This window comes from Flagellimonas crocea (assembly GCF_033441595.1).
Lineage (GTDB): Bacteria > Bacteroidota > Bacteroidia > Flavobacteriales > Flavobacteriaceae > Flagellimonas > Flagellimonas crocea.
On record NZ_JAUZVX010000001.1, the window covers coordinates 288357 to 346027 of the forward strand.

General features: G+C 42.0%; 49 protein-coding genes and 1 tRNA gene (2 of these 50 cut by a window edge). 27 read left to right on the top strand and 23 right to left on the bottom strand.

Features of this window, described 5'->3' with window-relative positions; genetic code table 11:
- Positions 1 to 1740: the 5' portion of a tetratricopeptide repeat-containing sensor histidine kinase gene (locus tag SD449_RS01355; protein ID WP_318308225.1), read on the bottom strand. 282 nt of this gene lie to the left of the window's left edge; 1740 of the gene's 2022 nt are visible here — the first part of the coding sequence; it begins with the start codon at positions 1738 to 1740; its stop codon lies beyond the left edge, outside the window.
- A 304-nt stretch (positions 1741 to 2044) separates the two neighbouring features.
- Here SD449_RS01355 and SD449_RS01360 point away from each other — a divergent pair.
- Positions 2045 to 2120, top strand: a tRNA-His gene (locus SD449_RS01360).
- 102 nt (positions 2121 to 2222) lie between these two features.
- Here SD449_RS01360 and SD449_RS01365 read toward each other — a convergent pair.
- Positions 2223 to 3773, bottom strand: a complete 1551-nt coding sequence (locus SD449_RS01365; protein ID WP_318308226.1) for a M28 family peptidase — start codon at positions 3771 to 3773, stop codon at positions 2223 to 2225.
- A gap of 135 nt (positions 3774 to 3908) precedes the next feature.
- On the opposite strand from SD449_RS01365, the gene SD449_RS01370 reads away from it, so the two are divergent.
- Together SD449_RS01370 and SD449_RS01375 are read left to right on the top strand one after the other, a co-directional pair.
- Positions 3909 to 5165: an NAD(P)/FAD-dependent oxidoreductase gene (locus SD449_RS01370; protein ID WP_318308227.1), complete on the top strand. Its 1257-nt coding sequence runs from the start codon at positions 3909 to 3911 to the stop codon at positions 5163 to 5165.
- A gap of 77 nt (positions 5166 to 5242) precedes the next feature.
- Positions 5243 to 6172: a hypothetical protein gene (locus SD449_RS01375; RefSeq protein ID WP_318308228.1), complete on the top strand. Its 930-nt coding sequence runs from the start codon at positions 5243 to 5245 to the stop codon at positions 6170 to 6172.
- A gap of 4 nt (positions 6173 to 6176) precedes the next feature.
- On the opposite strand, the gene SD449_RS01380 is transcribed toward SD449_RS01375, so the two are convergent.
- A complete protein-coding gene (locus tag SD449_RS01380; RefSeq protein WP_318308229.1) occupies positions 6177 to 6821 on the bottom strand; it encodes an alpha/beta hydrolase in 645 nt (214 codons plus the stop codon).
- Between the two features lie 61 nt (positions 6822 to 6882).
- On the opposite strand from SD449_RS01380, the gene SD449_RS01385 reads away from it, so the two are divergent.
- The 15 genes from SD449_RS01385 (at position 6883) to SD449_RS01455 (ending at position 24882) form a co-directional block, all read left to right on the top strand.
- Positions 6883 to 7305, top strand: coding sequence for a PaaI family thioesterase (locus SD449_RS01385; protein WP_318308230.1), 423 nt, complete (start codon positions 6883 to 6885; stop codon positions 7303 to 7305).
- The gene (locus tag SD449_RS01390) at positions 7286 to 8347 is read left to right on the top strand and encodes a chorismate-binding protein (protein WP_318308231.1); all 1062 of its coding nucleotides are present in this window, start codon (positions 7286 to 7288) and stop codon (positions 8345 to 8347) included. Before SD449_RS01385 ends, SD449_RS01390 begins: the two co-directional genes overlap by 20 nt.
- Positions 8348 to 8401: 54 nt before the next feature.
- Complete coding sequence (gene menD / locus SD449_RS01395; RefSeq protein ID WP_318308232.1) at positions 8402 to 10138, top strand: 2-succinyl-5-enolpyruvyl-6-hydroxy-3-cyclohexene-1-carboxylic-acid synthase; 1737 nt, start codon at positions 8402 to 8404, stop codon at positions 10136 to 10138.
- A 37-nt stretch (positions 10139 to 10175) separates the two neighbouring features.
- Positions 10176 to 10517 carry a DUF2853 family protein gene (locus SD449_RS01400; protein ID WP_318308233.1) on the top strand — a complete coding sequence of 114 codons (342 nt, stop codon included), beginning with the start codon at positions 10176 to 10178 and terminating at the stop codon, positions 10515 to 10517.
- Positions 10518 to 10595: 78 nt separating this feature from the next.
- Positions 10596 to 11426 (top strand): CvfB family protein, encoded by an 831-nt coding sequence (locus SD449_RS01405; protein WP_318308234.1) that lies wholly within the window; start codon positions 10596 to 10598, stop codon positions 11424 to 11426.
- 152 nt (positions 11427 to 11578) lie between these two features.
- Positions 11579 to 12178 (top strand): SPOR domain-containing protein, encoded by a 600-nt coding sequence (locus SD449_RS01410; protein ID WP_318308235.1) that lies wholly within the window; start codon positions 11579 to 11581, stop codon positions 12176 to 12178.
- Positions 12179 to 12180: 2 nt separating this feature from the next.
- The gene (menA, locus tag SD449_RS01415; protein WP_318308236.1) at positions 12181 to 13089 is read left to right on the top strand and encodes a 1,4-dihydroxy-2-naphthoate octaprenyltransferase; all 909 of its coding nucleotides are present in this window, start codon (positions 12181 to 12183) and stop codon (positions 13087 to 13089) included.
- 34 nt (positions 13090 to 13123) lie between these two features.
- Positions 13124 to 13876 (top strand): LytR/AlgR family response regulator transcription factor, encoded by a 753-nt coding sequence (locus SD449_RS01420; RefSeq protein ID WP_318308237.1) that lies wholly within the window; start codon positions 13124 to 13126, stop codon positions 13874 to 13876.
- Positions 13877 to 14423: 547 nt separating this feature from the next.
- Positions 14424 to 16385 carry a sensor histidine kinase gene (locus SD449_RS01425; RefSeq protein ID WP_318308238.1) on the top strand — a complete coding sequence of 654 codons (1962 nt, stop codon included), beginning with the start codon at positions 14424 to 14426 and terminating at the stop codon, positions 16383 to 16385.
- A gap of 57 nt (positions 16386 to 16442) precedes the next feature.
- Complete coding sequence (locus tag SD449_RS01430) at positions 16443 to 17495, top strand: o-succinylbenzoate synthase (protein WP_318308239.1); 1053 nt, start codon at positions 16443 to 16445, stop codon at positions 17493 to 17495.
- Complete coding sequence (locus SD449_RS01435; RefSeq protein ID WP_318308240.1) at positions 17486 to 18448, top strand: CPBP family intramembrane glutamic endopeptidase; 963 nt, start codon at positions 17486 to 17488, stop codon at positions 18446 to 18448. Before SD449_RS01430 ends, SD449_RS01435 begins: the two co-directional genes overlap by 10 nt.
- A 70-nt stretch (positions 18449 to 18518) precedes the next feature.
- Complete coding sequence (locus SD449_RS01440; protein WP_318308241.1) at positions 18519 to 19499, top strand: AMP-binding protein; 981 nt, start codon at positions 18519 to 18521, stop codon at positions 19497 to 19499.
- Positions 19500 to 19610: 111 nt separating this feature from the next.
- Complete coding sequence (locus SD449_RS01445; RefSeq protein ID WP_318308242.1) at positions 19611 to 21689, top strand: vWA domain-containing protein; 2079 nt, start codon at positions 19611 to 19613, stop codon at positions 21687 to 21689.
- A 64-nt stretch (positions 21690 to 21753) separates the two neighbouring features.
- A complete protein-coding gene (locus SD449_RS01450) occupies positions 21754 to 23100 on the top strand; it encodes a M24 family metallopeptidase (RefSeq protein WP_318308243.1) in 1347 nt (448 codons plus the stop codon).
- A gap of 45 nt (positions 23101 to 23145) precedes the next feature.
- Positions 23146 to 24882: a hypothetical protein gene (locus SD449_RS01455; protein ID WP_318308244.1), complete on the top strand. Its 1737-nt coding sequence runs from the start codon at positions 23146 to 23148 to the stop codon at positions 24880 to 24882.
- Positions 24883 to 24885: 3 nt separating this feature from the next.
- Here the strand turns inward: SD449_RS01455 and SD449_RS01460 are convergent, their stop codons facing one another.
- Positions 24886 to 26514: an acyl-CoA carboxylase subunit beta gene (locus SD449_RS01460; RefSeq protein WP_318308245.1), complete on the bottom strand. Its 1629-nt coding sequence runs from the start codon at positions 26512 to 26514 to the stop codon at positions 24886 to 24888.
- A gap of 62 nt (positions 26515 to 26576) precedes the next feature.
- Between SD449_RS01460 and SD449_RS01465 the strand changes: the two genes are divergently transcribed.
- The 3 genes from SD449_RS01465 (at position 26577) to ettA (ending at position 29536) form a co-directional block, all read left to right on the top strand.
- Entirely contained in the window at positions 26577 to 27560 is a 984-nt protein-coding gene (locus tag SD449_RS01465) for a Gfo/Idh/MocA family protein (RefSeq protein WP_318308246.1), read from the top strand.
- 66 nt (positions 27561 to 27626) lie between these two features.
- Positions 27627 to 27809, top strand: a complete 183-nt coding sequence (locus tag SD449_RS01470; RefSeq protein ID WP_090297015.1) for a CAL67264 family membrane protein — start codon at positions 27627 to 27629, stop codon at positions 27807 to 27809.
- A gap of 35 nt (positions 27810 to 27844) precedes the next feature.
- The gene (gene ettA, locus SD449_RS01475) at positions 27845 to 29536 is read left to right on the top strand and encodes an energy-dependent translational throttle protein EttA (RefSeq protein ID WP_318308248.1); all 1692 of its coding nucleotides are present in this window, start codon (positions 27845 to 27847) and stop codon (positions 29534 to 29536) included.
- A gap of 12 nt (positions 29537 to 29548) precedes the next feature.
- Here the strand turns inward: ettA and SD449_RS01480 are convergent, their stop codons facing one another.
- Together SD449_RS01480 and SD449_RS01485 are read right to left on the bottom strand one after the other, a co-directional pair.
- The gene (locus SD449_RS01480) at positions 29549 to 30247 is read right to left on the bottom strand and encodes a hypothetical protein (RefSeq protein ID WP_318308250.1); all 699 of its coding nucleotides are present in this window, start codon (positions 30245 to 30247) and stop codon (positions 29549 to 29551) included.
- A gap of 65 nt (positions 30248 to 30312) precedes the next feature.
- Positions 30313 to 31107, bottom strand: a complete 795-nt coding sequence (locus SD449_RS01485; RefSeq protein ID WP_318308252.1) for an MBL fold metallo-hydrolase — start codon at positions 31105 to 31107, stop codon at positions 30313 to 30315.
- A gap of 167 nt (positions 31108 to 31274) precedes the next feature.
- Here SD449_RS01485 and SD449_RS01490 point away from each other — a divergent pair, with 167 nt between their 5' ends.
- Positions 31275 to 32165 (top strand): hypothetical protein, encoded by an 891-nt coding sequence (locus SD449_RS01490; protein ID WP_318308254.1) that lies wholly within the window; start codon positions 31275 to 31277, stop codon positions 32163 to 32165.
- An 86-nt stretch (positions 32166 to 32251) separates the two neighbouring features.
- Here SD449_RS01490 and fumC read toward each other — a convergent pair whose 3' ends face one another.
- The 8 genes from fumC to SD449_RS01530 all read right to left on the bottom strand — a co-directional run bounded on the left by fumC (position 32252) and on the right by SD449_RS01530 (position 42128).
- Positions 32252 to 33649, bottom strand: coding sequence for a class II fumarate hydratase (gene fumC, locus SD449_RS01495; RefSeq protein WP_318308255.1), 1398 nt, complete (start codon positions 33647 to 33649; stop codon positions 32252 to 32254).
- 493 nt (positions 33650 to 34142) lie between these two features.
- Positions 34143 to 36653: a TonB-dependent receptor domain-containing protein gene (locus SD449_RS01500; protein ID WP_404828010.1), complete on the bottom strand. Its 2511-nt coding sequence runs from the start codon at positions 36651 to 36653 to the stop codon at positions 34143 to 34145.
- A 101-nt stretch (positions 36654 to 36754) separates the two neighbouring features.
- A complete protein-coding gene (locus tag SD449_RS01505) occupies positions 36755 to 37237 on the bottom strand; it encodes a hypothetical protein (RefSeq protein WP_318308256.1) in 483 nt (160 codons plus the stop codon).
- 68 nt (positions 37238 to 37305) lie between these two features.
- Entirely contained in the window at positions 37306 to 37647 is a 342-nt protein-coding gene (gene arsC, locus SD449_RS01510) for an arsenate reductase (glutaredoxin) (protein WP_318308258.1), read from the bottom strand.
- A gap of 9 nt (positions 37648 to 37656) precedes the next feature.
- A protein-coding gene (gene prfB, locus SD449_RS01515) for a peptide chain release factor 2 (RefSeq protein ID WP_318308259.1) occupies positions 37657 to 38758 on the bottom strand; the annotation gives its coding sequence in 2 pieces (ribosomal slippage) (positions 37657 to 38694 and positions 38696 to 38758; 1101 coding nt in all).
- 54 nt (positions 38759 to 38812) lie between these two features.
- Positions 38813 to 39670, bottom strand: coding sequence for a transglutaminase-like domain-containing protein (locus SD449_RS01520; RefSeq protein ID WP_318308260.1), 858 nt, complete (start codon positions 39668 to 39670; stop codon positions 38813 to 38815).
- A gap of 39 nt (positions 39671 to 39709) precedes the next feature.
- Positions 39710 to 40657, bottom strand: a complete 948-nt coding sequence (locus SD449_RS01525) for an alpha-E domain-containing protein (protein WP_318308261.1) — start codon at positions 40655 to 40657, stop codon at positions 39710 to 39712.
- A gap of 4 nt (positions 40658 to 40661) precedes the next feature.
- Complete coding sequence (locus tag SD449_RS01530; protein WP_318308262.1) at positions 40662 to 42128, bottom strand: circularly permuted type 2 ATP-grasp protein; 1467 nt, start codon at positions 42126 to 42128, stop codon at positions 40662 to 40664.
- Between the two features lie 196 nt (positions 42129 to 42324).
- Here SD449_RS01530 and SD449_RS01535 point away from each other — a divergent pair, with 196 nt between their 5' ends.
- Both SD449_RS01535 and SD449_RS01540 read left to right on the top strand, forming a co-directional pair.
- Positions 42325 to 44727 (top strand): zinc-dependent metalloprotease, encoded by a 2403-nt coding sequence (locus tag SD449_RS01535; RefSeq protein WP_318308264.1) that lies wholly within the window; start codon positions 42325 to 42327, stop codon positions 44725 to 44727.
- Between the two features lie 8 nt (positions 44728 to 44735).
- Positions 44736 to 45761 (top strand): threonine aldolase family protein, encoded by a 1026-nt coding sequence (locus SD449_RS01540; protein ID WP_318308265.1) that lies wholly within the window; start codon positions 44736 to 44738, stop codon positions 45759 to 45761.
- Between the two features lie 100 nt (positions 45762 to 45861).
- On the opposite strand, the gene SD449_RS01545 is transcribed toward SD449_RS01540, so the two are convergent.
- The gene (locus SD449_RS01545) at positions 45862 to 46188 is read right to left on the bottom strand and encodes a YbaB/EbfC family nucleoid-associated protein (protein ID WP_318308268.1); all 327 of its coding nucleotides are present in this window, start codon (positions 46186 to 46188) and stop codon (positions 45862 to 45864) included.
- A gap of 103 nt (positions 46189 to 46291) precedes the next feature.
- Between SD449_RS01545 and SD449_RS01550 the strand changes: the two genes are divergently transcribed.
- From SD449_RS01550 to SD449_RS01560, 3 genes are all read left to right on the top strand, one after another.
- Positions 46292 to 48430, top strand: a complete 2139-nt coding sequence (locus SD449_RS01550; protein ID WP_318308269.1) for a S9 family peptidase — start codon at positions 46292 to 46294, stop codon at positions 48428 to 48430.
- A 72-nt stretch (positions 48431 to 48502) separates the two neighbouring features.
- Positions 48503 to 49543, top strand: a complete 1041-nt coding sequence (locus SD449_RS01555; protein ID WP_318308270.1) for a PLP-dependent cysteine synthase family protein — start codon at positions 48503 to 48505, stop codon at positions 49541 to 49543.
- Positions 49544 to 49668: 125 nt separating this feature from the next.
- Positions 49669 to 50928 (top strand): aminotransferase class I/II-fold pyridoxal phosphate-dependent enzyme, encoded by a 1260-nt coding sequence (locus SD449_RS01560; RefSeq protein WP_318308271.1) that lies wholly within the window; start codon positions 49669 to 49671, stop codon positions 50926 to 50928.
- Between the two features lie 110 nt (positions 50929 to 51038).
- Here SD449_RS01560 and SD449_RS01565 read toward each other — a convergent pair whose 3' ends face one another.
- The 8 genes from SD449_RS01565 to SD449_RS01600 form a co-directional block, all read right to left on the bottom strand.
- Positions 51039 to 52331 carry a M20 metallopeptidase family protein gene (locus SD449_RS01565; RefSeq protein ID WP_318308272.1) on the bottom strand — a complete coding sequence of 431 codons (1293 nt, stop codon included), beginning with the start codon at positions 52329 to 52331 and terminating at the stop codon, positions 51039 to 51041.
- A 75-nt stretch (positions 52332 to 52406) separates the two neighbouring features.
- Positions 52407 to 53003 carry a Crp/Fnr family transcriptional regulator gene (locus tag SD449_RS01570; RefSeq protein WP_318308273.1) on the bottom strand — a complete coding sequence of 199 codons (597 nt, stop codon included), beginning with the start codon at positions 53001 to 53003 and terminating at the stop codon, positions 52407 to 52409.
- Positions 53004 to 53077: 74 nt separating this feature from the next.
- Positions 53078 to 53638, bottom strand: a complete 561-nt coding sequence (locus tag SD449_RS01575) for a hypothetical protein (protein WP_318308274.1) — start codon at positions 53636 to 53638, stop codon at positions 53078 to 53080.
- Between the two features lie 163 nt (positions 53639 to 53801).
- On the bottom strand, positions 53802 to 54464 hold the full coding sequence (locus SD449_RS01580) for a VOC family protein (RefSeq protein WP_318308275.1): 663 nt from the start codon (positions 54462 to 54464) through the stop codon (positions 53802 to 53804).
- Between the two features lie 33 nt (positions 54465 to 54497).
- The gene (locus tag SD449_RS01585) at positions 54498 to 55022 is read right to left on the bottom strand and encodes a DUF421 domain-containing protein (RefSeq protein WP_318308276.1); all 525 of its coding nucleotides are present in this window, start codon (positions 55020 to 55022) and stop codon (positions 54498 to 54500) included.
- Positions 55023 to 55158: 136 nt separating this feature from the next.
- Positions 55159 to 56667 (bottom strand): S41 family peptidase, encoded by a 1509-nt coding sequence (locus SD449_RS01590; RefSeq protein WP_318308277.1) that lies wholly within the window; start codon positions 56665 to 56667, stop codon positions 55159 to 55161.
- A 215-nt stretch (positions 56668 to 56882) separates the two neighbouring features.
- A complete protein-coding gene (locus SD449_RS01595; protein WP_318308278.1) occupies positions 56883 to 57332 on the bottom strand; it encodes a hypothetical protein in 450 nt (149 codons plus the stop codon).
- A 121-nt stretch (positions 57333 to 57453) separates the two neighbouring features.
- Positions 57454 to 57671 carry the 3' portion of a bleomycin resistance protein gene (locus SD449_RS01600; RefSeq protein ID WP_318308279.1) on the bottom strand. Its footprint extends 136 nt past the window's final position, so only the last 218 of its 354 coding nucleotides appear in the window; its start codon lies off the right edge, out of view; it ends in the stop codon at positions 57454 to 57456.

The window sequence follows — 57671 nt, forward strand, 5'->3', positions numbered from 1 at the left end:
GATAAGGCCATTTTCCGGGGTAAACTTGATGGCATTGCTCAGCAAGTTTCGGATTACGATATCAATTTGGTTGTTATCGGCCCAAATCCGTGGATTTTCCGGAAGTTGATTGATAATCTTGATGGATTTGCTGCTCGCCAGTTCCGATAATAGCTGAATGTTGTTGACTACCAAATAGGATAGCGATACCCTTTTTGGTTTGGTGACCACCCCGTTCAATTGGTTCATTCCCCAGGACAACAGGTTGTTCAAGGTAAACGCAATATTGTCAACATCTGTTTTTAATTTGGGGATAAAGGAAACCAGTTCCTTGGTGGTAATCTCTCCCTCTGTGAACATTTTAAGAATACCCTGCAAACCTCCGATAGGTCCTCTTAGGTCGTGGCCAATAATAGAAAAAAGCTTGGTGTTGGTCTTGTTTATCTCGTGCAGTTCGGATTCACGCTGTGTAACCGCCTTGGATTTTTCCTTGAGTTCTTTGTTCAGTTTTTTCTGAATCTTTTCACTTCTTCTTACCACAAAAGTTATGATGGTCAAAATAAGGAGGATGATTACCGAAAAATAAATATAGTTTCGTTGTCTGGCCAGTGCTTCTTGGTTGGCCTCTATCAACTCCTGTTTTTCCAGCTCATGATGTAATTTGGTCTCCAAGAGCGACAAACTCTGCTTGTTCTTGTCCTTGAACAAGGAATCCGACAAACTTTTAAAAGTTTCCAAATAAGCCAATGCCTTTTGGTCATCACCACTTTTCTTGTACACCTTGTACAGCGTTTCGGAGCAGTCGATTTCCCCTTGTAGGGATTTTATCTTTTGGGAAAGCGCAAGACCCTTTTGGGCATAGATTAGGGAAAGACTATCTTTTTCCAGACCTAAATAAACCTTGGCCATGCCGTTCATCAATTGAATCTTGATCCTGTCATCCTCAATTTGATGCTTGAAAAGCATGTTGCTTTGATCATACCAGTAGAGTGCCCATTTGTATTTTTCTTGATCCAGATAAATGTCCCCCTTTACCTCGTAGGCATAAGCAAGCCAATCATACACCTTATTTTTCTCAAAAGTACTTATGCTCCTGTTTATGTTGAACATGGCATTTTTAAAATCCTTGGAATCCTTATATAAGGAAGCCATGTTGCTCTGGGTCTCGGCATCGATTACCTCATCTCCAAGTTCCCTATTTATTTTCTGCACGGTATCGTAGAACATCAAGGCGTTCTTAAAATCCTTTTGATCTGCGTAGAGACTGGCTATATTTTCATTTAATATGGAAAGGGTGGCCTTGTCATCCACTTCCTTGGCCAAATCGATTCCTTTTAGGTTAAGGGAAAGCGCCTCGGCGTAATTTCCCTCATAACTATAATTTTGTGCCAGGGTATTTATTATAGATAGTTCCGAGTAAACATCATCAATCTCTACGGCAAGCTCCATTGCTTTCTGAAACATTGGCATTGCTTTTTCCCTTTCACCTTTATTATAGTGATAGTTACCTAGGGCATCCAAGCCATTTATTTCGCCGTAGGCGTAGTTGATGTCCCTACTATATTTTAATGCTCGCGAAGCGATGGAGTACAAACTGTCACTATCCAAATATCTATAGGAAAAAGCTAGATTGATCAAAAGCTTTATATGGGTGGTATCCTTCGGATTAAATTTATTTGTTGATTCCAACCGATGCAGTTTGTTGGCCAGACTATCCCTTTCACTGGAGGATTGTGCCGATACGGATACCATAGCACCCATGAATAAGGCACAGACAACGATACACTTCAGTGGCGTTTTATAAATAGTTATGAGGTTTTTTTCTGACAACAATGGGTTGAAAATATTTGCCGTAAAATTAAATTTAAAACGCCTTTTAGGGAAGTAAATGTTGTGAACCACCCAAAAAAGTGTGTTTGGTCTTAAAAACGTGCATTTAATCGGGAAATTGTATAGCAACTACTATAATGTACGATAGCAGTCTTTTACTATAATAAATTGATGGATTTTAAAAAATATTTTGGTTGAATCATTACAAAAAAGTATTTTTGCAACCGCTTTAAACGGTGGTTGTAGCTCAGTTGGTTAGAGCGCTGGATTGTGGTTCCAGAGGTCGCCGGTTCGAACCCGGTCTTCCACCCTTGAGTTTAGAAGATCCCGAACCTTATGGTTTGGGATTTTTTTTATGTAAGTACAAAAAAAGCCCTCATCAAGAGGGCTTTATTATTTTGTCAATCAAGCTTTTAATCAGCAGCTTTGTCCACCAATAGTCTACTGGGCCTGTTGGCGATTTCCCAAGCGGTATGGAAAATAAGACGGGTACGGTTTTCCAAAAGATCATAATTGATTTTGTCCGGGGTATCGCTAGGTCGGTGATAATCCGCATGCGTACCATTAAAATAGAAAATGATCGGAATATTGTTCTTCGCAAAATTATAATGATCGCTTCGGTAATAAAAACGATTGGGATCGTTCTCATCATTATAGGTGTAATCAAATTCAATATTGCTGTATTTTTTATTGACCTCTTCGGACAGCTTGTGAAGCTCTGTACTTAATTTATCCGACCCGATCAGGTACAAATAGTTTCTAGCACCCTTGTAATTGGGGTCAATGCGCCCTATCATATCAATATTAAGGTCGACCACGGTATTTTCCAAAGGAAAAACGGGATCAACATCGGTGTAGTACCTGGAACCCAGCAGTCCTTTTTCCTCACCGGTCACATGTAGGAAAACCAAAGATCGTTTTGGCCCATTGCCCGCATCCGCTGCTTTTTTGAAAGCTTGTGCAATCTCCAACAATGCTACCGTACCTGAACCGTCATCATCGGCGCCATTGTTGATTTCTCCACCATTGGTAATACCGATATGGTCCAAGTGCGAGGATATGACCACATACTCGTCCGGCTTTTCCGAACCTTTTAAAAAGGCCACCACATTTTCCGAGTCTATTTGATCATTGCCACTGGTAATGTCCATTTTTATATCCGCAGTAATGGGTTTTGGCACATTGTCCTCTTCAATATCACTTTTTAAGGTCTTGGCGGCATCTTCGTTCAAATAGATAAGAACATCATCGCTCTTGTCGGAAGCCAACTGAACCCTACCACTGTTGTTATTTTTCATGAATTGAAAGTAGCCTTGGAATCTCGGAAAAGTCAACATGTCGTAGTACAATACCCCGATAGCTCCCTTTTCCTTGGCAATATCACGCTTTTTGCCAATGGCCTCCGAAGCGTTGCTCCAAACGGATTTCTCCATATTGCCTGTAATTTCATACACGCCATTGTCGCCCACCGGTTCACCCGCTTTTATCAATACAAATTTTCCTGTTACGTCAACCCCGGTATAATCGGAATAATCACCATCTTCAATACCATAGCCAACATAGACAATATTATCGTAGTTGCCTTTGGCTTGAGAGAATGTAAGAACGTCCTCCCCCAATTCAAAAGCTTTATCGTTTATGGTCAAGCTTCCCTCGGGCACCTTTGACATTTCCAAGGGCACTTTTTGAAAATAATCCCCGTTGGATTGGGCAGGTGGAATGCCCATGGACTCGTATTGGGCTTTAAGGTATTCGACCGCCTTTTTTTGCCCTGGGGTACCGGTTTCCCTGCCCTCGAACTCGTCCGAAGCATATGTGAATAAATGTTCTTTTAAGTTATCTTGTGTAATCGTTTCCGCATAGGGAATGGGATCGGCAACGGGTTTTGGCGCCTCTGCAACTGTTTTTTGTGAAGAATTGCAAGCAAAGGCCAAGCCCAGAACCAATAAGGATAGTTTTTTCATTCGTATATAAGTTTTCAGAATCCACCAAAAGTAATCAAAAGTTTGATAAAGAAATCCCAACGGCTACATTAACATTTTCAGGCCCTTTGCTTATCTTGGCCCCTCTTTTAAGGATACCGATATAACTCAACGGATATGGGCAAGAATAAAAACGTGATCGTTGTTGGCGGGGGCATAGTTGGGCTCTCCACCGCATATTTTTTACATAAGGAAGGACACCAGGTAACTGTACTGGACAAATCTGATATTAGTTCAGGGGCCTCTTTTGTAAATGCAGGTTACCTTACCCCGAGCCATATCGTTTCCTTGGCATCTCCGGGAATGATCACCCAAGGGTTGAAATATATGTTCAATTCCTCCAGTCCGTTTTATATGAAGCCCCGACTGGACCCCGATTTTATTCGCTGGGCGTGGTATTTTAAAAAATCCTCTACCAAAGCCAAGGTAGAATGGGCAATGCCCATAATTCGCGACATTAACCTGTTGAGCCGGGAATTGTTCGAAGGCATCAAATCCTCTGGGGATTTGGGCAATTTTGAAATTGGGGACAAAGGGCTGTTGATGGTTTACCAGACCAAAGCAGCATGCGACCACGAAATGGAAGTTGTGGAAAAAGCAGCGGAAATGGGTCTGGTAGGCAAACATCTTTCCAAAGAAGAATTGCAGAAAATGGAACCAGAAGTGGATTTTAATGCAAAGGGCGCCATTCTTTGGGAGTGTGACAGACATACCACCCCACCATTGATCATGAAGAGGATGGTGGAATACTTGGAACGTGCAGGAGTGAATATTCAAAAAAATGAGGCTTTAGAGGATATTTCCATGTCCTCGGGAAAAATTACCGAAATCAAAACAAATAAGACCTCCTACGAACCGGACGAGGTTGTTTTTGCCGCAGGATCTTGGACCGGCGACCTATCAAAAAAATTGAACCTAAAATTACCTTTACAGGCGGGGAAAGGTTATCGGATAAATATGGAGGAACCCACCCATATTACCATGCCGGCCATATTAATGGAGCGAAAAATTGCGGTTACCCCAATGGAAGGCTTTACCCGTTTTGCGGGAACCATGGAGTTTTCGGGAATAAACCATATTATTCGGAAAGAACGGGTGGAGGCCATTGCCCAAGGAGTTGAAACTTATTACAATGGGCTGAAAATCCCTGCAGAGGCCAAAAACAACGCCCAATGTGGATTACGACCAGTATCGCCGGATGGTCTTCCCTATATTGGAAAACCCAAAAACATCCATAATCTTACGATTGCAACAGGGCACGCGATGATGGGTTGGAGTCTGGGGCCGGCAACCGGAAAGTTGGTCACGGAACTGATTTCTGGGACCAAAACATCAATGGATATCCTCCCATTTGATCCTGAACGTAAATTTTAAGTAATTTCTTTCGTTTTGGGGCATGATATGTGCTGTTTAGATTTTTCAGTTGCATTATTAACGATTAATTTTACAGCATGAAAAAGAACTACTCCATTTTACTTTTCTGCACTTTCTTTCAGATAGTTGGCATATGGTCCCAAGAAGTGAAGATTTTCCATTTGGAAGATTTTAACCTAAAGGGAAAGGTCAAATCCTGTTTGGTAACCACGGACTATGGGAAAGAACTGTTTGAGTTCAATGAAAATGGAGTGCTTACCAAAACCGTTACCCAGTACAACGATTCCGATCAGGATATCACATACTACAAATATGATAATGGCGAGTTGGTAGAAAAACGAATGGAAAGCTACAAAAACAATGTTCTCGACGAATCCACCTCCATGGCCAACTTTTACAAAGTGGATTCCGTGCCCCATCGAAAGGTAACCGAAAAAATTGTTTCTTACGACAAGCAATTTTTGGAGCAAGAACAGTATCATTACGATGATGAAGGAAAATTGGTAAAGATCATATCCTCCAACGACGAAGGAGTGGATGAGACTACCTTTGAATATTCGCAGGTAAAGAATGAACGTACCGTAAGCACCTTCACGAATGGAATCCTACAGAAATCGGTGCGAACATCGACAAAAAAAATGCCGAACGGCACCCAAGAGATTATTTTGACCAAGGAGTATATAGATGGGGAACCCAATACGGCGACAGAGGAAATCTTCAATACCAATGGCAAATTGGTCACAAGCGAGGATTTTTTATATGATGTTGCCGAAAAAGAATTCGTTTCACAAAAAAAGCGTTTTTACTACTACACTGGGGGAATTTTGAGCAAGGTGGTCAAGAAGACCATCAATACCGAATCCACGGACAAATACATTTTTCAGTTTGACGATCATAAACCGAGCAATTGGGTGAAGCAGATTGTAACCCCTGACAATTCCTATACTACAAGGACCATAAAATATTATGAAGAAGAGGCGCCCGATGAAGAAACCTCAAACCGATAGACGGCTATAGCAGCCCCTCGATAATTTCAGGTTTAACTTCGTGACCTCCTTTAAAAGTGATGGTCTTTACATTTCCTCGGAACAAGCGATCGATCTTTACTTTTTCGCCTTTTAATCGCTCTGGCGTAAGAAATTCATCCTCGTCACCATAGATAATTTTAATGGAAGTGGCATTATGGTCCAAAAACTCAAAATCATTGGCCTTGAGTTCATTGGGTATTCTCCCGGCATACAGCGCAACCAACTTGCATTTGGCCTTTTTACTGGCCAGCCATCTTGTGGCGACGGAAACACCCTGCGAAAAACCAAACAGCACAAGATTTGCATCTTTCGGAATATTTTCCGCTTCAAGCACCGCATCGATATAATTAAGTACGTTTTTTACCTCGGTGGCAGTGTTTTCTTTGGTCAGCCAACTTGCACCAACATATTTGTACTCGTTTTTCAAATAATATTTGGAAGGGGCCTGCGGAACGATTAGGTAGTTTTCATTTGGATCTAAACCTTTGAAATACTTCACGAAATATCGGCTCAAATACCCGATTCCATGAAAAACAAGCCATACATTTTTTGTTTTGGGGGTTAATTCATTCTGAGTCAGATAGGTATTCTCGGTGGTATAGGTCACAGTCTTTTCTGTATTGGACATAATCGAAACCGCTTATTTAGATATTGCCGAAGCTTTATGTAATTTTACAAAAAATACAAGGATGAACGAGCATAAAGAGAAGATTCTGTCCGTTTGCAACGACATTTGCAAGGGCACATTGATGGAGACATTGGACATTACCTATATTGATGTAGGGGAAAATTTTCTTTTGGCAAAAATGCCCGTAACGCCCAAAGTGCATCAGCCGGACGGGGTGCTCCACGGAGGTGCTTCGGTAGCCTTGGCGGAGAGTGTCGGTAGCGCAGCTTCCTATATTTTCTTGGACGGACAAAAATTTTTCGTTCGCGGGATAGAAATTGCGGCCAATCATGTTCGTTCCATAAAAGAAGGCTTTGTGTATGCCAAGGCATCCATTATCCATAAAGGGCGCACCACCCAGCTTTGGGAGATAAAGATCACTGATGAAGAAGGTCACTTGATTTCCAATTGTAAACTTACCACCATTGCGTTACCCAGAAAGTAAGGAGCTTCAAGAAATTTGGAATAGGGTAGAGACCAGTTTTAAAGATCGTCTGCCCTTTGTAATCTATCGTAAGCCCCAAGAGAATGATATTTTTGGTGTTTTTCAAACCGATGCGGAACACCATCAACCCTTGGATTTTACGGAAAAAGGTTTTGTTTTTGCCCCTTTTAAGGAGGGGGAACAAACAGTTTTGGTGACGCCCGATACATTCTGGAAAAGCAGTTACACGCGTGAAGAAGCGGAAAATACTTCGGATATTTCCCTCGATGATTCGGGAAAGGAAGTTCATATCCAACTGGTAAAAAATGGCATAAGGGAAATTCAAAAGGGGAGACTTCAAAAAGTGGTGCTTTCCAGAAAAATTGAGGTGCCTCTCACCAAATCGCCCATCAACGTATTCAAGACCCTCCTGAACAAATATCCGAATGCCTTTGGATATCTTTTTTACCACCCCAAAGTAGGTACTTGGTGCGGCGCAACACCTGAAACCTTGGTGAAAATAAAGAACCGGGAATTACAGACTATGTCCTTGGCGGCAACACTTCCATATATCAAAAATGAAAAACCGAAGTGGGGCAGTAAAGAAATAGAGGAACAACAGATGGTTTCCGAGTACATTGGCGATAAATTGGCCCATACCGTCCAACAACTGGAAGTTGATGAAGCAGAATCGGTCCGTGCCGGAAACCTTTGGCACCTGAGATCTGAGGTACGCGGCACTTTGCTTCTCAATCTCAAGGTTGGGGAAGTGGTAAAAGCTTTGCACCCAACACCTGCGGTCTGCGGAATCCCCACGGAAGAGGCACAAAAATTTATACTGGTTAACGAAGACTATCGGCGAACTTTTTACACGGGTTTTTTAGGTGAATTGAATTTGAGCGGTGAGAACGAACTATCACTTTTTGTGAACCTCCGTTGCATGCAATTGGAAGACAAAAAGGCTTCGATTTTTGTCGGGGGCGGAATTACCGAAGCTTCTGATCCGGAAAGCGAATGGGTCGAGACCCAGAACAAAAGCCGGACCATGCTGGAAATCATCTAAATTCAAGATTTCAGTTTGAGGACATACCGCACAGATGATGTATTTTTGTAGTCCATGATGTATTCCGATATACCCTCTGCACAAACCTTGGTCCTATATTTTAAATCCAAGGGAATAAAAAACATTGTTATCTCACCCGGATCCAGAAATGCTCCGCTGACCATCAGTTTTACCAAAAACCCATTTTTTTCCTGTTATAGTATTGTAGATGAGCGTTGTGCGGCATTTTTTGCTATGGGAATGGCACAGCATTTACAGGAACCGGTGGCGGTACTTTGCTCATCGGGCAGTGCTATGTTGAACTTTTATCCCGCTGTGGCTGAGGCATTTTATAGCGATATTCCACTTATCGTAATCTCTGCGGATAGGCCCGCTTATCGCATTGATATTGGGGATGGGCAGACCATCCGACAGGAAAATGTACTGGAAAAGCACATCGGCTATTCTGCCAACCTGAAGCAGGACGTTTCCCATGCCACGAACACCATTTCAAAATATGGTAAATCCTTGTTGGAAAGTGACCAGGAAGACATCCAACGGTACAACGAAGGGGAAATTTCCAAGGCATTGGATGTGACCATCCATCAAAAATATCCCGTGCACATCAATATTCCTTTTGAAGAACCATTGTACGGAAGGGTAGAGGAACCCTCGGTTCATATTCGAGATGACGAAGATTCCAAAACAAACCATGCCATTGAGGAGCCTTGGGATGAATTGGCATCGATTTGGAGGGAGAGTCCGCGAAAAATGGTTTTGGTGGGGGTAAACCAGCCCAACGCCATCGAAGATGATGTGTTGCATATGTTGGCCAATGACCGTAATACCGTATTGTTTACAGAGACCACTTCCAACTTGCACCATCCAAATTTCTTTGAGAGTATTGACAGTATTATCGCTCCCATTGAAAAATCCGAGAACAGGGAAAAGCTTTTCCAAAAATTGCAGCCCGAACTCCTTGTTACTTTTGGGGGTTTGATCGTTTCCAAAAAAATAAAGGCCTTCCTACGGCAGTACAAGCCAAAGCAGCATTGGCATATTGACACAAAAAAGGCCAACGACACTTTTTATTGCCTTACAAAACATATTATATGCCATCCCAATGAGTTTTTTAAAAAAATGGGGGACAAAAGATCCGGTGAGAGTGATTTCAAGGCATTTTGGGAGCTCAAAAAAGACAACTATGAGAGAAAGCGAAGTGCATATCTCAAAGAAATTCCTTTTTCCGATTTTATCGCTTTTGACCGTATCCTAAAAAACATACCCAAAGGGTATCAGGTGCATTTGGCCAACAGCAGCACGGTTAGGTATGCCCAGCTCTTTGAACTGGATGAATCGTTGAAAGTCTTCTGCAACCGCGGAACCAGCGGCATAGACGGAAGCACATCCACGGCTGTGGGAAGCTCCATACACAGTAAGGAACCTACCGTTTTGGTTACGGGGGACCTAAGTTTTTTTTACGACAGCAATGCATTGTGGAACAAATATATACGTCCGGATTTTAGGATTGTACTCATCAATAATTCAGGTGGGGGAATTTTCCGGATCTTGCCCGGGATGGAGGATACCGAGGAGTTCGAGACCTTTTTTGAGACGAGCCATGAGCTATCTGCTGAGCATTTGGCAGAAATGTATGGTTTTGAGCACATCATGGCAGAAAATGAAGCTGAATTGGACGCTACATTAAAGGAGTTTTATTCAAAATCTCAGAAGCCAAAAATCTTGGAAGTCACAACACCGCGCGTATTGAACAATAAAATTTTGCTCGGGTATTTCGATTTTATATCTTAGAACCTTAGCTATAAATCATTAAAGAACACTAATCAGTATGAGCAAAAGGGACGAACTTATAGAGAAGTACGCAGAGGATATCAAGAGTAAATTTGGAGAGACACCCGATCAAGACCTATTGACCAAAGTTACGATTGGTCTTGGCCCGGCCATTTACAATTTGGATGCTTCCAAAGTTTCTGGATCTGACGAGAAGGAGCTGGAAACCGTAAAGAACAATTTCTTGGTAAAAAAATTGGGACTCGCGGATACCCCTGCATTGATGGAATCTATCAATAGTGTAATTGACGCTTATGGGAGGTCTGAGAAGAACAAACATAGAGCTGTTATCTATTACATGCTTACCAAGCACTTCGGAAAAGAATCGGTTTATAAGTAAGATTACAAAACCTAAAAAAAAGCTGCCCTCGTTTATGGCGGCTTTTTTTATACCCATTTTTACCGCTACCTTTACCAAATGATAGAGTTGGGAAACTACAATACCCTTAAGGTGCTCAGGAGCACCAGTATAGGGCTTTTTTTGGGCGATGAGGAAGGTACGGAAATCCTGTTACCGAACAAGTATGTGCCCGAGGATTTTGAAATAGATGCGGAGCTCGAGGTTTTTTGCTATTTGGACAATGCCGAACGCCCCATTTCGACCACGTTGAAACCAAAGATTGTCCGTAACGGCTTTGCCCATTTGCAAGTGGTCGAGGTCGGTTCTTATGGTGCATTTATGGACTGGGGACTGGAAAAGCATCTCCTAGTTCCCTTTAGGGAACAGTCCGAAAGAATGGTGGAGGGCCGAAAATATATTGTTCACTGCTATATGGATGAAGAAAGTATGCGGTTGACGGGTTCCAGTAGGGTGGATAAATTTCTTTCCAACGAAAACCTTGAGTATGACCAAAATGACCAGGTTAGTCTTTTGGTGTACCGAAAAACTCCGTTAGGGTGGGAGGTAATCGTTGAGGACAGGCACAAGGGACTTATTTTCGATAGCGATATTTTTAAGCCTATCTCCGTAGGGGACCAATTGACCGGATTCATTAAAAATATAAGGGAGGATAAAAAACTGGATATTTCCCTTCAACCAATAGGGGCCAAAATGTTGGAACCTACTGCCAAAATGATTTTGGACAAACTTGAGGAGAATGGTGGATTTTTGCCCTTGCACGACAAATCGTCCCCAGAGGAAATAAAAAAGACCCTGCACCTGAGTAAAAAAGCATTCAAGAAAGGAGTCGGGATACTGTACCGTCAGCGCAAGATCAATATTTTAGACGACGGCATTCATTTATTATAGATTAAAAAATGCATTGAAACCAGTTTCGGCGATGCTTTGTGGAATTAAAGTTTTTTTCTTTGGACAAAAACTTTATTTTTGTAAGGAATCAGATTAACTTATTGGTTGTTATGCTTTTAGCATAACATATAATTATAACCCCCCTTCACGATATGCCTTTTATTGAAGAAAGTGATTTGTTGGACCTTCATAAGGATATAGATAAGGCCCAAATTATTAACGAAAGACTTCTTGATCAGATAAAATACAAGAACAAAGATCTTCGCAAAATCAAATTGCAGCGAAACATTCTTCTGGGCTTTGTGGGACTCTTTGTAATAGGGACTTTGGCCATCACATCCTTTACTGCCGGACTTTCCAGTAAACAATCTTTTGAAAACCAGAGCAACGTTCTGGTTTCCTTGGACAGTTTGGATGTCATCAGGGCCAGAATCGAAAATCTCAAGTCCCAGAATGAGGAACTTAGTTTGGTGAAGGAATTTTATTTGGCCAAAGAGTTCTTGAACAAGGAAAAAATCTATTCCGTACAAGTAAAATCTTTTGTGGAAAACAATGTTACCTTGGCTTCCGAGGCATTGACCAATACCCTTTTTGTAAAGACCAATCCTTTTTACGCCTATTCCCTCGGTAATTTTGAAACCTTGGAAGAGGCACAAAAATTCAGAAAGCAATTGGTACAGATGGGCTTCCAAGATGCTTTTGTTGCTTCCTACCAGGATGGTCAAAGAATTAAAATAGAAGATCCGTATTAACATTGGGAAATACTAAGGCTTGGATACAAGCTGCTAGACTGCGCACATTGCCCCTTTCCGTTTCAGGAATCATTGTTGGAACAGCGTTGGCAACAATGGTAGGGGAATTTCAACTTTCAATATTCATATTTGCCTTATTGACCACCATTGGTTTCCAGGTGACCTCCAATTTTGCCAATGATTATGGGGATGGGGTCAAAGGAACCGACAATGAGGACAGAATAGGTCCGACCCGGGCCATACAAAGTGGTTCCATTACCCAAAATTCCCTAAAAAAGGGCATCATAATTTCCATCGTAATCAGTATGGTTTTGGCCATGAGCCTTATTTATTTGGCCTTTGGCTTGGAAAACCTGAAATATGTGCTCATTTTCTTTGTACTCGGTCTGTTGAGCGTTTGGGCGGCAATTAAATATACTGTGGGTTCCAATGCCTACGGTTACCATGGTCTTGGAGATATGTTCGTATTCTTGTTCTTTGGTCTGCTGGGCGTGCTCGGCAGTATGTTTCTTTATATACAATCTTTGGATTGGGCATCTCTATTGCCGGCGATTTCCGTTGGCCTGCTGTGCGTTGCCGTATTGAACCTCAACAACCTGCGTGATGTGGTTTCCGATAAAAAGCACGGTAAGATTACCATGGTCGTTAAAATGGGTTTTGACAATGGTAAGCGGTATCATGGCTTTCTCATACTTATGGCACTTTTGTGCTTTTCGGTGTTTGTATGGATCAAGGGTTTTGGTTTGAAAGAATCATTTTTCATGTTGGCCTTTTTTCCATTATTGATTCATTTAAGAAAAGTAATGAAGACAGAAAACCCTGGAAATTTGGATGTAGAACTTAAAAAAGTAGCGCTAAGTACCTTTTTATTAGCAACTTTATTCTACATTTCAGTCAATATTTTTTTGTAAATTTGATTTACAACCAAATAAACTTAGAAGTAACTTGGAACATCCGATAAAAATTTTGATCGTAGAGGATAATGTCATCATTGCCGATGACATGCAATCCATGCTAGAGGAAATCGGTTATGAGATTGTCGACAATGTCATAGTTTACGAGCAAGCCGTTGATGTATTGAAAAACAACCATGTTGATTTGGTGTTGATCGATATTATACTGGCCTCGGATAAAACCGGTATCGATCTTGGCAAGCATATTCGGGAAACCTACAATATACCTTTCATATTCGTAACCTCGAACTCGGACCGGGCCACGGTAGAGAATGCCAAAACGGTGAAGCCCGATGGTTATTTGGTGAAGCCTTTTGAACAGCAAGATCTTTATACCTCCATAGAAATAGCGCTTTCCAATTTCAATTATGCCAAAAAGAGCATAGAAAAAATGGAGGACGAAGCCGCGGATGAAATTACATCCAACTCTGTTCTAAAGGACTCCATATTTGTGAAAAAACAGCACTTGTACTACCGAATCCAGTTCAGTGATATCCAGTTCATCAAGGCGGACAACGTTTATTTGGAGGTCAACACGGTGGATAAAAAATTCTTGGTTCGCTCGCCACTGAAAGATTATTTGGAAAAATTGCCGAAGAACAAATTTTATAGGGCCCATAAGTCCTATATCGTCAACGTGGATCATATAGATGCCATCAATTCCAAGGACATTATGATCAACAATAATTTGATTCCGATCTCGAAGGACTTCAAGGAGTTTATACTTTCCTCCATGAACAGTTAACCCAATTTGATTCTTTCGTAACCATATAGGAGTGCCTTTTCGAGGCACTTTTTTTTTGAAACAACATGCCAAGGGGGGAGTGACCACAAGTTTTAAGGTGTTCACAACAATATTTTCACCCTTAGGCCAAATGATTCTACTTTAGTAGTGTAATAATCAAGAAAGTAATTTTTTCATTTTCATATAGTGTTCTCGTAAAAGGGTCTTGTGGTAAAAAGCAGGGCCTTTTTCAATTTTAGGACGTCCGTATTTATATCGAAAACTCCATAAAAGGCACAAAACATCGATAAAATACCACTTGACATACAAACATTATCTTTTCACAACAGAAAACTGGACTTTCACAACAATAACCCTCACTTCTTTCCTGTAGGATTTAATTTTGTAGGTAAACTAACGTTCTTTATATACCCCATACAGTACGATTCGACATTAATTTTCATTTTGTTGACAGAATTGATTATCGGGGGCAATAAAGGAAAAAAGGGCACGATAATAATATAGGACCTAAGGTGCAAAACCGGCGGTCTCTGTATCAATTAAATTAATGGAACGTTACGTAAGACTTATATTTACCGCTATATATTTTGTTTTTCTTTTTACTTCATCGGCACAGACCATTTCCGATAATGAAGAAAGTACGTTAAAGGAATTTCAAGATACCGATCAACCCTCCCAGCGGTTTGAGGTCTTTTTTAATTCCCTGGACCGATATAATGTAAACTCTGCATACGATTGGTTGGACACCATCAAAATTTATTTGGCAAATGCCGAAAAAACGGAGGATACTACCGCCATGCATCTGTACAGGGTAATGCAGGCACAGGTCTATAACGATTTGGGGGAATACGATAAAAGTACCGCCTTGGCCAAGGAATTGTATGATATCAAAGATTCCCTGGACCCCGATTCCCAAAAAATAGTGTTGGATGTCTTGGATGATAACTATGCCAATCTCCAATTGTTCGACAAACAAATCGAAATCAGAAAGCAAAAACGTGAACTTGGCCTCACCAACAACGTGGCTTTTTACGACATCTATAGCAATCTGGGACTTTACAGAAAAGCGAGGAACCAGTATATTATGGAAGTGAAGCCGACCATTGCGGACAATGATTCCTACGGTTTGGCAAAATACCACAGCAAAGTCGGAAACTATTTGCGTTTGGATGACTCGGCGCCCACGGCATTGAGCGAACTGAAAAAAGCAAAGGCCTATCTGGACGTTTATGTGAACGATATTTCCATTCAAAAAAGTGAGTCCGATATTTTTGAAACCGAACTTTTAAAGGCGGAAATAGAGGGGAATATAGCGAAATGTCATGTAATGCTCGAGGATTATGATGAGGCAATCCCTCTGTTGCAGAGCAGCATCGAAACCTTAAAGAAGTCTTCAAAAAATGAGGACCAGAGCGAAGTAGTGGAAAACACATTGTACTTGGCGGAGGCCAATTTACAGATTGACCGATTTACCGATGCAAAAAAATATCTGGACATCGAGTTCGATAACATTACCGTACTGCAGACCATAAAAAAGAACAGTTTGCTTGCCGCTTTTTATGATAAAGTGGAAAACTATAAAAACGCTTCCATCTATTACAAGCGCAACGAAAGAATAAAGGATTCCTTGGCCAAGAAGCAATCTGCACTCATCAAGCAACAATTGGTGACGATTGTTGCCAACGAGGATCTGGAGAATTCCCAAAGGTTGATCGATGAGCAAAAACGCATCAATGAGCTTGCCCGTAACGAGATGAAGGCCAAAGATGAGCGCATCAATTTGGTGTTTATATCGTTGATATTTACCCTTTTGGGATTCGCCGGTCTGGTTTATGCGTATTTAAAAAGTATCAAAAACCAACGATTGATAGCGGAACAAAAGCATATTATCGAAAATTCGTTGGTTGAAAAAGACTCCCTTTTAAAGGAAATCCATCACAGGGTCAAGAACAACCTACAAATGGTATCCAGCCTCTTGAGCCTTCAGACCAAAAATACCCGAAGCAAGGCTGCCATAGAGGCACTGGAAGAAGGAAAGAGCAGGGTGAAGGCGATGGCGCTGATACATCAAAAATTATATCAGAACGACGACCTTTCGGTAATTGAAATGCAAGGATATATCGAAAGTTTGATTAACAGTGTGCAATCCGTGTACAAAAAAGGAGGGCACAACATCAGCATTACCATAGATGCCGAAGGTACCGAATTGGACATTGACCGCGCCATTCCGTTTGGTTTGATTCTGAATGAATTGGTGTCGAATTCTTTCAAATACGCATTCCCTGAAAACGATGAGAACGGAAAAATCTATATTCATCTCCGTAAAAATGGCGACCAGGGCTATTTTGAATATACCGATAACGGAGTCGGGCTTCCCGAGGACACCGATGAGCGTTCGCACTCGTCCATGGGCATACGACTGATCAATCGCTTGGTGAACCAGTTGCAATCCAAATTGAATGTGGATAGGCAAACCGAAGGTGTCCGATTCTGGTTCAACTTTAGTTGATTAATAGCTTTTCCATCTGTATAGGATTCAAAATATACTTACATTTGAGTCCATTCCATGAAAGCAAGCTACAAAAAGTACATCCTAAATTTTAAAGTTCCCAGCGGTACCTCACGTGGGGTAATGACCCAGAAAGAAACATGGTTCATCATCTTAAAAGATAAAAATGGTCTGGGAATAGGGGAGTGCGGTATTTTACGTGGATTGAGCGTTGATGACCAACCCGATTACGAACACCAGCTTGCTTGGACCTGCAAAAATATTCATTTGGGGAAAGATGAGCTTCTGAATCAACTCAAAGAATTTCCCTCCATTCAATTTGGGGTAGAGCAGGCTTTTTTGTCACTTCAATCCAAAGACCCGTTTGAACTTTTTCCTTCGGACTTCACTCAAAAGGAATCTCCCATAGACATCAATGGTCTTATCTGGATAGGTAACACGGATTACATGCTCAAACAATTGGAGCAAAAATTAAAGGATGGCTTTGGATGTATTAAAATGAAAATCGGAGCCATCGATTTTGACCAAGAAATATCCATTCTCAAATCCATTCGTGATAATTTTTCGCCAGAAGAAATTGAACTTCGGGTAGATGCCAATGGGGCTTTTGCTCCCGATGCAGCCATGAAAAAACTGGAAAGATTATCCACTTTTAAAATCCATTCCATCGAGCAGCCCATAAAAGCGGGCCAATGGGAGGCAATGGCCAAACTTTGCGAAACAACACCTCTTCCCATTGCCCTGGACGAGGAATTAATCGGGATTTTTGATGTAACAGAAAAGGAAAAATTGCTACAAACCATACGACCGCAATACATCATTTTAAAACCAAGTTTGGTGGGAGGTATTGGCGGTTGTGAAGAATGGATAGCTTTAGCAGAAAAGCAAGATATTGGCTGGTGGATCACCAGTGCACTGGAAAGCAATATTGGGTTGAATGCAATTGCACAGTTTACTTATTCCTTGGGTACAAAGATGCCACAAGGCTTGGGTACGGGCAGTTTGTTTACCAACAATATCGATAGCCCATTGGAAGTATCAAACGGAAAATTGTTTTATCGCAATTCAAAAGATTGGAATACAAAATTAATTGAACACATATGTACATAGAGCAGGCTTACAAAGGATTGTCCGACGGTTGGCGATATTTAATCGGTTTTCTTATCATTTTTATTGGATGGCAGTTGCTCGGCGGAATTCCATTGGTATTCGCAGTTATGCTCAAAAGTGGCCCCGAGGCCCTTATGGCATCGGATTATGGTGCAATGGCCGATTCCTTAGGGTTGAATATGTTCTTTTTTTTGATTTTGATCATGTTCGTAGTTGCCATGATCAGTTTATGGGTCGCGGTCAAGTTTATTCATAAATTATCCCTCAAGAATTTTACCACCTCCAGAAAAAAAATTGATTGGAAAAGGATAACTTTTGCTTTTACGCTTTGGGGAATTGTTTCCGTTGCCCTGGTGTTTTTGGATATTTATTTGTCCCCCGAAAACTATGAGTTCCAATTTGAACCCGTTCCTTTTTTAATTTTACTGCTCATATCCATTGTTATGATTCCCATACAGACCAGTTTTGAGGAGTATTTTACACGAGGGTACCTCATGCAGGGCATAGGAATAGCAGCCAAAAACAGGTGGTTACCGTTTATAATCAGTTCTACATTGTTCGGTCTGTTGCATATTGTAAACCCCGAAGTTGAAAAATTGGGTTACGGCATTTTGGTCTATTATGTAGGGACTGGTTTTTTTCTGGGAATTTTGACCTTGATGGACGAAGGACTGGAATTGCCTTTGGGTTTCCACGCTGCCAATAATTTTTTTACGGCCATACTCGTTACCGCCGATTGGACTGCTTTTCGCACCAATTCCCTTTACAAAGATGTTTCCGAACCCGTGTTGGGTTGGGATGTTCTTATTCCCGTTTTTGTGATCTATCCCATTTTGCTGTTTATTTTTTCCAAAAAGTACGGCTGGAAAAACTGGAAGGAACGACTTTTTGGTAAAGTTTTGTCCAAAGAAGAATTTGTAGCACTGACCGATGGCGAATCCGACCTGGCATAATATTCATCCAGACTTTAGGCTTAACGGCAAAGGGTTAACAAAGAACCAGTTAGTCGAAATTGGAGGCCACTTGGCAAAAGAGGATGAATCTTTTGAAAAAATCATTGGTAATTTTTTACTGGATTGGACTTCCGATACATCAACGGTAAAAGTGCAAACATCTGGATCTACAGGAAATCCCAAAACCATTGTTCTCAAAAAAGAGCATATGGTGAATTCCGCATTGGCCACGGGAGCGTATTTTGGGTTGCAGCCCAAACAAAATGCGCTTTTATGTTTGCCCTGCACAGGAATTGCAGGCAAAATGATGTTGGTCCGTGCCATGGTTCTTGGGCTTCATTTGGATTATACGGAACCCTCTTCAAATCCAATGTCCAGTAATAACCAAGTGTATGATTTTGTGGCCATGGTTCCGCTTCAGGTTCAAAATTCGTTGGATGCCTTGAACAGAATTAAACAGCTCATTGTCGGTGGAGCCCCAATAGATGCAAGTTTGCAGAATAAACTCGTCAAGGCACCTGTTGAGGCCTATGAAACCTACGGGATGACGGAGACCATCACCCATATTGCAGTAAAAAAATTGGACAAACAAGGTAGCAACTATTTTGAAACACTGCCCCATGTGAAATTATCTATCGATGAAAGAAACTGTTTGATTATCGATGCTCCAAAAATTGCTACGGATAAAGTAGTGACGAACGATGTGGTGGAACTGGTTGGCGACACACAATTCAAATGGTTGGGAAGATACGATTCCATTATCAATTCTGGTGGCATCAAATTAATGCCCGAAAAAATTGAGGAGAAATTATCCCCGTTGATAAACACCCGTTTTTTTGTGGCAGGACTTCCGGATGAAACCTTGGGCCAAAAGTTGGTGCTCGTAGTAGAAAGCGAGGCTACCAATCTTAAAGAACTGCTTCAGAACATTAAAAAGGTGAGGGGCATTTCAAAATATGAGGTGCCCAAACAAATTTACTTTGTAAAACCCTTTATTGAGACTTCCACAAAAAAGATAGACCGTCAAAAAACGTTGGAACGGATTATTTAGACTAATTTCCAAAGGCCGTTCCCTAAGCAGAAGCGCTACTTGCCTCATTACCGATTTTATCGCGCAGTAATTGATATTAGGTTAGCTATGAATCTAAAAACCATATCAATTATGAAAAATGCAATATTACTTATCGTACTGGCATTTTGTGTACAAATCACCGCACAGGAAAACGTTGTTACTGGTGTGGTGACCGATGCCGATAATTATCCAATCCCAGGAGCCAACGTCTTGGTAAAAGGAACTTCAAAAGGCGCCCAGACCAATTTTGATGGTCAATACAGCATAGCTGCCTATCAGGGCCAGACTTTGGTTTTTTCGTACATCGGGTACAAGACCGAAGAAGTAAAGGTTGGCTTGAGCAAAACAGTCAATGTACAGATGGAGGAAGATGTGCAAATGCTTGAAGAAGTTGTGACCATTGGATATGCTGCTCAGGGATATAGCACTAGAGCACCTTCCGCGGCCCAAATTAAACGTAGAAAACAGAAAGCATATCATACGTCTATTGCACAGACGTTGCAGGGCAGGGCAGCGGGAGTGCAAGTGGTCGGGAATGCTGATAATATCAGAATCAGGGGAGTCAATTCCATTAAATCAGGTGAAGAACCATTGTATATTGTTGATGGCACACCTATTCTGAAACAAAACAATTCGGTGGTAGCTCAGTTAGATCCTTCCCAAATAGATAAGATCAACATTTACAAAGGAGCCAAAGCACGAAGTTTGTTTGGGTCTTCTGCAAAAAATGGCTGTATCGTGATTACCACTAAAAAAGGAAACTATCAAATTCAAAATGATGAAAAGTATGCGGAAATCACCGAAAACCAGTTCGAACATGTGTCTTTGAGCCCACTTTCCACATTTTCCATAGATGTGGACAAAGCATCATATAGCAATATCCGAAGAATGATCAACAATGGTCAACAAATACCCGCGGATGCCGTTAAGGTGGAAGAAATGATCAATTATTTCAATTATAGCTATCCGCAGCCCACCGAACATCCGTTTTCCATCAATACAGAAGTGGTCCAGACCCCTTGGAACAAGGATACCCGTTTGGTGAGAATTGGCTTGCAGGGTAAAACCTATGAACAGAAGGAATTGCCTGCATCAAACCTTACGTTTTTAATAGATGTTTCAGGATCCATGGGAAGTCAAAATAAATTGCCATTGCTCAAATCCGCTTTTAAGTTATTGGTGAACCAGCTACGTGAAAAGGACAAGGTTTCCATTGTAGTGTATGCAGGAGCAGCAGGTGTGGTCTTGGAACCTACACGAGGGGATAAAAAAATGGAAATCATCAAAGCGCTCGATAATTTGAATGCTGGAGGTTCCACGGCGGGAGGTGAAGGTATTGATCTGGCCTACAAATTAGCAAGCAAAAATTTCATCAAAAACGGAAACAACAGGGTTATTTTGGCCACGGATGGTGACTTCAATGTAGGTCCTTCGAGTGACAAGGATATGGTGAACCTTATCGAAGAGAAACGTAAATCTGGGGTGTTTTTATCCGTTCTGGGATTTGGTATGGGGAATTACAAAGACTCAAAAATGGAAAAATTGGCTGATAAAGGCAATGGAAACCATGCTTATATCGACACGATGCAAGAAGCCCAAAAAGTTTTTGGACAGGAATTTGGGGGAACACTGTACACCATCGCAAAAGACGTAAAAATACAGGTTGAATTTAATCCTGCAGTGGTGAGCGCCTACCGTTTGATAGGATACGAGAACAGAATGCTTGCAGACGAGGATTTTATAGATGATACCAAGGATGCAGGAGAATTGGGCAGCGGGCATACCGTTACGGCACTTTATGAGGTGGTTCCCGTGGGAGTGGAGAGTCCCTTTCTTAAACCTGTCCATGACCTTAAATATGCCGACACTAAAAACACTGGGCAAGCCGATGAATTTTTGACGGTCAAATTTAGATACAAAAAACCTGATGGCGATACGAGCACGGAGATAACCAAAATCATGGGGAACTCAATGGATTCAATTTCCCCCGATTTTAATTTTGCAGCTTCGGTCGCGCTTTTTGGTCTTCATTTGAGAAAATCCAAATTCACCAACAATAGTACTCTGGACCAGGTAGTGGCTCTGGCGGAAAAAGGATTGGAAAACGATAGCGAGGGGTATCGGGCAGAGTTTGTGAGGTTGGTTAAGTCATATGCCAACAGTTTGTGAAAAAGTGCCTTCGGGCACTTTTTTTAATTCTGTCAAAAGCTGTAATTTCAGCAAAAAATCAACCATGCGAAAAACCATCAAACTAGTATTGCTTTTATTGCCCTGTATTGCTATCTCACAACAAATACTGCCCGAAGTGGAACGCGCCAAGGTAGTGGACGAGATTCTCGAAGAGCGTTTCAATATCCTCCTCCCAAAATTAATGGATGACACCGACCTGGACATGTGGGTACTGATATCCCGTGAATACAACGAAGATCCAGTGCTCAGAACCATGCTTCCTGCAACATGGCTGAACGCCCGTAGAAGGACTATTCTACTTTTTTATAGGAACAAAGAAAAAAATACCATAGAAAAACTTGCGGTGGCACGCTACAACATCGGTAAAAACATTGTTTCCGCTTGGGACAAAGAGAAGGAGCCTGACCAATGGAAGAGATTGATGCAGTTGATCGCGGAGCGAAATCCAGACAAGATCGGGCTTAATTTTTCAAAAGATCATAATATTGCCGATGGTTTGGACAAGACCGACTTTGATGAGTTCATGGCCAACCTTCCCAAAAAGTACCACTCCAAAGTAGTTTCCGCGGAACAATTGGCGGTGCGGTGGATCGAGACCCGTACGCCAAGGGAGATGACCATATTTAATCAGCTTACCGATATTACCCACGATATTATTGCCGAAGCTTTTTCGGAAAAAGTGATTACCCCAGGAATTACGACCACCACCGAAGTGGAGTGGTGGATGCGTCAAAAAGTGACCGATTTGGGTCTGGAGACTTGGTTTCACCCTACCGTGGACATTCAACGGACCAGTGAAGAGTTAGTAGGCCACCTGTATTCCTTTTCTGGCCGCCCTGACGACGCCGTGATTCAACGAGGAGATTTGTTGCATTGTGATTTTGGAATCACCTATTTACGACTAAATACTGATTGCCAAGAACTGGCCTACGTGCTGAAACCTGAGGAGACCGAAGCGCCATCTTTCTTGGCAAATGCTTTGTATGATGGCAACCGCGTACAGGATTTCTTGACCCAGAATATGGTCGAGGGCAGGGTAGGAAACGAAATTCTAGCCAAGGCTTTACAAGATGCGAAAGCTGCAGGGTTACGACCATCGATTTATACCCATCCCTTGGGTACATATGGCCATTCTGCGGGTACTACTATCGGTATGTGGGATGCACAAGGTGGCGTGATGAAAGATGATGGCGAAAACTATCCATTGAACCCCAATACCGCCTACGCCATTGAATTGAACGCCACAGTAAATATTCCAGAATGGAACAGGGACATTCGTATCATGTTGGAGGAGCCTGGTTTTTTTGGCGAAGATGGCTTCCGATACATCAATGGTAGGCAAACGGAATTGTTGTTGATTCCCAGAGTGAAAGGACATCTAGGAAACTGATTATTTTTTTTGTAAATTTAGTAACCATTTAATGCTCAATTTTTTATGAGGTTACTGTTGTTTGTATTTTTACTTCTTTCATATTCTGATTTTACTTTTGGCCAACAAAACATCAAAGGACGAATCACTGATGGAAAATCTACTTTGTCAAATGTTCAAATTTCAAATTTAACATCAGGCACGGAAGCAAACTCGGATTCCACTGGGCAGTATCAGATTCTTGCAAATCCTCGTGATGAGCTAAGATATACCTATTTTGGTATGGATACTTTGTCCATTATCGTTGAGGACGTAACCCACATCATAAATATTAAAATGGAACCTGATGCCGAAGAATTGGACGGTGTTACAGTGGCCGCGAGAAAAAGAAAATCTTTTCGGGAAAAGATGTTGGATTATCAAGACAACAAAAATCTCATAAAAACATATTTTGGGTTTTTGGATGCGGAAACATCAAATTTTTCACTTAGAATTACCGATGAGGAAGATTTTGAAAATGCACCCAATATCAATTCCATAGTTTGGGGGAAATTCGCGGGTGTTAGGGCCCAATGTGATCCTTCAAGCGATGAGCTGATTGTATCCATGAGGTCCATTCAAAGTATTAACAATGAAGCCAATGCTATATTTGATGTAGATGGACAGATTCTCACGAAAGTATATTGCAGTTGGCTTTGGGGAAACGTAAAAAGAATGGCATTCATTCCTTCAGTATCAGCTCTGTCCAAATATGGCACTATTGGTATCGGGGGCGTCGTTGTCATCAACACCAAAACAGGAACTGTTACGCCCAACAAAAATGATGAACCCTTTGATCAAGCAAAACTTCGCAACAACTATGTAAGGGAAGGCGATGTTAAATCAAATATTCCCGACCAGACCTTGCCCAGTTATTTGTTGAAGCTCCAACAAAGTAGATCGGCTGAAGAGGCAAAGGATATCTATAATGAAACGAGGGCGACCTACGGGAACCATCCTTATTTTCTTTTGGATTCCTACGCATACTTTTATGAGGATAGGAGCGAAGAGGATTTTGCCAATGAAATTATGGAGAGCTTTGTCCGGGCAATGAAAAAGAACCCTGTAATGCTGAAGGCTCTTGCCTACAGGTTGGAAAGTGAGGGCAGGTACGAAACGGCCCATGATATCTATAAAAAAGTGTATAGGTTGCGCCCGGATTATGCACAAAGCTTTATTGATATGGCCAACAGCTACCGTAACCTTGGCCAGCCGAAATCGGCCACGACACTCTACGCGAGGCATGCCTATCTCCAGGACGAAGGAATGCTTCCAGCGGATAGCATGGAACTGGGCATGATAATGAAACGGGAAATCAAGAATTTGTTCACTTTGGAGAACGGTACGCTTAGAATCCAGAATAGAAAAAAATACGATAAAGACGATTTTGCCACTAGGCTGGTCTTTGAATGGAATGATTCCGAAGCAGAGTTCGACCTACAGTTCGTGAACCCCGAAAACCAGTATTATAATTGGAAGCACACTCTAGCGGAGATGCCAGAAAGAATATATTCCGAAAAAAAATTGGGGTATTCCATGGCTGACTTTATGTTGGACGATGAGCTGCCCGGTATCTGGAGCGTCAACGCCACCTATCACGGCAACAAGCAATTGACCCCATCCTATCTCAAAGTGACCATTTACCATAATTATGGCACCAAGTTGCAAAGCAAGGAGATTAAAACATATCGTTTGGGAATCAAAGGTACCAATCAACATTTGTTCGATTTTACTGTACCCTCACGTGTTGTACAAAGTAAATAACGGTTAGACTTGCAACACCCCCATATTAAATTTTTTCTCGATAGGCGCATGGTTGGCAGCTTCGATTCCCATGGAAATCCATTTTCGGGTGTCCAAGGGATTGATTATGCCATCGGTCCAGAGTCTGGCGGCGGCATAATAAGGTGATATTTGGTCATCATATCGCTGTTTGATTTTATCAAATAGCTCCTTTTCCTTTTCGGTATCCACAGGTTCGCCCTTTTTCTCCAAACTGGCTTTTTCAATCTGCAAAAGCACTTTTGCAGCTGAGTTTCCACTCATTACGGCCAACTCTGCACTGGGCCAGGCCACAATCAATCTGGGGTCGTAGGCTTTTCCGCACATGGCATAATTTCCTGCACCGTAGCTGTTTCCTATTACAATGGTAAATTTGGGCACTACCGAATTGCTTACCGCATTTACCATTTTGGCGCCATCTTTAATAATTCCGCCGTGCTCACTTTTGCTCCCGACCATAAACCCTGTAACATCTTGTAAGAACACCAAGGGAATTTTCTTTTGGTTGCAGTTGGCGATAAATCTAGTGGCCTTATCGGCAGAATCGGAATAGATAACACCACCGAATTGCATTTCACCTTTTTTGGTCTTTACCACTTTCCTTTGATTGGCCACAATACCGACCGCCCAACCGTCGATACGAGCGTAACCGGTAAGAATTGTTTTGCCGTATCCTTCTTTGTATTGCTCAAACTCGGAATCGTCCACCAAACGCTTTATGATCTCCAACATATCATATTGGTCGCTTCTTGATGCGGGCAATATCCCGAAAATATCATCGGGGTTTTCCACAGGCTTTTTTGGTTCGACCCGATTGAAACCGGCCTTATCGAAATCACCGATTTTATCTACAATGCTTTTGATTTTATCCAATGCATCCTTATCGTCCTTGGCCTTGTAATCCGTTACGCCACTAATTTCAGAATGTGTTGTGGCCCCTCCAAGCGTTTCGTTGTCTATGCTCTCTCCTATGGCAGCTTTCACCAAATAGCTTCCTGCCAAAAAAATACTTCCTGTTTTGTCCACGATCAAAGCTTCGTCGCTCATAATGGGCAAATACGCCCCGCCGGCAACACAGCTTCCCATGACGGCGGCTATTTGGGTGATTCCCATACTGCTCATCACGGCATTGTTTCTAAAAATTCGGCCGAAATGCTCCTTATCAGGGAAAATCTCATCCTGCATGGGCAAATAAACTCCTGCACTGTCCACCAAGTAAATAATGGGAAGCCTATTTTCAATGGAAATTTCCTGGGCACGTAGATTTTTCTTCCCGGTAATAGGGAACCAGGCACCAGCCTTTACGGTGGCATCGTTCGCGACCACTACACATTGCTTGCCCTTCACATATCCAACTTTGACCACAACACCACCCGAAGGGCATCCGCCGTGCTCTTCGTACATATCTTCTCCGGCAAAAGCTCCTATCTCTATGGAATCGGTATCCTCATCCAATAAATAATCGATTCGTTCCCTGGCCGTCATCTTGCCCTTTGCGTGGTGCTTTTCGATACGGGCCTTTCCACCACCAAGTTTTACCTTGGCTAGCCTGCGCTTTAGGTCGGATAACTTTAATTTATTGTGGTCTTCGTTTTTATTGAAGTTTAAGTCCATCTGTGTAAAAATTCAATTTGGATGTTAAAGATAAGGAGTTATAATCATTACTTTTGACATCTATGGACACCAAAATACGATGGGGCATTGTTGGCCCCGGAAAAATAGCCCGAAAATTTGTATCCGATTTACTTCTGGTAGATGATGCGGAGGTTGCCGCGGTAGCATCAAGATCTTTTGAGAGGGCACAAGAGTTTGCCAAGGAATATAATGTGACCCATGCTTTTGGGAGTTACGATGAACTTTTTCAGTCGGGTACTGTTGACGTGGTCTACGTGGCCACCCCCCACAATTTTCATAAAGAGCTATCCATAAAAGCTTTGGAAAATGGCATCGGAGTGGTTTGTGAGAAGCCTATGGGGGTAAATAGGGAAGAAGTTGTGGAGCAGGTAAATGCTTCAAAAAGAAACGAAGTTTTTTTGATGGAAGCCATGTGGTCGCGTTTCAATCCATCCATCCAAAAGGTAAAAAAACTAGTTGATGATGGTGACATTGGTGACTTGAAATATATCCATGCGGATTTTGCCTTTTATGGCATGGATAACGATGAAGAATCGCGCTTGCTGAATCCTGATTTGGCCTCAGGTAGTTTATTGGATATTGGAATCTATCCGATTTTTTTGTCCTACTTGTTGTTAGGAAAGCCCCGAAAGATTATGGCTACATCAAAATTCCATGAGAATGGTACCGAACTTCAAACCAGTATGATTTTTGACTACGAAAATGCGCAGTCGGTATTGTACAGTGGACTTACCACCAATTCCAGGATGGAGGCTGAAATATCAGGCTCCAAGGGAGAATTGTTCTTGAATCCAAGGTGGCACCATGCGGATGGATATACCTTGGTCAAAGATGGGCAAACCAATAAGGTTGAACTTCCCTTGAAAGGATTCGGGTACTATTATGAAATTTTAGAGGTTCAGCAGTGTTTAAGGGAAAAGAAAATTGAAAGTAACTTATGGTCCCATCAAAACAGTCTGGATTTGGCGGAGTTATTGGACAAGGTCAGGCAAAAATGCGGTATTCACTTTCCATTTGAAACATAATACTTGCTAATCACTTTACATTATCCCTATTTTTACGATATTTGAAACTCTTCAGAAATTTATAAAATGGGAATGAACAAAAACACAGTGCTGGCCTATGCCACATGGATCATGATTTTGGTAGGTTTGGGAATGATAGCACTTGGAGCCTTTAAATATGATGAGGTCGCGGGCTATGGCTTTGCAGCCGTTGGGATTGGCTTTTTTGCCGTAGCGTGGGTGTTCAATGCCTTAAAAGGCCGCGTATAGTCTCTTTTTCAAAAACAATTTAATCAATACAGTACATGTCAGACGATAAGAAAGTCATTTTTTCAATGTCTGGGGTAACAAAGACCTATAAAACGGCCAATACCCCGGTGCTTAAAAATATTTACCTGAGTTTTTTCTACGGGGCCAAAATCGGTATTTTGGGTCTGAATGGGTCAGGTAAGTCTACCCTTTTGAAAATTATAGCAGGAGTGGACAAGAATTACCAAGGGGATGTGGTTTTTTCACCGGGATATTCCGTTGGCTATTTGGAGCAGGAGCCCCAGTTGGATGAAAACAAGACTGTCCTCGAAGTGGTAAAGGAAGGTGTTTCCGAAACGGTTGCCATCTTGGACGAGTACAATAGAATCAACGATATGTTCGGCCTGCCCGAGGTATACGAGAACCCGGACAAGATGCAAAAGTTGATGGACAAGCAGGCAGCGCTCCAAGATCAGATTGATGCCTCCAATGCCTGGGAACTGGATACGAAATTGGAGATTGCAATGGATGCCCTCCGTACTCCCGAATCGGACAAAAAAATAAGTGTGCTTTCCGGTGGTGAGCGCAGAAGGGTGGCACTTTGCCGTTTGTTATTGAAGGAACCTGATGTATTGCTCTTGGATGAGCCCACCAACCACTTGGATGCCGAATCGGTACACTGGTTGGAGCACCATTTGGCACAATACAAAGGAACTGTGATTGCCGTAACGCACGACCGTTATTTTTTGGATAATGTTGCTGGATGGATTTTGGAACTAGACCGTGGCGAGGGGATTCCCTGGAAAGGCAACTACTCCAGTTGGTTAGATCAAAAGGCAAAACGATTGGAGCAGGAGAGCAAACAAGCATCCAAGCGTCAAAAAACATTGGAACGAGAGTTGGATTGGGTTCGTCAAGGTGCAAAAGGAAGACAGGCGAAACAAAAGGCCCGTTTAAAGAACTATGACAAACTCCTTAGCCAAGACCAAAAACAAATGGAGGAGAAGCTGGAGATCTATATTCCCAACGGACCTCGTTTGGGAACCAACGTTATTGAGGCTAAAGGCGTAAGCAAAGCTTTTGGGGATAAATTGCTTTACGAAGACCTAAACTTTAAATTGCCCCAAGCTGGAATCGTGGGTATTATTGGTCCCAACGGTGCGGGTAAAACTACCATCTTTAAGATGATCATGGGTGAAGAAACCCCTGATAAAGGTGAATTTGAGGTTGGGGATACAGCAAAACTGGCCTATGTTGACCAGTCACACTCCAATATTAATCAGGATAAAACCATTTGGGAAAACTTTAGCGATAGCCAAGAATTGATTATGATGGGAGGGAAGCAAGTAAATTCCCGTGCCTATCTCAGTCGATTTAACTTCTCCGGAAGCGAGCAGAACAAAAAAGTGAGCATGCTATCCGGTGGTGAGCGTAACCGTCTTCACTTGGCCATGACACTAAAGGAAGAAGGCAACGTACTGCTTTTGGATGAGCCGACCAACGACTTGGATGTGAACACGCTCCGTGCCCTGGAAGAAGGTTTGGAAAATTTTGCAGGTTGTGCAGTAATTATTTCCCACGACCGGTGGTTCCTTGATAGAATCTGTACCCACATTTTGGCATTTGAGGGCGACTCTCAGGTATATTTCTTTGAAGGTTCTTTCTCTGATTATGAAGAGAACAAAAAGAAACGCTTGGGAACGGATATCATGCCCAAGCGTATTAAGTACAAAAAATTGATTCGTTAAAAAAGGGAGGAATTATTCTTCTCCACCGAGATTTTTGATTCCTTCCTCCAATAATTTTTTGGCTTTTTCCAAATAAGCTTTTTGATGGGCGGCCAAACTGTTCGGGTCTTGGTCATTGCTAACCGGAGCAGCACCAATGGAATTCGACAATTCTATCAACTGTTCGATGGCTTTTTCGGCGGACTGTAATTTGTCGCCGGCATGCTTTTCGAAAACCTTGATCATTTCCAGTTCCATGGATTGTACCGAAGCGGTCTGGTTCGTTGAATTATCGACAGTTTCCCCATCGTAGGTTTCTTCCGAAACTTCTGTTGATTCCACTGTGCTGGACGTTCCAAGTGTGCATTGGTCCAGAATGGTGATCAACTCATTGATTTCGCCCAAGGCTTTCTTTGTAAAAAACCTGCCAGCTTCCCAGTCAATGGGCTCTATGGCTTTGTCCAAGGTTTCCATGGCATCCAAGGTCTTGTTCTTTGCCTTGTCGCAACTGCACTCGGACATGAAGCTCTCTGATTGTTCCAAAGCTGTCAATGCCCTTTCGGCATAATACATTTGATGTTCAAAGTTCGTCGCCTCCATGGCCTTTTTACCATGGCTTAGCGCATAGGTTACTTTGGAATAAAAATTATCACATTGATTTGAAAATGTAGCTTGTACGGCAAAGAATATTGCCATCACTACAAAAACATGGGATTTGGGAGCCATATTCATGTATTAGATTTTGGTTATTAAGTATGTTAAGCTAACGACGAAGTTACGTTATTATTTTATGATGGCTAAAAATCATCATTGGGATACCAATCCCATTGAACCACATTTATATTGGAATCTCCTTCGTTTACCAACGTTTTGAATTTTTCAACATCGCTGACATCCGGTCTTCCTCTATAATGATAAGGGTACACCTGATTAGGCTTAAATTCCAAAACGGCATCGGCGGCACTTTCCACGGTCATGGTGTAGGGTAGGTTCATGCAAACAAAGGCCTTGTCAATATTTTCCAATGCACGCATTTCCGGGATATCCTCCGTATCGCCAGAAAAATAGATACGCTCGTCACCAAAAGTGAATACATATCCGTTGCCCCTTCCCTTAACATGAAAGTCCTTGGCCTCTTCACGTAAATTATACATAGGGAGGGCCTTTACCGAAAATCCGGCCATTTCCTTGGTCTCGCCATTTTTGATAGTAGTTGTTTTGGATGATAGGCCTTCCTCCATTTGAAGTTTCACTGCATCGGGGGCGACAATTTGTACACCTTCCAAATCCAGTTCGTTCAATGTCTCAGGATTAAAGTGATCTCCATGGACGTCGGTAATAAAAATGATATCGGGTGATTGTTGGCCTTCAAAAGCGGCTTTGCCTCCAACTGGATCAATATATATAGTATTGCCGTTCCACTCAATCACCGCCGTGGCATGTTCAATAGGCGTAATTTTTGCGGGCGCTGGGGTCTCGACCTCCATTACTGTTTCTACTTTGGTACTTTCCTCTGATTTCTCCTGCTTCTCTTTACACGATATAAAGAGCAGTAGCAAGGCACCCATAATAAGTGGAGTATTTTTTTTCATGGTCTATTTTTTAATTATCCTTTTAAAAATAAGGGATAATGGTCAGAATAGTAATCTTTTATGAATATTATTTTCATCCAGATAATCCAAACCGGCGTCCAATCCGTATATAAACCAAACACGATTGATTAAAAACCTTAAACGAGAATCAATTAAAACAAAAAGTTATGACTGAAACAAAAAATAACAATAACGGATTGAAGGTAATTGCCGGTCTGTTGGGTGTAGTTCTTTTGGGAACCATTATTTACACTGTTAGTCTTTACCAAGATAAAAAACAGACCACTGAGGCTCTTACTCAGGAGAAAGAATTGGTTGTAGAGGATTTGAACAATTTGAAATCCGAATACGACAAAGCAATTTTGGAAAGCAATGCCACCAATGAAGAATTGGTTGCCGCTAGGGACAACATCGCTAAGTACATCGATTCTGTAAGTAGCATGAAAGCTGATATTGCTACACTTTCACGTTACAGAAGACAAGTAAGCGTTCTTAAAGCTGAAAGAGAAAAATTATTGAAGCAGGTTGATTCCTTGACTCAGTCCAACAGCTTGTTGGCCATGCAGAGGGACAGTACTTTTGCCGAGTTGGAGCAACAAACCGTATTCAACGATTCTTTGATCATCCAGAACACACAATTGGCCGATGCCGTTGAAAAAGGTTCTGCGCTTAACCTTAGTACCATCAGTGTAGATGCTATCAAGGAAAGAAACAGTGGTAAATTGGTTTCCACAAGAAGAGCTAGAGCTACTGATAAATTCAAAGTATGTTTTACAATCGCCGACAACGTAATTGCTGAGGCTGGTGACAGAGAATTCTACATTGAAGTTCTTGGACCACAAGGTAATGTATTGGGCGAAAGTATGACCAAAACTACGGAAGAAGGAAGCTCCCTTACTTACAGTAAAGGAACCAACTTCTACTATGAAAACGATGCTTTGGATGTATGTGATTACATCAACAAGCCAAGTGGTGATTTCCAAGAAGGAAACTACATGGTAAATGTGTATGACAACAAGTTGAAATTGTTGGGTACATCTAGCTTCGAATTGAAATAGTAAACACACACTATCACCATAACTAAAAATGCCCATCCTTTTTTGGATGGGCATTTTACTTTTAAAGCATTCTCAAGGAGGGTCTATTATTTGAGACTGCCCACCATATCTTCAGGTTTTACCCATTCATCATATTCCTCTGGGGTAACGTAACCAAGGTTAACAGCTTCCTGCCGTAGCGTAGTGCCGTTTTTGTGTGCCGTATTGGCGATTTCCGCAGCCTTGTAATAACCAATTTTGGTGTTCAAGGCAGTGACCAGCATCAAAGAATTGTTCAATAGTGTTTTAATGGTTTCGTGGTTGGGTTCAATCCCTACTACACAATTCTCATCAAAACTGACACAGGCATCTCCGATAAGCTGGGCAGATTGTAAAATATTGGCTGCCATCATTGGTTTGAATACATTTAGCTCATAGTGGCCTTGCGTACCACCTACGCTAATGGCCACATCGTTGCCCATAACTTGGGCACAAACCATGGTCATGGCCTCACATTGGGTGGGGTTCACTTTTCCGGGCATAATGGAACTTCCAGGTTCGTTGGCCGGAATAATGATCTCGCCGATACCAGAGCGCGGACCTGAAGCCATCATCCTAATATCGTTGGCAATTTTGTTCAAGGAAACCGCCAACTGCTTTAAAGCTCCATGACTTTCCACGATGGCATCATGGGCGGCCAAGGCTTCAAACTTGTTTTCGGCGGTAACAAATGGTTTTCCCGTAAACTCTGCAATATATTTTGCCACAAGCACATCATAGCCCTCCGGAGTGTTCAAACCAGTGCCTACGGCGGTTCCACCAAGGGCCAGCTCGCTCAGGTGGGGCAAGGTGTTTTTCAATGCTTTAAGACCATGTTCCAATTGGGAAACATAGCCGGAAAATTCTTGGCCCAGGGTTAGGGGAGTGGCATCCATTAAGTGTGTTCTCCCAATTTTCACCACGTCCTTAAACTCTTTGGATTTTTTCTCCAAAGTATTTTTGAGCTGTTCCACTCCGGGAATGGTCACCTCTACTATTTTTTTATAGGCGGCAATGTGCATGCCCGTGGGAAAAGTATCGTTGGATGATTGACTCTTGTTCACATCATCGTTGGGCTGAATGGTTTTTTCGCCCTCTCCAATTTTTTTTCCCGCGATTTCATGCGCACGGTTGGCGATTACTTCATTAACGTTCATGTTGCTCTGTGTGCCCGAGCCCGTTTGCCAGATCACCAATGGAAACTGGTCATCGTGCTTGCCCTCCAATATTTCATCACAAACTTGGGCAATAAGGTCTCTTTTCTCTTGGCTGAGCACACCAAGTTCGTGATTGGTATAGGCCGCGGCCTTTTTTAGATAGGCAAATCCGTACACTACATCCAAGGGCATGGATGCCGGAGCACCAATTTTAAAGTTGTTTCGGGAACGTTCGGTTTGGGCGCCCCAATATTTATCGGCGGGTACTTTTACCTCGCCCATGGTGTCTTTTTCAATCCTGAAACTCATAATTTAAAATTTTGTTTTACAAAGGTAGGATATAGGGCATTTATTTGGTAGTTGATCAAGATAAATACACTTTTTTTGATCGTGTATTTGTTTTTTTTGATAAGAAGAAAGTATCTTTGTTAAAACAAAAGGAGTAAAGATGTTTGAATTTGACCAATATTTAGGTTTTTTAGCTTTTCTAACAATTTTGACAATCGGTTTTTGGTTGATGATATTCCTATTGACCTTTGTGGTACCTTACTGGTTGATCGGTAACCTAAGGGAAATGTATAAAGAAAGAAAAGAGGCCAAACGCGCCCAAATCGAAGAATAAAATACACGAAAGGAAGCCTCATCGGCTTCTTTTTATTTTAAATCTATTTCATTAAAATAGTCTTCATTGCATTGAAGGCTATTTTTTTGTTCAAAATTTTCATTCGGAAAAAATTATTTTGCAACATAAAAAAAGCAGCCAACTGGCTGCTTTTCTATTTAAGTTTCGGGGAAAATTTATCTAAAATTGTCCTTCTTCATAGTCATCTTGCCTTTCGGGTCGTCCACGTTTTTTCTGCTCGTTGATACGATAGATGAACGAAACCCTCAACTGGCGTTGTCTCCATTGAAAGTCACTGTTCTGTTCAAAAAAGTCCGTAGTGGTAAAAGAACTTCTTTTTCTGGAGTTCAAAAGGTCTTGCACATTTAAGGAAATGGTGGCATTATCATTTAATAAGTCCTTACTAAAGGCCAGGTCAATTGATAAAATACCGTCCGAACGTCCTTGAACTTCATCAGATGCACCTCGGTAAAAAGCATTGGTTTGCCAATCAATTTTCCAAGGCAAGGTAACTTTGGAACTAAAGCGTCCGAACCAACTGTTGTTGGATTGACTATAGTCCACTCCATTGAACTCACCATCTAGACTAAATCTGAAAAAGTTGACACTTCCGTTAATACGTAGCCATTTTGCAGGATTATAGAGCAAGCCCAGTTCGGCCCCTGTTCTGTCGTTGGTTGCCAAGTTAAAAGGAATGTTCCTTATCACTTCAACTTGAGAGCCACCCGGTCCGGTTATAAATACCTGTTCCTGAACCCTTTGGAATGCATCGGTTTCTCTTTGATAGTATACAGATGATGTCAAAGTAAGTTTATCCCATCGCTTTAAGTAGCCTAAATCAAATGCATTTGAAAATGCAGGCCTTAGGTTGGGGTTACCTTGAAAAATATTTGTTCTACTGCTTCTGGATGGAAATGGATTCAAAAACCAGCTCCAAGGGCGATTGATTCTTCTATTGTATCCCAAAGAAACATTTTCTCTTTCACTGAATTCATAAATCAGGTTTACCGTAGGAAAGAGACCTGTATAATTATTATCGAAGTCTGTATCTATTGGGAATGAGAATTCTTCCTGAAGTTCCTCTTCCGTAAGTTCAGAAGATATTTCACCCTTTAACTGGGTACTTTCCATTCTAAGTCCCAACAGAAAATTAAAGTCACCAAATTTTGAACCATATTGGGAATATAGCGCATGTACATTTTGAGTGAAATCAAAAACGTTGGTTTGGTTTACGTTGACTTCAAGTACCCCATTTGCATTTTCCTGCAACAGACGGTAATCTGTGAGTTCATTTTCAAATGTCCCCCTATACCCAGCTTCAAACTGCGAGTCTTCACCAAAAGGCAGCACATAATCACTTTGTATCAAGTATTCCGTTTGGTCCTGTATGGAAGAGGTCTCTTCCATTGGAATATCGATATTGGTATTGTCCGTGTTATTGTATCGCACAGGTTCGGCTATAAAGCCATTTTGATCTTCAGTATCCACGGAATATTGAAAATCCGCTGTCAATACGTGCCCATCCTTATCAAACCGATTAATGTAGTTCAGCGATACTTGGTGCGTTTTCTCTTTCTCAGTTTCCAGTTCACTTCTGGTAGTACCTACCTGAGGATCATTGTTGAGAAAATAATCATTGACGTTTGTGGTAAGATCCTCGTCACTTCCCGTTCTGAAGAAATATGAACCTGTTATGGAAGATTGTTCGTTAAAGAAATATTCCATTCCAAAGTTTGCATTCACTCCCCGATCGATACGGTCAATATCCCTGTCCTCTATATTCCTGTCATAGGCGATACTGTCCAAAAAGGCATCCTGTCTAGGGTCAAAATATCTGGTATCAAAGTAACCGTTACCAGGCCCTTCCCTATATCGGTAACCAACTGTGGTGAAAAAATTGAATTTATCAGTTCTTAAGTTGGCGTTGGCCGTAACACCACCATTGGTCGGATGACCTCCATATAGATTGATGGAACCATTGAAACCAAGGGTCTTTTCCCGCTTTAGCACTATATTTAAAATTCCAGCGGTACCCTCGGCATCATATCTGGCTGAAGGACTGGTGATCACTTCTACCTTTTCTATGGCATCGGCGGGCAACTGCTGAAGTGCTTCGGTAGATCCAAAACCTGCCAGTGCAGAAGGTTTGCCGTTGATAAGAATACGTACATTTTCATTTCCTCGCAGGCTGATGGCACCATCAATGTCAACATTTACAGAAGGGACATTGCTCAATGCATCACTAATGGTAGCACCGCTCGTAGTAAGATCTTTACCAATATTGTAGATTTTCTTGTCCAAACGTACCTCAACAGTCGTTTTTTCTCCTACCACTTCCACTTCTGCAAGTTGGGCAACATCAGGTGATAACGATATGGAACCCAAATTGGTAGAAGAATTATAGGTTTGGCCCTTGAGGGAATACGTTTTATAGGAAATGTATTCAACACTTATATTATAGGTGCCCGGAGCGGTCTCTACTTCAAAGTTGCCTGAAGTATCGGTAATCCCCCCTGTCACTTTATCGGGATTTGCGGCATCTTGCAACACGAATGTAGCATACTCCAGGGGTTGTCCGGAGTCCGAGTCGACAACCTTACCAGAAATTGTAATGGAATTTTGATTTTGTTGTGCTAAACCTTGAAAAGTTGAAAAGGCCAATAGCATCAACGGGATTAATATCCTTTGCATAGTTTGATTTTTACGCTGCAAAAATTGAAGTAAAAAAGGAGGGGATGAAATATTAACCTCTCAACAACGTAATTGTCCCTGCGAATGACCTTAAAGAATTGTTAATCCTTGCTCTTCTTCTTCTTTTTCTTTTTTTTATTGGGCTTGAACCTGTTTTCCTGTAGTTCCTGAAAGGCCTCAAATTTGTCCTCGGGTAGACCGGCCTTTAGTTCGGCATCTTGGCGCCGTTTTATTTTTTCGACCTCTTCTTTCATTTTTAGAGGTTCCAATTCCAATATCTGAAGTTCAATTCGTTGCTGAACGGATTGGATCAATGAAGTTCGCACCACGGCCTGCTCAAAAGGATCTAGGCCGATCGCTTCCGTAATGGCGGGCATCTGTTCATCCACCAATTCTTCCGCGGTGGGCGGGGTTACTTCCTTGTCCGTGTTAACTGGACCAGCTTCGGGAATATAACTGCGTCCCCGCCCGTACATGCCACGGGAACCGTACGGAGATCCGTAGCCGTATTGCGCGCACATATCGTTGATGGCCAATATACCAATGATCAAGGTGATATAGAACAGGGTCTGCTTGCTTTTCATGCTCCAAATATACTATTTAGGTTGAATTAATCGGTGCAATTGGTGTTAAAAATGGTTGGATATCAGAATTATAGTAACTTGGAGATATTCTCCGGAGGCCTTCCCACAACTGCTTTTTTACCGTTTACAACTATGGGTCGTTCTATCAATTTGGGGTTCTCGGTCATGGCCGTGAGCACTTCATCATCGGTCAAGGTTTTTCCTTTGAATTTTTCTTTCCAGATGGCCTCGGTTTTGCGGACCAGATCTATGGGGGAGATACCTAAATATTCTATCAAAGTTTTCAATTCTTCTTTGCTAGGTGTATCATCCAAATATTTGACAACCTCGAATTCCTTACCGGATTTTTCCAAAATCGCCAATCCTTCCCTAGATTTTCGGCATCGTGGATTGTGATATATTTTTATCATGGTTTCGTATTAATCTTGTTCTTCCTTTTGTCCCATCATCATCAGATAGGCCTTTAAAAATGCATCCAGATCACCATCCATAACGGCATCCACATTACCTGTTTCTTCACCGGTACGTACATCTTTCACCAATTTATAGGGGTGCATCACGTAGTTACGGATTTGGGATCCCCACTCAATCTTCATTTTGGAGGATTCGATCTCCGCACGGGCCTCCTGTTTTTTACGAAGTTCAATTTCGTACAGTTGGGATTTCAACATTTTCATGGCCGTGGCCCTATTGTCGTGCTGCGATCGCGAATCGGAGCAGGAAATTTGTATGCCCGTGGGCTTGTGCACCAGTTGAACCTTGGTCTCGACCTTGTTCACATTTTGTCCTCCGGCCCCGCTTGATCGCGCAGTAGTGATTTCGATATCCGACGGATTCACCTCGATTTCGATACTGTCGTCCACCAACGGGTACACATATACGGAGGCAAAGGAAGTATGTCTTTTGGCGTTGCTGTCAAAAGGGGAGATGCGCACCAACCTGTGCACTCCGTTTTCACCTTTTAGCCACCCAAAGGCATATTCGCCCTCAATTTCCAAGGTCACCGTCTTTATTCCGGCCACATCACCTTCTTGATAGTTGAGTTCCTTGATTTTATAGCGGTTTTTTTCCGCCCACATCATGTACATGCGCATGAGCATGGAAGCCCAGTCGCAGCTTTCGGTTCCTCCGGCGCCCGCGGTAATCTGGAGCACTGCGGTGAGTTCGTCGCCTTCATCCGATAACATATTACGGAACTCCAATTTTTCTATGGCAGAAGTGGCTTTGTCGAACTGTTTTTTCACTTCCTCTTCGGAAACTTCGTCAGCTTGTCGAAACTCCATGAGCACTTCAAGGTCGCCGATCAATGTTTTGGCTTCCTCAAAATCTTCTACCCAGTTTTTCTTGGATTTTATGGATTGCATTTGTTTTTGGGCCTCTTGTGGATTGTCCCAAAAACCGGGGGCGAGGGTTTTTTCTTCCTCGTTTTCTATTTCAATAAGTTTGGCATCAATGTCAAAGATACCTCCTTAACGCACCAAGGCGCTCAATAAGATCTTTTTGCTGATCTGTGGTTACCATATATTATATTTTGCGGTAAAAATAAGCTTCTTTCTGCACATGACCTTGGGTATACTATTGTTGTTGTGCGGCTTTTACCAAAACAGAATATTCTGTTTCGTTTTTGCCCAAGGTGTACACAACACCCTTTAAGGGTGCGCAATCTTTGTAGTCCTTTCCGTGACAGACTTTTATGTGGTTGTGGTTGGCCAGAACGTTGTTGGTGGGATCAAAGCCCATCCATCCAACATTGGGCACATAGGCCTCTGCCCATGCATGCATCTGCGAATCTCCAAAAAAGCCATGTCCTTGGTGAAGATATCCCGATACGTATCTTGCAGGAATGCCGTGTCGTTTGGCAATGGCGCAGAACAAATGGGTAAAATCCTGACAGACCCCATGCCTATTCTCAATGATGTCGTGCAGCGAAGTATCCACATGGGTCACTCCGGTCTTGAAATAGATATGTTCGTAGGTCCATTTATTGAGCTCGACCAAATTTTCAAAGATGGATTTTTCATCATCGAAGGAGTAAATGGATTTTGGATTTTCGGGCAGCTCCGTCAGTTTGGTCCTTCGTAAATACGGTTCGTGGGTCACTTTGAAGTCAATGCTTTCCAAGGATTTTCGCTCTTCCTCCAAATTTAACGGCAAGTCAAAATTAAACGGATTGACTTCTTTCTTTGTGAGTTTAAAGTGCGCTTGGAACCTAATGTGGTCCAATTGTTTTATGGAGCGCACCTGGACCGTTTTAAAACCGAGCCCATTTTCGGAGATACTGTTCTTTTCGCCAAGGTCATTTTCAAAATGCCAGTAGGTAAGCTCTTGGGTTTCATTCTCTTCCGGAATAACCAAGAACTGCCAAAATGCCTCGTTCAATCCCATTTCATAGGAGTTTCGAGTATCGTAATCTATTTCATATTGATACAACATTCATACGAATTTCAATCAGGCCAAGTTAGTTAAAAAGCATTAGTAGTTGAAGAATTCTTTCTCCATGCTTTCACTAATTTTGAACATCTTATTAAGGATCATGTTCAAGTTCCCTTGGATGTCCTCCATGACTTCATCTATCTGCTTAAATTGGAATTCCGCTTTTATTTTTCCTACCATAAAGGCTGTTGAACTCTGGGAATACTCCACCTTTTTATCAATTTCCAAGATATGCTTGTGCACTTGGTTGATGCAGTTCATGAACGATCTTGGGCACTTGCCGTTCAATAGAAGGAACTCCATAGTAGAAGTGCCGTTGGGGGTTTTCTTGTACAATCTTCGCATCATGTCATATGATTCGGCGCATTTGAGCAAAGTGGTCCACTCAAAACTGTTGCCTATAGGGTCTTTGTAACTTCCCTTGGCCATGTGTGCATCATTATATTTGGTGTTGATTATTCGGGTGATCTGAATGGCACGCTCAATGTTCACGCCCATCATAATAATGGCATAAACCTCATCATGCAACAAGGTACCCCGTATTTTTCCCCGTAATACCGCCGTTATTTCTGTAATGTTGACCGTAAAATCATAAAGGTTGGTCTTTACATAGGTTTCTTGTGGATAGTTCATCACAAAATGATAAAACTTATTGAGGCTCTCATACAGTTCAGTTGATATCAAGTCACGCGAACTGTTCGCATTTTCCCTAGCAATTTTAATACTACTGATAATGGAATAGGGTTTATCCGGATTGAGGCCAAGATCATATAGAACCTCTTCTTCATTAAGTTCCTTGGAGATGTCGTCCACAGGATCCCCGACCATGAAAAGCATGGACTGTAATACAAAATTTCTTGATTGTGACAATTGGTTGGGCGCATCCAAAGAGGAAAAATAATTTACGTTCATAAAACGGGCAATGTGTTCGGCACGTTCAATATATCTACCCATCCAAAATAAATTGTTGGCAACTCTAGCAAGCATATAGTTATTGTTTTAGGACCCACGTATCCTTGGAACCTCCTCCTTGGGAAGAGTTCACGATTAAATTTCCTTCTTTTAGGGCCACGCGGGTAAGCCCTCCTTTTAATACAAATTGTTCGTTCTTGCCAAGTACCGTAAAAGTTCTTAGGTCCACATGGCGCTGTTCAAAGGATTCCTTTTGGTCTATATAGGTGGGATGTACCGATAATGACATGATGGGCTGTGCAACATATTTTCTTGGGTTTGCCTTTACTTCGTTCTTTACCTTTTCAATTTCTTCCTTGGTGAGACGATTGCCAATGGAGATTCCGTAACCCCCGGCCTCGTCCACTGGTTTGACCACCAAGTTTTGGATATTGTCCAGTACATATTGTAATTCCTTGGGTCTACTGCAATGATAGGTGTGCACATTTTTAAGAATGGGTTCTTCGCCCAAATAATATTTTATGATGTCCGGCATATAGGTATAAATCGCCTTGTCATCCGCTACGCCTGTTCCTGGTGCATTGGCAATGGTTACATTGCCTTTCCGGTAGGCTGCAAAAATTCCAGGTACTCCCAAGGATGAGTCCGGATTAAATTCCATGGGATCGAAGAAAAGATCATCGACCCTCCTGTAAACGATGTCCACTTTTACAGGCCCCTGTGTCGTTTTCATGTAGACAAAATCATTTTCCACAAAAAGATCGCGTCCTTCCACCAGTTCCACACCCATTGCCTTGGCCAAATAGGAATGTTCATAGTAAGCAGAATTGAACATGCCGGGGGTAATCACAACGCTTACGGGCATATCCACGCCGTGGGGCTTTGCAGTTTCCAACAGATGCAAAAGGTTTTCGGCATAATTGGTGACCGAATGGGTCTTGTAATGATTAAAGACACCGAACAATGCCCTTTTTAGGGCCGTTCTATTGCAAATGACATAACTCACGCCCGAAGGGCAGCGAATATTGTCCTCCAATACATAATAGTTGCCATCGGAATGTTTTATGATATCCGTTCCGGAAATATGATTGTAGATCTTATTTGGCGGGTCAACATCCATCATTTGATGAAGATAGTTAGGAGAAGAGCTCAACAGCTCGATCGGGACCACTTTATCCTTTACAATCTTTTTATCATGGTACACGTCCCATAAAAAGTGGTTCAGGGCAATATTTCGTTGAATGGCACCTTTTTCTATGATTTCCCATTCGTCGTTGGAAATGATTCTTGGAAACAGATCAAAAGGAAAAATTTTCTCTTTGCTTTGCTGATTGCCATAAACCTGAAAGGTGATTCCTTGGTTGAAAAATGAGGATTTGGCCTTGTTATTGAGACTTACATAATCTTCGATGGTCCTAGTACCGTAAAGGTCCAACAGCTTTTGGTATACCGACTTGACGTTTCCTTTTTTGTCAAATACTTCATCGAATAAACCATCTTTTTTAACGTAGCTGGAAAAGATGGATCTATCTTCCGTTGTGCCCATTTTGTTTTTCTTTTAATATAGGCATTTCCAGCGGTATACGGGGTAAACATTATTCAAAAATAGAGGTGATAAAAAATGGAAGGCATAAAAATACCCCTTGAATTTTAGGAATTTGGATTTTGCCCAGTTACGCATCTTTTGCAAGGATTTTTTAAAATGATTTCCATATTTTTAAGCACAATATTTCAACCACATTATGAAGAACACAACTACGCTCATCGCTTTATTTTATTTTGTATGCGCCTCTTTAGGGGCCCAAACTTTTGAAAAGGCCAAGGACTTTCAAAAATTCAGTGGATATTTCAATTTTTATTATGACGATTCTACGGATAAAATCTATCTGCAGGTTGATGACCTGGAAAAAGAGTTTCTCTATGTTTATTCCCTCAGCAGTGGTATAGGCAGTAACGATATAGGATTGGACCGAGGACAGTTGGGCAACGAGCAGGTGGTGTTTTTTAGGAAAGCAGGAAAAAAGTTGCTTTTGGTCCAGCCCAATTTGGAGTTTAGGGCCATAACCGATAACGAACTGGAGCGTAAATCCGTGGAGCAGGCCTTCGCCAAATCTATTTTGGAAGGTTTTGAAATTGTGGAAGAATCCAAAGGAAGCTACCTTATCGATTTCTCCGATTTTTTGATGCGCGACGCCCATGGGGTTTCCGACAGATTAAAAAGTTCAAAACAAGGCTCGTACAAATTGGATAAATCCAAAAGTGCTTGGGCCTTTGATCGCACCAAGGCTTTTCCCAAAAATGTGGAGTTTGATGTAACCCTAACCTTTGAGGGAGACCCGCAAGGGGCATGGATTCGCTCGGTAACACCAACACCAAGTCTGGTCACCGTTGCACAGCACCATTCCTTGATAGAGCTTCCCGACGATAATTTTGAAAAGAGGGAATTCGACCCACGAAGTGGAGGATACCCCTTTTCCTATTATGATTATGCCACTCCAGTACAGGAGTCATTGATAAAACGGTTCGTGAGAAGGCATCGGTTGAAAAAGAAGGACCCAAACGCGGCGGTAAGCGAAGCTGTTGAGCCCATCATCTATTATTTGGACAACGGTACCCCGGAACCGGTAAGGTCTGCTTTATTGGACGGTGGAAGATGGTGGAACCAAGCGTTTGAAGCAGCAGGCTACAAAGATGCATTCCAAATGAAAATGCTTCCCGACGATGCCGACCCTTTGGACGTACGGTACAATGTGGTACAATGGGTGCACCGTTCTACCCGGGGGTGGAGTTACGGAAGCAGCGTGGTAGATCCAAGAACAGGCGAAATATTAAAAGGACACGTGAGTTTGGGAAGTTTACGAATCCGTCAAGATTTTATGATCGCACAGGCCTTGATGGACCAACCATTTGAAGAAAGGGACGACAACTACGAACCTATGTTGGAACTGGCCTTGGCTAGAATAAGGCAACTTTCCGCCCACGAAATAGGCCATACCCTCGGGTTTACCCACAATTTTGCGGCCAGCGCCAACGATAGGGCCTCCGTGATGGATTATCCGCACCCACAATTTGAAATGGAAGGTGGAAAAATAAGTTTTGACAACGCCTATGACACCGGAATCGGTGAGTGGGACAAAGTAATCGTGACCTTTGCGTATTCGGATTTCCCAAATGGGACCAACGAAAAGGAGGCATTGAACGCTATTTTAAAGAAGGCCCAAGATGACGGATTGCGTTACATTTCCGACCAAGATGCCAGACCAAAGGGAGGTGCCCATGTATTGGCCCACCTGTGGGACAATGGTAAAAGTGCCAGTCAAGAGTTGGACCAAATGTTGGAAATGAGGAAAAAAGCCATTGAAAATTTTTCCATAGACAATATTAGGAGCGGTGAAGCATATTCCGTTCTAGAGGATGTTTTTGTTCCGTTGTATTTCTTTCATAGATACCAGACCGAAGCCGTTTCCAAGGTAATAGGAGGTTTGGATTATAACTATGCAGTCAAGGACGGAGGTCAAACGCCGGTAAAACCTGTCAATGCCGCTATACAGGAAAAAGCGATGGAGTCCATTTTAAAAACGCTGGATGCGGAGGTGATTGCGGTTCCCAAGGATAAATTGGACCTTTTCCCACCAAGGGCCATCGGTTTTGGCCGTTCCAGGGAGTCCTTTAAAGGTAGGACCGGCGTAAGTTTTGATGCGCTTTCCGTAGCGGAGACAGCGGCAGATATGACCTTGGAACTTTTGTTGCATCCAGAGCGAGCTTCCCGATTGGTCCAACAGAAAAGTTTGGACAAAGATCAAATAGGTCTAAAAGAGGTATTGGACGAGACCATAAAAGAAACCTTTGATCTTTCCCATCGTGATGCTTATGAGGAAGAGGTGCAGAACACCGTCAATTTTAGGGTGCTTTACCATATTATGAACCTTGCGGCCCATAACGAAGTGCACCCACAAGTAAATGCAATCGCCAACCAAGCGCTCAATAACTTAAAAACACAACTGTTAGGCAAAGGTAAGAATGCAATTGCAGCCGAAATGGTCAAAAGAATCGATGCTTTTATGGAGGAGCCATCAGAATTCAAACTTATCCCAGTTTCCACAATTCCCGATGGTTCGCCCATTGGAATGGACTGTATGGACTAAATTATTTTATGGAAATAAATTTGATAAGTGACACTGTCACCAAACCCTCCGCAGGAATGTTGGAGGCCATGATGAATGCAAAGGTAGGGGACGACGTATTTAAAAACGATCCTACCGTAAACGAATTGGAAGCCAAAGTGGCCGAGTATTTTGGTATGGAAGCAGCCCTTTATTTTCCGAGCGGCACCATGACAAATCAAACTGCGATAAAAATCCACACCCAGCCCGGGGATCAATTAATTTGTGATAAATACGCTCACATCTACAATTATGAAGGGGGAGGGGTCAGTTTCAATAGTGGGGTCTCCTGTAAATTGGTAGATGGCCACAGAGGAATGATGACGGCCGAACAGGTCGAAGCATCCATCAACCCGCCTGATTTTTACCATAGCCCTTTGACCACATTGGTCTGTATTGAGAATACCACAAACAAAGGCGGCGGTGCTTGTTGGGATTTTGAGGAACTGAAAAGAATCCGAGCGGTTTGTGAAAAGCACAATCTAAAATACCATTTGGACGGTGCGCGAATCTGGAACGCCTTGGTGAAAAAAGGGGAAGACCCGAAGGCTTATGGTCAACTGTTTGATACCATAAGCGTATGTTTAAGCAAGGGCATGGGATGTCCGGTAGGCTCGGTTTTGGTGGGAAGCAATTCCGATATCCACAAAGCTTTGCGAATCCGAAAAGTGTTCGGTGGTGGAATGCGTCAATCCGGTTTTTTGGCCGCAGCGGGAATCTATGCCTTGGAGAACAACGTGGAACGTTTGGCGGAAGATCATAAAAAAGCGGAAGAAATAGGAGCGTTGCTCACTACCTTGGATTTCATCAAGAAAGTGGAGCCCATCGAGACGAATATCATCATTTTTGAAATAAATGAGGATAAAATGTCTTCGGAAGCATTTTTAAATCAATTGGCCAAAAATCAAGTATCCATTATCGGAATGGGGCAGGGCAAACTACGAATTGTCACCCATTTGGATTACACGGATGCCATGCACCATCACTTCCTAAAGGTTTTGAAAAGTATTGGGTGAAAATGTCACTTCGAACGCAAGCGAGAAATCAAAAGGGTCTCGATTGCGCTCGACCTAACAAGTTCAAAACTGTGCCCTTGAGGGGACTTTAAGAATGTTCTCACTTCATAAAGGCATCCATGCCGGGGATATTGGGCATACCTTCTTTGGCCACGGCGGCCAATTCGGCCTCGTTTACCTTTGTGGCTTTTTCAATGGCCTTGTTCAAGGTCAGCACCAAATAATCCTCCAATTGCTCCTTGTCTTCCAACAAGGAATCGTCAATGGCTATGGATTTTATTTCGCGATTGGCCGTCAATGTGACTTTTAGCAATCCATCCGTGGATTCCTCATCTATCATCACAGTGTTCAATCGTTTTTTGGTTTCTTCAACTTTCTTTTGGGTTTCTTTGATCTTGCCCATCATTCCCATGAGATCTCCAAACATATCTTCAAATTTTTAACTTGTAATGCCAGTGCCAGAACAAGCAATTCATCATTATTTCATTTACCTATCCTCAAAAGTAGTAAATTGGCCAAAACACTTTCCAATGAAACAAAAATTTCCAAGGATTTCTATTCTGGTTTTATGCCTTATTTTTGCCATCTCTTGTAAAAACAACAAAGACGAATCCATGAGCATAACGCCCCCGGTAGCACCTAAACATCCAACACAGCTCGAGAAGCATGGTGATGTTAGGATTGACGATTATTATTGGATGAACAACAGGGAGGACCGGCAAGTGCTTGATTATCTCAATGCGGAGAACGAGTATTTTCAAAAAAAGATGGCCCATACCGAAAAATTCCAAGAGGAGCTTTTTAAAGAGATGAAAGGCCGAATAAAAGAGGACGATTCCTCGGTTCCTTACAAATTGGATGGTTATTGGTACATTACCCGCTACGAAGAGGGCAAAGAATACCCCATTTATTCTAGAAAAAAGGAAAGTTTGGATGCCGAGGAAGAATTGTTGTTCGATTGCAACCAAATGGCCGAGGGACACGAGTACTTTAACCTGAGAGGGGTTTCCATCAGCCCTGATAATACCATGGCCACTTTTGGAACCGATACCATTTCCAGAAGGCAGTACAACATTCAGATAAAGAACTTGGAATCCGGTGAGATTTATCCGGACATTATCGAAAACACCACAGGAAGTTCCGTTTGGGCGAATGATAACAAAACCCTTTTTTACACCAAAAAGGACCCTGTTACCCTACGTTCCGATAAAATCTTTAAGCATGTTCTGGGGACTTCAGCGGATAAGGATGAATTGGTTTTTCATGAAAAGGATTCCACCTACAACACATTTGTGTACAAGACCAAATCCAGAAAATATATTGTTATAGGCTCTGGAAGTACGCTGACGTCCGAATACAGGATCTTGGAAGCCAACAACCCTGATGGGGAGTTCAAGGTGTTTTCACCACGTGAAAAGGGCGTGGAGTATTCCATTTCCCATTTTGAAGGCGATTTTTATGTGCTTACCAATAAAGATGGCGCAACAAACTTTAAGTTGATGAAAACCGGCGAGAAGAATACGGCATCGGATCATTGGGAGGAGTTTATACCCCACCAAGAAAATGTTTTGTTGGAAGATGTGGAGATTTTTAGGGATTACTACGTGGTCATGGAACGCACCAATGGACTCAACCAAATGAAGATTTCCAAATGGGACGGTTCCGATAGTTATTATTTGCCTTTTGACAGTGAGACCTATGTGGCAGGACCTTCTGTAAACCTGGATTTTGATACCAAGGTACTGCGGTACTACTACAACGAAATGGGCGAGCCCTACGCCATTATCGATTTTGATATGGAAACCAAGACCAAGACCGTTCAAAAGCAGCAAGAGGTATTGGGCGGCAAGTTCGATAAGGCCAATTACAAGACTGAACGTTTATGGGCCACCGCCAGGGATGGCAAAAAAGTGCCCATTTCTTTGATTTATCGCAAGGATACCCCGTTGGATGGAACTAGTCCATTGTTGCAATATGGCTATGGTTCCTACGGAGCCACGATAGACCCTTATTTCTCATCCATTCGTCTTAGTTTATTGGACCGTGGTTTTATCTACGCCATTGCACATGTTCGCGGTGGAGAATATTTGGGTAGGCCATGGTACGAAGATGGAAAATTGTTGCACAAAAAGAACACCTTTACCGATTTTATCGATGTTTCCGAATATTTGATAGCCCAAAAATATACCAGCTCTGAGCATTTGTACGCCATGGGCGGTTCGGCAGGAGGTCTTTTGATGGGAGCCGTAATCAATATGGCGCCGGAACTGTATCACGGGATCATTGCAGCAGTTCCCTTTGTGGATGTGGTCACAACAATGTTGGATGATACTATTCCGCTGACCACGGGCGAGTATGACGAGTGGGGAAACCCAAATGAAAAGGAATATTACGATTACATCAAATCGTACTCTCCTTATGATAATGTGGAAGCAAAGGCCTATCCGCACCTTTATGTATCAACTGGATTGCACGATTCACAAGTGCAGTACTGGGAACCGGCAAAATGGGTCGCCAAGCTAAGGGAGTACAAGACCGACGACAATCTCCTGTTCTTGGACACCAATATGGATGCCGGACATGGCGGAGCATCGGGCCGATTTGAAGCTTTAAAGGAAACGGTAAAAGAATATGCGTTTATTTTAGACCTCGAAGGAAAAACCTATTAAAAATAAAATGTTACATTTGCAGAGAACACTTTTCTTATCCCCATAAGAGGTGTTCCTTACCTAATACCAGTTATGAAGAAACAGATAAATGCGTACAGCAATATCCTAGACTTAATTGGAAGTACCCCCTTAGTCAAGCTAAACAGAATTACTGCTCCCCTAACCGGAAATTTTTATGCCAAGCTGGAATGCTTTAATCCTGGGCACTCCTCCAAAGATAGAATCGCAATTCATATCATAGAGGAAGCCGAGCGAAAAGGTATTCTTAAGCCGGGCAGTACCATCATAGAGACTACATCGGGCAATACTGGATTCAGTTTGGCCATGGTGAGCATCGTAAAGGGATATAAATGTATTTTGGCCGTTAGTTCAAAATCGTCTCCGGACAAAATTGATATGTTGCGTTCCATGGGAGCAAAGGTATATGTATGCCCCGCCCATGTTAGTGCCGACGACCCACGATCGTATTACGAAGTGGCCAAAAAATTGCACAGTGAGACAGAGAACTCCATTTATATCAACCAATATTTTAACGAGCTAAATATCGATGCCCACTATTCCAGTACGGGACCTGAGATTTGGGAACAGACCAATGGTCAGCTTACCCATTTGGTAGCCTGCAGTGGAACGGGAGGGACCATTTCCGGTATTGCACGTTATTTAAAGGAACAAAATCCAAAAATCAAAGTTTTGGGTGTTGATGCCTATGGTTCGGTCTTGAAAAAGTATCATGAAACTGGAGAATTTGACCATAATGAAGTTTACCCTTACCGAATAGAAGGTCTGGGCAAGAACTTGATTCCGGCAGCTACAGATTTCAACGCAATTGACAGATATGTTAAGGTGACCGATGGCGAAAGTGCCCACATGGCGCGTAAATTGGCACATACCGAAGGTATTTTTGCCGGTTATACCAGTGGTGCGGCAACTCAGGCATTGTACCAATTGAATACCGAAGGGGAATTTACAGAAGATAGCAATGTTGTTGTAGTGTTCCCAGATCATGGATCTAGGTACATGAGCAAGGTTTACAGTAACGAATGGATGGAAAACCAAGGTTTCTTTGACATCCAAAATGCTGAGATACCCGAAGAAATCAAGTATATTAAATAAAACCAGTACCTTATAATACCTCAGGACGGCAATGAACTACATTGCCGTTTTTTTTTATCTGAAAATTTCGTTATGCGAGGTTCATAAAAATCTATACTTTTGCATTTGAATCAAATTAAATGTAGATGAGAGATTTATTCGATAGAATCATTGAGAACAAAGGACCTTTGGGAAAATGGGCCTCGCAGGCCGAGGGCTATTTTGTTTTTCCAAAATTGGAAGGACCGATTTCCAACAGAATGAAATTTCAAGGGAAAGACGTAATAACGTGGAGTATCAATGACTATCTAGGTCTCGCAAACCTGCCGGAAATCAAGAAAGTTGATGGGGATGCAGCATTGGAACACGGAGCCGCCTACCCAATGGGAGCACGTATGATGAGCGGTCATACCGATTACCATGAACAACTTGAAAAGGAACTGGCGGAATTTGTCAACAAGCAAGCCTCATACCTTTTGAATTTTGGATATCAAGGATTCATGTCCGTTATCGATGCACTGGTATCCAAAGACGATATCATTGTGTACGATGTGGATTGCCATGCCTGTATTATAGACGGTGTTCGTTTGCACATGGGCAAGCGCTTTACCTTTAAGCACAATGACCCCGAAAGTTTGGAAAAAAACTTGGAACGCGCCACTAAATTGGCCCAAGAGACCGGAGGAGGTATCTTGGTGATTTCCGAAGGTGTGTTCGGTATGAGGGGTGAACAAGGTATCCTAAAGGAAATCGTAGCGCTGAAGGAAAAGTTTAAGTTCAGGCTTTTGGTGGATGATGCCCATGGTTTTGGAACATTGGGAAAAACCGGCGCAGGAGCAGGAGAGGAGCAGGGCATCCAAGACCAAATTGATGTCTATTTGGCCACTTTCGCCAAATCTATGGCCGGAATCGGTGCATTTGTGGCTGCCGATAAAGAAATAATAGAGTATTTAAAATACAATCTAAGATCTCAAATGTTCGCCAAATCGTTGCCTATGGTTTACGTGAAGGGAGCGTTGAAAAGATTGCATATGTTGCGTACTATGCCCGAGCTAAAGGCAAAGCTGTGGGAAAATGTGAACGCACTTCAAAATGGACTTAAGGAACGAGGGTTCGATATTGGAACCACCACAAGTTGTGTTACTCCGGTTTATTTGAACGGTAGTATCCCCGAAGCGATGGCCCTCGTTAAGGACCTTCGCGAAAATCATGGTATTTTCTGTTCGATCGTTGTGTACCCCGTAATTCCAAAAGGATTGATTCTATTGCGATTGATTCCTACCGCGACCCACACGATGAAAGATATCGAGGAAACCCTTGATGCCTTCTCCGCTATACGGGAACGTTTACAAAACGGAACTTATAAAAGACTTTCTGCAGCGGTAGCCGCTGCCATGGGAGAATAAAATATTCAATTCCAAACATAAAAAACGCATTGTAGCGGACTTTCGGTCCGCTACAATGCGTTTTGGGCTTTTTGAATATTTATTCAAGGCCAATATGTGATTGGAAGTTATTATTTCAGACGTTCCACAATCAAGGATGAGAACAGGTTCACACCTGTTTTGATGCAACTTTCGTCCACCGCAAAATTTGCTGAGTGGGTCTGTGCTATGATTCCTTTTTCATAGTTGGACCCTCCCATAAAAAAATAAACGCTGGGCACTTTGGGTTGAAAAAAGGCAAAATCATCACTTCGACCATCAGCGACCACACCATGAAGCCTTAACACACTATCATTACCGTAAATGGCCGATAGTTGTTCCAAAGTTTGGTCCGTTAACGCCTCGTTATTGTCCAATGTTGGAAAAACATTCATCAGTTCGGCGCTCAAAAATTCGTTTTTGTATCCGGAGTCAGCTATTCGTTTTTTTAAGGTCGGAATGGCAGAGTCCCTCTGTTTTTTATCGCTGAAGCTTAAATATGCACTTATTGTGATGGTATCATCGGTCACTTTGGAGGACATATTCTTCTTGTCGATAGTTGTAAAATCCCTATAAATGGTTTCCGTACTGACAATACCAATTTTGGGATCTCCCAGATTCATCATATTCCAAAACTCGCTCTCGGGTGAAACATTTTCAAGGTCCAATATTTTATTTTTGGCAAATTCAATCAATCGTTCGTTGTCATCCACACTCTTAAAAACAAGGTCCACTCTTTTATAGTCCGAAAACATTTCTTCCGGTTTGGCAGCAATGGTTCCCGCTGGAAAAGGAGTAATGTGCATGGCATACATTTCATCCGGATCTATGATTTGGAACAAACCGTCATCGATCATCGCAAGAGCGCCTTTTACATTTTCTTCGGAGGGCTGAAACACAAAATAGACCGTTCCTTCCAATTTTTCCTTTTCATGAGACAGAACATTGGCAATTCCGAGCGCTACCGCTGTATGTACATCATGCCCGCAAATGTGGCGTACTCCTTCGTTTTTTGATTTAAATTCGACCACATCGGGAGCTTTGGATGGCATAGCATCAATATCCGCTCTCCAAGCTATTTTTTTACCGGGTCTGGCACCCTTTAGGATACCGACGACCCCATGACCGCCAATACCTGTCCGTACCTCCAGCCCAAGAGCGATCAGGTACTCCGCGATTTTTTGGGAAGTTCTCTGTTCCTCCCCTCCAACTTCCGGGTACATGTGAAAATCTCTACGGAGTTGGACAAGGCTGTCATAGATTTCTTCCGTTCGTTGTTGGATTTGTGTATGGATATCCTTCTCTTTTTTTTGGCCAAATACAGAAATTCCGGCAAGGATAAAAAATAGTATAGTTAATGTGTTAGATAGATACTTTGTGGTCATTTTTAATTTGATTTTGTTTGATGTGTCAAAGATGCAAACGAATGTTGGACCTTACCTGACACATATGTGACAAACTCATTTTTTTACAATATTGCTCCGTATTCTACTGAGCGATTGCCGTTCTATTCCCAAGAAGGAGGACAAATGCGTCAAGCTGATGCGGTTGACAAGACCCGGATTATCCTTTATAAAGTTCAAATAGCGTTCCTCTGCGTTTTCAAACAGAAAGCTTTCCACGCGGTCCGTTTGAATGGTCAATACTTTTTCGGCAATAAGCCTGCCGTACCTCTCGTTGTTCTTGAATCTATCATATCCCTGCTGAATGTCCTCGTAGGAAAGCTCAATGATGATGCAGGGTTCAAGACATTCCATAAAATATTTGCTCGGCCTTTGCTGAATAAAGGCAGGGTAATCTGTGGCGTACTCGTTCTCCTTCACAAAACCCGTGGTGATGGATTTTCCTTTTTCGTTGACGTAATAGCGTCTTAAAAGTCCCTTGCAGACATAGCCCATTTTCTTTTGGATTTCCCCACTTTTAAAGAAGAAATCCTTTTGGTCGTAATTGTTCACGTTCAGCTGGGAACTAAAAATGGCCAACTCTTCGGGGCTTAAATGAGCGAAATTCCGTAGATAGGATTCGAGGTATTTTTGAAGGTCTTCTTCCAAATTCAAACTTGCGTCCAGGTTTTCCTTGAAATATACATCTTTTTGTCAACTTTAAATTTCACCCAAGTACGGTATCTCCATCAATTGTTCAATGGAAATGCGAGGCCTACCGCAAATGCTCCCGCAAACTGTTCAACGGAAGGCTGATAGAAATAGGACAATCCGAGATCCACATTATTGTTCCTTCCGAGTTCCAATCCTACAGAAAAGGGGATATGATAAATGATCCCACTTTTTTCAATATCATCAAAAAAAGTATTTGTCCTGAATTTACCGATAGAAGTGCCTATTCCTATTTCCGCATAGGGCGCTACCCACGGTATCGGTGCCTTTATGCGAGTTTTTCCTCCCAGTAAAAATGCTTTGGATTCCGCTTTTTCGGTGGTTGGATCACCATTCAGGTCTTTTCCATTTGAACTTGTTAGGATGATTCCGGCATAAGGCCTGAATTCGACCCAAGAAGCAGCCTTTAGGATGAACTCGCCTTGGGCAAAAAAACCATCGTCCGCTATATTATTAATACTGTTGGTCGGTATGGTGAGTCCATATCCAATTTGTGCATTAATGGCTTTTTCTTTAATAAATTGTGCGCCGACCCAATTTGTGGTGAGCACAAGAATAAGTATCAGATATTTTTTCATATGGAGGTTGTTTTAAGGTTGAGCCAATGTTTCAACAAATCCCTGTATGGAATTATTCTATTGAAAGATAGGTCTGTTGATTTTTCTTTGGGTAAAAAACGGTGGTGATAGTTCCACCTGGTCCTGTATTCTTTGATGGTATTGCTCAGCTTTTGCCCATATCTTAACCTTTAAAGCGTTCATTTTTAAATTGAATGGTATGAGCAATTCCTTTTTCACTCATTTTAATTTCAAATTCAGAAGAATAAGCCTTGTCTCCGGTAGGAAACCAATCTTTTGATTGCTTATTGATGCATATGAACAATCCGTGCTCATCGCCGATAGCGCAGAATTTTTCATAATCGCCATCGTATTTTTCCAATTCAACAATGGTGGTCAATTGCTGATATGCGCTTTTAATGTCATTAACGGGAACTCCAATTTCGGATATTTCCAGCAAGGAATCCTCATTGAAAGGCCCCATGCTTTGGTATTGAAGGTTTTTACGGGCGATCAATTCAACAATATTGTTGTCTTGGTCATAGAAATAGATTGCCCTTGCATTCCATGAATCAAAGTTTTGAATTTCCTTTTCCCCTTCTTTTAGAACTTTGACACGGGATTTTAACCAATCCAAAGCATGCTCTTCTGCATGGGAAGGAATGTTTATGGCAAAATGGTAGGGTTGGAATTTATCACTTTCCTTAAGCCTTAGCAATGATCTTCCAATTTGAAAGGCAGCTTCGGATTCACCTTTTTCAACAAGGGGCAATCCCAATATATTGGCATAGAAATCCATTTGTTTGGAAAGGTCGGCAGTATATATTTTTAATTCCTGGATTTTCATTTTACTTTGCTGACACGTTGTTCTATTTTGTTTTTAAGGTTTTCTTCTGACACCTTCGAGCAAGTCTGTGTTGAAGTCGATTTCCTGTCCGTCCAAGTGCAAAACCGAAATGTCCCCGGTAGATTCCAAAACTACTGCTTTGACCTGTTTAAAGTCCAATACATTGGCTTCTCGAAGCTTCGCAATCAGTTGGCCCTTGTCAATTCTTGCATATTTTAAGTTTTTATATAATATTTCATCACCGTCCATTAGTAAAAGAGGCTTGTTGGAAATCAAAGATTTTAGCCAAGGAAAGGAACGTTGTAAGTATGAAAAGATGTATGTCAAGGCTAAAAGACTGCCAATGGCCACCGAACCATGTGCAATGGTGGTACTGGAGGTCAACGTGGAGGAAATAATGCTTCCAATGGCAACGGTAAATGCAAAGTCATATGCCGTGAACTTTGCAAATGACCGCAATCCGATAATTCTAGTGATAACAATGATTACAATGATAATTAAAAGACTGCCTGCAATCGTTTCCCAAATAGGGTCGCTTAAATTATAGATCCATTCCATGTGTAGATTCGTTTATTTGTGACGCGTGGCTGCGGCCAAAAATCCATTGCATCTCCTGCCTTACCCGTGAATTAAAGTTAATGTTTTTCCGTTTAGTTCCGACTCCGTTGTTTTCTGTAAGGATGATCTTCGCTATTTAATCTTCCTGCAGTATAAGACTTCGCAACTTTTCAAGCTGGGTGTCCGATTTCCAAAGAATTTGACCCATATCCCTCTTAATGGGAATATCGGGCTTGGTTCCAAAACCATCCAGAATTTTTCCATTCTTCTGAAACGAAACCATCGTACTGATTTTCCCGAACAACTTGGTAACGGGCAAATCGAACCATTCACTATTTCCGCTGGAACCATCGGTGGTCACACCGGCAATTTGGACATTCGGAATTCCCTTGAAAACCGAAACAAAAACGGAGGCGGCGCTAAAGGTTTTTTCGTTGGCCAAAATGTAAACGGCCTCATCATAATGGTATGATTTCTCCGATAATTTTGTCCCGTTGAGCAATCCAAAGTGATATTCACTGTATTTTTCATCATCCAACCGGTATATGGGTTCAAAGGTTTTCAAAAACTCTTTTACACTGTTTTGTTCCTTGGGACCAAGTTCGGAATACGCATATAAATATCGGGTGTTCAAACGTTCCTTGTATTCTTTTGATAAGGGTAGTGGTCCCCGCTGTCTTGTGGCATTTACCACATATACGGAATCGGGGTGTACGAGATATTTTGCGAACTCATATATAAGGTCACGAGTTCCGCCACCATTGCTCCTTACATCAATGATCAAGGCATTGCTATTGTTTTCAATGGATTGCATAAACGAATTAACTTTGTCAAATAGGAGGGGAGCCTCGTTTTTGCTGACCATTGCTGGAATTTTTATATAGGCAATACCATCCTTTACATCAAAAAGTTTTTTAATTACCTCCGGTTTGTTGAAGTCCTCATCTTTTGTTCCGATATATTCCCGTTCAAATTTTTCGTCCCACGGACGCAACCGTTCGGATTTTTCAATGATGGGAACTACAATGGTCGTATCTTTTCGAAAAGTAGCATCGGATAGGGTCAGCTTCATTTCTTTAGGGAGCGGCTCGTTTATCAACCTATAATTTTTTTGAATGTCCCTAATGTCCCTCACAGCCATTGTGAAATATGTTTCTTTTGGAGCTTCGATATCCTCGGGCCGGTTTTTTTGAAGAAAATCGTTGATAGCTGTGCCATCAATTTTTTTAAGATATGGAAATTCGGCGAACCGTATTTTCAAGTTTTTATTGGCATCCTGATTCAGAACCACCACTTTATCGTCCAATGGTGCATAGATAAAAGGTAAAAATCGCGACTCATTTAAACTATAGCCTCTAATGGTGTTCACTGATGAATGTCTGTCGCCAATTTTGGCCAAGGTCCTGGTCAAAAACAGCCCAAAATCATCCAATGCTATGGTATCACCTTTGGTTTTTAGGTATTGCTCAAAATCTTTGTTAAAATCATAGCCGTTCAGGTAAACGTAGGACGACTTTTCGTTTAGGGTATTGGCCAAGTATTGTAAATCTTCCTTGATCTGTTCTTTGGTGAAATTCTCGCTCTGCGCCCTTGTGGACATGGTCCATATGCCGAAGAGGACGGCAATAAGGATTTTTGGGCTCATTTAAAGGTGTTTTTTGATTGGGCAAGAAGATCGTTAAAAAATCTCACAAACGAAACTGGAGGATCAAAGACTTTAATTCCGGAATTCCATTCTTGATCCAATTTACTGTCCTAAAATACAGAACCGTTCCTTTGATTGGGGGTAAAAAATGCAAGCATCAATCTATATTGGACAAAGAATGCGAAAAATGATGAACGAAAACTGCCCCCTTGGACCTAATCTATCCTTCTATGCCGTATTTTGGGATAGGTGATTTCCCAGGCTTCGCCGTAAAGCGATTCATAAGTAATCTTTACCTCTATGGAATCCAACTCCTCCACAAAAGTCTCGAAATATTTTTCATCACCAATAAAAAGTAATTGCTTTTCGCGCTGTTGCGGCAATACGGCTTGTGGCAATACATCTGATTTGTCCCAATAAGAACCTTCATCCTCCAATTTGTTCGACCTTGAAACCTCAATGGCCATGTCGCCAAAATCTTGGAAGATTTTATTGTTGTAGTGAATGTTCACCTCTCTGATTATGGCAGGACCAATACCGGTATTTTCCAGATTGAGTTTATATATGTGATTTACATTGTTCCACGTATGCCGTATTTCCAATCGTGGCCAAACCGCAGCGTACTGCTGTTGTTTTAGAATATGGGTCTTGTTCCCAGAGCACAAAGGCTTACTACGGTAGCGGCGATCGAGATGCTCAATTCTTTTTTTATCCGGATTTTTTTAAAAAACTTTTTCATCTGGCACAAAAAATTTCATGGTTGTCATTTTAATTGATAGATGCTTTTTAAATGGTCTGTCCAAAAGTCAGCAAGTTGTTATCGGGGTCCAAAAGGGAGAATTCGATTTGTCCCCAAGGTTTTGTTGCCAATTTACCGGCCGGATGGATTTCCACATTTTTTTCTAAAAATGAGCTATATAGTTTTTCTATATTGTTGGTTCTTATGTAGACCTGACCATAATTTTCCTTTGGGTCGATTTCCTTAAATTGAAAAAAATGGATCT

Coding starts and splice junctions, on each gene's coding strand:
- SD449_RS01365 (WP_318308226.1), bottom strand. CDS start 3,773: ATGAAAAAACTATCCTTATTGGTTCTGGGCTTGGCCTTTGCTTGCAAT.
- SD449_RS01370 (WP_318308227.1), top strand. CDS start 3,909: ATGGGCAAGAATAAAAACGTGATCGTTGTTGGCGGGGGCATAGTTGGG.
- SD449_RS01375 (WP_318308228.1), top strand. CDS start 5,243: ATGAAAAAGAACTACTCCATTTTACTTTTCTGCACTTTCTTTCAGATA.
- SD449_RS01380 (WP_318308229.1), bottom strand. CDS start 6,821: ATGTCCAATACAGAAAAGACTGTGACCTATACCACCGAGAATACCTAT.
- SD449_RS01385 (WP_318308230.1), top strand. CDS start 6,883: ATGAACGAGCATAAAGAGAAGATTCTGTCCGTTTGCAACGACATTTGC.
- menD (WP_318308232.1), top strand. CDS start 8,402: ATGATGTATTCCGATATACCCTCTGCACAAACCTTGGTCCTATATTTT.
- SD449_RS01400 (WP_318308233.1), top strand. CDS start 10,176: ATGAGCAAAAGGGACGAACTTATAGAGAAGTACGCAGAGGATATCAAG.
- SD449_RS01405 (WP_318308234.1), top strand. CDS start 10,596: ATGATAGAGTTGGGAAACTACAATACCCTTAAGGTGCTCAGGAGCACC.
- SD449_RS01410 (WP_318308235.1), top strand. CDS start 11,579: ATGCCTTTTATTGAAGAAAGTGATTTGTTGGACCTTCATAAGGATATA.
- SD449_RS01425 (WP_318308238.1), top strand. CDS start 14,424: ATGGAACGTTACGTAAGACTTATATTTACCGCTATATATTTTGTTTTT.
- SD449_RS01430 (WP_318308239.1), top strand. CDS start 16,443: ATGAAAGCAAGCTACAAAAAGTACATCCTAAATTTTAAAGTTCCCAGC.
- SD449_RS01435 (WP_318308240.1), top strand. CDS start 17,486: ATGTACATAGAGCAGGCTTACAAAGGATTGTCCGACGGTTGGCGATAT.
- SD449_RS01445 (WP_318308242.1), top strand. CDS start 19,611: ATGAAAAATGCAATATTACTTATCGTACTGGCATTTTGTGTACAAATC.
- SD449_RS01450 (WP_318308243.1), top strand. CDS start 21,754: ATGCGAAAAACCATCAAACTAGTATTGCTTTTATTGCCCTGTATTGCT.
- SD449_RS01455 (WP_318308244.1), top strand. CDS start 23,146: ATGAGGTTACTGTTGTTTGTATTTTTACTTCTTTCATATTCTGATTTT.
- SD449_RS01460 (WP_318308245.1), bottom strand. CDS start 26,514: ATGGACTTAAACTTCAATAAAAACGAAGACCACAATAAATTAAAGTTA.
- SD449_RS01465 (WP_318308246.1), top strand. CDS start 26,577: ATGGACACCAAAATACGATGGGGCATTGTTGGCCCCGGAAAAATAGCC.
- SD449_RS01470 (WP_090297015.1), top strand. CDS start 27,627: ATGGGAATGAACAAAAACACAGTGCTGGCCTATGCCACATGGATCATG.
- ettA (WP_318308248.1), top strand. CDS start 27,845: ATGTCAGACGATAAGAAAGTCATTTTTTCAATGTCTGGGGTAACAAAG.
- SD449_RS01480 (WP_318308250.1), bottom strand. CDS start 30,247: ATGAATATGGCTCCCAAATCCCATGTTTTTGTAGTGATGGCAATATTC.
- SD449_RS01485 (WP_318308252.1), bottom strand. CDS start 31,107: ATGAAAAAAAATACTCCACTTATTATGGGTGCCTTGCTACTGCTCTTT.
- SD449_RS01490 (WP_318308254.1), top strand. CDS start 31,275: ATGACTGAAACAAAAAATAACAATAACGGATTGAAGGTAATTGCCGGT.
- fumC (WP_318308255.1), bottom strand. CDS start 33,649: ATGAGTTTCAGGATTGAAAAAGACACCATGGGCGAGGTAAAAGTACCC.
- SD449_RS01500 (WP_404828010.1), bottom strand. CDS start 36,653: ATGCAAAGGATATTAATCCCGTTGATGCTATTGGCCTTTTCAACTTTT.
- SD449_RS01505 (WP_318308256.1), bottom strand. CDS start 37,237: ATGAAAAGCAAGCAGACCCTGTTCTATATCACCTTGATCATTGGTATA.
- arsC (WP_318308258.1), bottom strand. CDS start 37,647: ATGATAAAAATATATCACAATCCACGATGCCGAAAATCTAGGGAAGGA.
- SD449_RS01520 (WP_318308260.1), bottom strand. CDS start 39,670: ATGTTGTATCAATATGAAATAGATTACGATACTCGAAACTCCTATGAA.
- SD449_RS01525 (WP_318308261.1), bottom strand. CDS start 40,657: ATGCTTGCTAGAGTTGCCAACAATTTATTTTGGATGGGTAGATATATT.
- SD449_RS01530 (WP_318308262.1), bottom strand. CDS start 42,128: ATGGGCACAACGGAAGATAGATCCATCTTTTCCAGCTACGTTAAAAAA.
- SD449_RS01535 (WP_318308264.1), top strand. CDS start 42,325: ATGAAGAACACAACTACGCTCATCGCTTTATTTTATTTTGTATGCGCC.
- SD449_RS01540 (WP_318308265.1), top strand. CDS start 44,736: ATGGAAATAAATTTGATAAGTGACACTGTCACCAAACCCTCCGCAGGA.
- SD449_RS01545 (WP_318308268.1), bottom strand. CDS start 46,188: ATGTTTGGAGATCTCATGGGAATGATGGGCAAGATCAAAGAAACCCAA.
- SD449_RS01550 (WP_318308269.1), top strand. CDS start 46,292: ATGAAACAAAAATTTCCAAGGATTTCTATTCTGGTTTTATGCCTTATT.
- SD449_RS01555 (WP_318308270.1), top strand. CDS start 48,503: ATGAAGAAACAGATAAATGCGTACAGCAATATCCTAGACTTAATTGGA.
- SD449_RS01560 (WP_318308271.1), top strand. CDS start 49,669: ATGAGAGATTTATTCGATAGAATCATTGAGAACAAAGGACCTTTGGGA.
- SD449_RS01565 (WP_318308272.1), bottom strand. CDS start 52,331: ATGACCACAAAGTATCTATCTAACACATTAACTATACTATTTTTTATC.
- SD449_RS01575 (WP_318308274.1), bottom strand. CDS start 53,638: ATGAAAAAATATCTGATACTTATTCTTGTGCTCACCACAAATTGGGTC.
- SD449_RS01580 (WP_318308275.1), bottom strand. CDS start 54,464: ATGAAAATCCAGGAATTAAAAATATATACTGCCGACCTTTCCAAACAA.
- SD449_RS01585 (WP_318308276.1), bottom strand. CDS start 55,022: ATGGAATGGATCTATAATTTAAGCGACCCTATTTGGGAAACGATTGCA.
- SD449_RS01590 (WP_318308277.1), bottom strand. CDS start 56,667: ATGAGCCCAAAAATCCTTATTGCCGTCCTCTTCGGCATATGGACCATG.